This is a genomic window from Porphyromonas sp. oral taxon 278 str. W7784, from assembly GCF_000467855.2.
Lineage (GTDB): Bacteria > Bacteroidota > Bacteroidia > Bacteroidales > Porphyromonadaceae > Porphyromonas.
Genome location: NZ_KI259230.1, coordinates 23,525 through 81,195, shown reverse-complemented (window position 1 = coordinate 81,195; position 57,671 = coordinate 23,525). Strand labels below are relative to the sequence as shown.

45 protein-coding genes and 3 tRNA genes are annotated in these 57,671 nt (G+C 55.7%); 14 read left to right on the top strand and 34 right to left on the bottom strand.

The annotated features are described in order from the left end of the window. Positions 1-121 precede the first annotated feature (121 nt). From HMPREF1556_RS03420 to HMPREF1556_RS03340, 17 genes are all read right to left on the bottom strand, one after another. A complete protein-coding gene (locus HMPREF1556_RS03420) occupies positions 122-613 on the bottom strand; it encodes a threonine/serine exporter family protein (protein ID WP_021666856.1) in 492 nt (163 codons plus the stop codon). A gap of 27 nt (positions 614-640) precedes the next feature. Further along, positions 641-1,468 (bottom strand): threonine/serine exporter ThrE family protein, encoded by an 828-nt coding sequence (locus HMPREF1556_RS03415; RefSeq protein WP_021666855.1) that lies wholly within the window; start codon positions 1,466-1,468, stop codon positions 641-643. A 480-nt stretch (positions 1,469-1,948) separates the two neighbouring features. Then, positions 1,949-2,020: transfer RNA gene (locus HMPREF1556_RS03410), tRNA-Met, on the bottom strand. A gap of 146 nt (positions 2,021-2,166) precedes the next feature. After that, positions 2,167-4,200: an ATP-binding protein gene (locus HMPREF1556_RS03405; protein WP_021666854.1), complete on the bottom strand. Its 2,034-nt coding sequence runs from the start codon at positions 4,198-4,200 to the stop codon at positions 2,167-2,169. Between the two features lie 2 nt (positions 4,201-4,202). Beyond that, positions 4,203-5,456: a hypothetical protein gene (locus HMPREF1556_RS03400; protein WP_021666853.1), complete on the bottom strand. Its 1,254-nt coding sequence runs from the start codon at positions 5,454-5,456 to the stop codon at positions 4,203-4,205. Between the two features lie 194 nt (positions 5,457-5,650). Further along, complete coding sequence (locus HMPREF1556_RS03395) at positions 5,651-6,550, bottom strand: FKBP-type peptidyl-prolyl cis-trans isomerase (RefSeq protein WP_021666852.1); 900 nt, start codon at positions 6,548-6,550, stop codon at positions 5,651-5,653. A gap of 41 nt (positions 6,551-6,591) precedes the next feature. Beyond that, positions 6,592-7,395: an FKBP-type peptidyl-prolyl cis-trans isomerase gene (locus tag HMPREF1556_RS03390; protein WP_021666851.1), complete on the bottom strand. Its 804-nt coding sequence runs from the start codon at positions 7,393-7,395 to the stop codon at positions 6,592-6,594. Between the two features lie 5 nt (positions 7,396-7,400). Continuing rightward, positions 7,401-7,991, bottom strand: a complete 591-nt coding sequence (locus tag HMPREF1556_RS03385) for an FKBP-type peptidyl-prolyl cis-trans isomerase (protein ID WP_021666850.1) — start codon at positions 7,989-7,991, stop codon at positions 7,401-7,403. Positions 7,992-8,294: 303 nt separating this feature from the next. Next, complete coding sequence (locus HMPREF1556_RS03380) at positions 8,295-8,558, bottom strand: SemiSWEET family transporter (RefSeq protein ID WP_021666849.1); 264 nt, start codon at positions 8,556-8,558, stop codon at positions 8,295-8,297. 211 nt (positions 8,559-8,769) lie between these two features. Continuing rightward, positions 8,770-9,216, bottom strand: coding sequence for a copper resistance protein NlpE (locus HMPREF1556_RS03375; protein ID WP_021666848.1), 447 nt, complete (start codon positions 9,214-9,216; stop codon positions 8,770-8,772). Between the two features lie 125 nt (positions 9,217-9,341). Next, on the bottom strand, positions 9,342-11,288 hold the full coding sequence (locus tag HMPREF1556_RS03370) for an NAD(+) synthase (RefSeq protein ID WP_021666847.1): 1,947 nt from the start codon (positions 11,286-11,288) through the stop codon (positions 9,342-9,344). 125 nt (positions 11,289-11,413) lie between these two features. Beyond that, on the bottom strand, positions 11,414-12,097 hold the full coding sequence (locus tag HMPREF1556_RS03365; RefSeq protein ID WP_021666846.1) for a MarC family protein: 684 nt from the start codon (positions 12,095-12,097) through the stop codon (positions 11,414-11,416). Between the two features lie 91 nt (positions 12,098-12,188). Beyond that, a tRNA-Gly gene (locus HMPREF1556_RS03360) sits at positions 12,189-12,261 on the bottom strand. Positions 12,262-12,676: 415 nt separating this feature from the next. Further along, the gene (locus HMPREF1556_RS03355; protein ID WP_044125179.1) at positions 12,677-13,045 is read right to left on the bottom strand and encodes a DUF2149 domain-containing protein; all 369 of its coding nucleotides are present in this window, start codon (positions 13,043-13,045) and stop codon (positions 12,677-12,679) included. Between the two features lie 4 nt (positions 13,046-13,049). Further along, positions 13,050-13,649 carry a MotA/TolQ/ExbB proton channel family protein gene (locus tag HMPREF1556_RS03350; RefSeq protein WP_021666844.1) on the bottom strand — a complete coding sequence of 200 codons (600 nt, stop codon included), beginning with the start codon at positions 13,647-13,649 and terminating at the stop codon, positions 13,050-13,052. 18 nt (positions 13,650-13,667) lie between these two features. Continuing rightward, entirely contained in the window at positions 13,668-14,351 is a 684-nt protein-coding gene (locus HMPREF1556_RS03345) for a hypothetical protein (RefSeq protein ID WP_021666843.1), read from the bottom strand. 45 nt (positions 14,352-14,396) lie between these two features. Beyond that, positions 14,397-18,695 carry a cobaltochelatase subunit CobN gene (locus tag HMPREF1556_RS03340; RefSeq protein ID WP_021666842.1) on the bottom strand — a complete coding sequence of 1,433 codons (4,299 nt, stop codon included), beginning with the start codon at positions 18,693-18,695 and terminating at the stop codon, positions 14,397-14,399. A gap of 727 nt (positions 18,696-19,422) precedes the next feature. Here HMPREF1556_RS03340 and HMPREF1556_RS03335 point away from each other — a divergent pair. From HMPREF1556_RS03335 to HMPREF1556_RS03325, 3 genes are all read left to right on the top strand, one after another. Continuing rightward, positions 19,423-20,862 (top strand): SprT-like domain-containing protein, encoded by a 1,440-nt coding sequence (locus tag HMPREF1556_RS03335; protein WP_021666840.1) that lies wholly within the window; start codon positions 19,423-19,425, stop codon positions 20,860-20,862. Between the two features lie 3 nt (positions 20,863-20,865). Next, complete coding sequence (locus HMPREF1556_RS03330; protein WP_021666839.1) at positions 20,866-21,636, top strand: hypothetical protein; 771 nt, start codon at positions 20,866-20,868, stop codon at positions 21,634-21,636. 538 nt (positions 21,637-22,174) lie between these two features. Next, the gene (locus HMPREF1556_RS03325) at positions 22,175-22,960 is read left to right on the top strand and encodes a tetratricopeptide repeat protein (protein WP_021666837.1); all 786 of its coding nucleotides are present in this window, start codon (positions 22,175-22,177) and stop codon (positions 22,958-22,960) included. Positions 22,961-23,138: 178 nt separating this feature from the next. Here the strand turns inward: HMPREF1556_RS03325 and thiL are convergent, their stop codons facing one another. The 4 genes from thiL to HMPREF1556_RS03305 all read right to left on the bottom strand — a co-directional run bounded on the left by thiL (position 23,139) and on the right by HMPREF1556_RS03305 (position 27,546). After that, positions 23,139-24,170 carry a thiamine-phosphate kinase gene (gene thiL / locus HMPREF1556_RS03320; protein WP_021666836.1) on the bottom strand — a complete coding sequence of 344 codons (1,032 nt, stop codon included), beginning with the start codon at positions 24,168-24,170 and terminating at the stop codon, positions 23,139-23,141. Positions 24,171-24,242: 72 nt separating this feature from the next. Beyond that, entirely contained in the window at positions 24,243-25,340 is a 1,098-nt protein-coding gene (lpxK, locus tag HMPREF1556_RS03315) for a tetraacyldisaccharide 4'-kinase (protein WP_021666835.1), read from the bottom strand. Between the two features lie 34 nt (positions 25,341-25,374). Beyond that, positions 25,375-27,210 carry a signal peptide peptidase SppA gene (gene sppA / locus HMPREF1556_RS03310; protein ID WP_021666834.1) on the bottom strand — a complete coding sequence of 612 codons (1,836 nt, stop codon included), beginning with the start codon at positions 27,208-27,210 and terminating at the stop codon, positions 25,375-25,377. 252 nt (positions 27,211-27,462) lie between these two features. Further along, positions 27,463-27,546, bottom strand: a tRNA-Leu gene (locus HMPREF1556_RS03305). Between the two features lie 786 nt (positions 27,547-28,332). Here HMPREF1556_RS03305 and HMPREF1556_RS03295 point away from each other — a divergent pair. The 3 genes from HMPREF1556_RS03295 to HMPREF1556_RS03285 are packed head-to-tail and all read left to right on the top strand — an operon-like array spanning position 28,333 to position 33,960. Beyond that, entirely contained in the window at positions 28,333-29,409 is a 1,077-nt protein-coding gene (locus HMPREF1556_RS03295; protein WP_021666831.1) for a DUF4837 family protein, read from the top strand. Between the two features lie 15 nt (positions 29,410-29,424). After that, entirely contained in the window at positions 29,425-30,528 is a 1,104-nt protein-coding gene (gene pdxA / locus HMPREF1556_RS03290; protein ID WP_021666830.1) for a 4-hydroxythreonine-4-phosphate dehydrogenase PdxA, read from the top strand. A gap of 36 nt (positions 30,529-30,564) precedes the next feature. Next, positions 30,565-33,960, top strand: coding sequence for an exodeoxyribonuclease V subunit beta (locus HMPREF1556_RS03285; protein ID WP_021666829.1), 3,396 nt, complete (start codon positions 30,565-30,567; stop codon positions 33,958-33,960). Positions 33,961-34,061: 101 nt separating this feature from the next. On the opposite strand, the gene HMPREF1556_RS03280 is transcribed toward HMPREF1556_RS03285, so the two are convergent. Then, on the bottom strand, positions 34,062-35,381 hold the full coding sequence (locus HMPREF1556_RS03280) for a YgcG family protein (RefSeq protein WP_021666828.1): 1,320 nt from the start codon (positions 35,379-35,381) through the stop codon (positions 34,062-34,064). 28 nt (positions 35,382-35,409) lie between these two features. Then, a complete protein-coding gene (locus tag HMPREF1556_RS03275) occupies positions 35,410-36,006 on the bottom strand; it encodes a LemA family protein (protein ID WP_021666827.1) in 597 nt (198 codons plus the stop codon). A 511-nt stretch (positions 36,007-36,517) separates the two neighbouring features. On the opposite strand from HMPREF1556_RS03275, the gene HMPREF1556_RS03270 reads away from it, so the two are divergent. The 7 genes from HMPREF1556_RS03270 to HMPREF1556_RS03240 all read left to right on the top strand — a co-directional run bounded on the left by HMPREF1556_RS03270 (position 36,518) and on the right by HMPREF1556_RS03240 (position 42,975). Next, positions 36,518-37,873, top strand: coding sequence for a Na(+)-translocating NADH-quinone reductase subunit A (locus HMPREF1556_RS03270; protein WP_021666824.1), 1,356 nt, complete (start codon positions 36,518-36,520; stop codon positions 37,871-37,873). 36 nt (positions 37,874-37,909) lie between these two features. Beyond that, on the top strand, positions 37,910-39,115 hold the full coding sequence (locus HMPREF1556_RS03265; protein WP_021666823.1) for an NADH:ubiquinone reductase (Na(+)-transporting) subunit B: 1,206 nt from the start codon (positions 37,910-37,912) through the stop codon (positions 39,113-39,115). A gap of 15 nt (positions 39,116-39,130) precedes the next feature. Then, a complete protein-coding gene (nqrC, locus tag HMPREF1556_RS03260; protein ID WP_021666822.1) occupies positions 39,131-39,865 on the top strand; it encodes an NADH:ubiquinone reductase (Na(+)-transporting) subunit C in 735 nt (244 codons plus the stop codon). Positions 39,866-39,867: 2 nt separating this feature from the next. After that, complete coding sequence (gene nqrD / locus HMPREF1556_RS03255; RefSeq protein ID WP_021666821.1) at positions 39,868-40,509, top strand: NADH:ubiquinone reductase (Na(+)-transporting) subunit D; 642 nt, start codon at positions 39,868-39,870, stop codon at positions 40,507-40,509. Positions 40,510-40,541: 32 nt separating this feature from the next. Further along, positions 40,542-41,159 (top strand): NADH:ubiquinone reductase (Na(+)-transporting) subunit E, encoded by a 618-nt coding sequence (gene nqrE / locus HMPREF1556_RS03250; protein WP_021666820.1) that lies wholly within the window; start codon positions 40,542-40,544, stop codon positions 41,157-41,159. A gap of 18 nt (positions 41,160-41,177) precedes the next feature. After that, positions 41,178-42,419, top strand: a complete 1,242-nt coding sequence (gene nqrF / locus HMPREF1556_RS03245; protein WP_021666819.1) for an NADH:ubiquinone reductase (Na(+)-transporting) subunit F — start codon at positions 41,178-41,180, stop codon at positions 42,417-42,419. Between the two features lie 307 nt (positions 42,420-42,726). Further along, positions 42,727-42,975 carry a GlsB/YeaQ/YmgE family stress response membrane protein gene (locus HMPREF1556_RS03240; RefSeq protein WP_021666818.1) on the top strand — a complete coding sequence of 83 codons (249 nt, stop codon included), beginning with the start codon at positions 42,727-42,729 and terminating at the stop codon, positions 42,973-42,975. 897 nt (positions 42,976-43,872) lie between these two features. Here the strand turns inward: HMPREF1556_RS03240 and HMPREF1556_RS03225 are convergent. Beyond that, positions 43,873-46,179, bottom strand: coding sequence for a hypothetical protein (locus HMPREF1556_RS03225; protein ID WP_021666816.1), 2,307 nt, complete (start codon positions 46,177-46,179; stop codon positions 43,873-43,875). 572 nt (positions 46,180-46,751) lie between these two features. Here HMPREF1556_RS03225 and HMPREF1556_RS03220 point away from each other — a divergent pair. Beyond that, entirely contained in the window at positions 46,752-47,798 is a 1,047-nt protein-coding gene (locus HMPREF1556_RS03220; protein WP_021666815.1) for a YeiH family protein, read from the top strand. A 281-nt stretch (positions 47,799-48,079) separates the two neighbouring features. Here HMPREF1556_RS03220 and HMPREF1556_RS03215 read toward each other — a convergent pair whose 3' ends face one another. The 10 genes from HMPREF1556_RS03215 to HMPREF1556_RS03170 all read right to left on the bottom strand — a co-directional run bounded on the left by HMPREF1556_RS03215 (position 48,080) and on the right by HMPREF1556_RS03170 (position 57,642). After that, positions 48,080-48,907 carry a class I SAM-dependent methyltransferase gene (locus HMPREF1556_RS03215; protein WP_021666814.1) on the bottom strand — a complete coding sequence of 276 codons (828 nt, stop codon included), beginning with the start codon at positions 48,905-48,907 and terminating at the stop codon, positions 48,080-48,082. A 183-nt stretch (positions 48,908-49,090) separates the two neighbouring features. Further along, complete coding sequence (nagA, locus tag HMPREF1556_RS03210) at positions 49,091-50,260, bottom strand: N-acetylglucosamine-6-phosphate deacetylase (protein ID WP_021666813.1); 1,170 nt, start codon at positions 50,258-50,260, stop codon at positions 49,091-49,093. A gap of 22 nt (positions 50,261-50,282) precedes the next feature. Beyond that, positions 50,283-50,864 (bottom strand): Maf family nucleotide pyrophosphatase, encoded by a 582-nt coding sequence (locus HMPREF1556_RS03205; protein WP_021666812.1) that lies wholly within the window; start codon positions 50,862-50,864, stop codon positions 50,283-50,285. Between the two features lie 25 nt (positions 50,865-50,889). Continuing rightward, a complete protein-coding gene (locus tag HMPREF1556_RS03200; protein WP_021666811.1) occupies positions 50,890-51,411 on the bottom strand; it encodes an HAD family hydrolase in 522 nt (173 codons plus the stop codon). Between the two features lie 381 nt (positions 51,412-51,792). Next, positions 51,793-52,176, bottom strand: coding sequence for a DUF1573 domain-containing protein (locus HMPREF1556_RS03195; RefSeq protein WP_021666809.1), 384 nt, complete (start codon positions 52,174-52,176; stop codon positions 51,793-51,795). A gap of 90 nt (positions 52,177-52,266) precedes the next feature. Beyond that, positions 52,267-52,977, bottom strand: coding sequence for a porin family protein (locus HMPREF1556_RS03190; protein WP_021666808.1), 711 nt, complete (start codon positions 52,975-52,977; stop codon positions 52,267-52,269). Positions 52,978-53,022: 45 nt separating this feature from the next. Then, a complete protein-coding gene (locus HMPREF1556_RS03185) occupies positions 53,023-53,604 on the bottom strand; it encodes an RNA polymerase sigma factor (RefSeq protein WP_044125177.1) in 582 nt (193 codons plus the stop codon). Between the two features lie 229 nt (positions 53,605-53,833). Beyond that, complete coding sequence (locus tag HMPREF1556_RS03180) at positions 53,834-54,769, bottom strand: DMT family transporter (protein ID WP_021666806.1); 936 nt, start codon at positions 54,767-54,769, stop codon at positions 53,834-53,836. A 345-nt stretch (positions 54,770-55,114) separates the two neighbouring features. After that, positions 55,115-55,912: a transporter substrate-binding domain-containing protein gene (locus tag HMPREF1556_RS03175; RefSeq protein WP_021666804.1), complete on the bottom strand. Its 798-nt coding sequence runs from the start codon at positions 55,910-55,912 to the stop codon at positions 55,115-55,117. Positions 55,913-55,938: 26 nt separating this feature from the next. After that, on the bottom strand, positions 55,939-57,642 hold the full coding sequence (locus HMPREF1556_RS03170) for a putative porin (protein WP_021666803.1): 1,704 nt from the start codon (positions 57,640-57,642) through the stop codon (positions 55,939-55,941). Between the last annotated feature and the right edge of the window lie 29 nt (positions 57,643-57,671).

Sequence of the window (57,671 nt, the reverse complement as noted above, 5' to 3'; positions counted from 1 at the left end):
AGGCGAAGTGCTATTAGTTCGAGTGAGAAGCCCTAGTAGTTCCCCCGAGAAGTACGATTCATTCGGCTGGGAAGTCCTTGTACTTCCCAGAGGAAGTGCCTTGAGAAGTCTCACCTTCTCCCTACTTCGCCTCCCCACGCGTCATGCGGAAGGAGACCTTATAGCACATAAATAGCGGAATGGCTACCCCCACACCGAGGGCGAACATCGTCAAAAGCGCCGTGATCATATTCGAAATGATCCCCGGCAGATACTGCTCTTGCGCCACTTCCTGCGTCGACTCCATGAAGCGAATCATGCCCAGGATCGAGCGATATGCGAATTGGCCCGGGATCATCGGCAGGAGAGCGGGGAAGGCAAAGACTTCGATCGGGTAGCGAGCATGGTAGGCAAAGCCCACGGCGATGAAGCCAGCGAAGACCGAAGCTAAGAAGGTGGCGATGGCGATATTCATCCCCGCATAGGTCATCAGCGAGAAGCGCAGCGCATTCCCCAAGAAAGCGATGATCGGGACGTATCGGAAGGCGGCCTTCGAAGGATTGCCGACAGCGGCGAAACCTAGGGCAGCGATGGCAGCAAAAAAGCCCTTTTCGAGAATAAGCACAAAGTCCATACGGTCGGAAGATATTAGGAAAAGGGACTAGAGAAGCGACAGACCAAGCGACATCAGCGAGAAGCTCAGCCCCACGGTGATGCTCACGACGATCATCACCGCCGTCAGCAGGCGGGAGATCCCATTGAGGACGTAGCCGTCGAGTACGTCCATCATCCCGTTGATGAAGGGTACTCCGGGGATCAGGTACAGGACACTGGCGCTGAGAGCGATCTTGGGATACTCCTCGTAGCCGAGTTTTGCCCCGACACCTACGATGAACGAAGCCACCAGCGCCGAGAGTACCACCGTCAGATAGTGGTAAGCGTGCCGGCGATTCAGCTCTTGGCGAAGGAGGAACCCGCAGAACGTGCCGAGGAAAACAAAGAGACCCGAGACGAGATCACCGCCGAAGAGCAGGCAGAAGGCCATATTCGCCTGGCTGATGAGATAGAGCACCAGCCAGCGATTCATCGGCGGGGTGTTGATGATCTTCTGGAAGCGCTCTTCAAGTTCTTCGAGGCTGGGATGGTGGTCGTAGGTGTACCAGGAGAGACGACTTAGTTCGGCGTTGAAGAAGAAATTGAGCGGGCCGTGGCGATGCTGGAGCATTCCCGAGACAGGATGTGGATCCAGCGGGCGGTACGAATGCTTCCCGTCGCCGAGGACAGGGGTAAGCGTCATGGTCATATTCCGCTGGAAGGTCATGATCGTCGGCTCGTAGCCATAGGCATGAGCGATACGGGTGGTATTGACTACGATACGATTGGTCTGGACTCCGACGCTGGTCTGCGTCGTAGCATAGCGTAGCAGGAAGTCAAGTAAATGCTCCTTGTCGATATCCTCACGTAAGGGACAGGGTTTGGATTGGGCCATAAGCTTCGTTTGGCTACTAAAGATGTAGGTAGAGTAAGTGTAGTGAGCGGAGTACCTCTACGGAGTTTGCCTTCGCTGACCGAGTTGCTAGCGAGCCGACTGCGGGTAGTCGGAGCCGGTCCTGCGGGTAGTCGAAGCCAGCCTTACGGCCAGCCTGAAGCCGTCTTACGACTAGTTTTCCCAGACTTTGCAGTGAGTGAAAGGGCACCCTGCGACGAGTTTCATTCCGTTCTGCGATAAGATCGAGCGAATCCAGCGACTAGTTCCATCCTGCTCCGTAGTCAGTTCATACGAACCCTGCAGTCAGTTCATACGAACCCTGCAGTCAGTTCAGACGAGCCCTGCAATGAGTTTGGACAGATCCAGCGACTTATTCGCTTGAGTCGAATACGTTTTTAAGTCAGCGTTAGCAACAAAAGAGCCTCCACTGTTGATCCAGGGGAGGCTCAGGTATCAGTATGAGGCACTGATTTTCTCTTGTTGCGGAGGCAGGATTCGAACCTACGACCTTTGGGTTATGAGCCCAACGAGCTACCACTGCTCCACTCCGCGCTATCTTTTTGCACTGCAAAGGTAGTATTATTTTCTTAATCTACAAACTTTAAGAATATCCAGCTCCGGATTTTCCTCCTCATAAAGCAAGAGCAACTACCCCATGCGTGCGGGATAATCACCCTATGATCGAGTGTCAAGCTCAGCTAAAAAGGGAGGTCATCTGGGTCAGTGGAGCTAGCATCAGCCGTAGTCAGGTCTTCCTCTGCCATAGTATGATCTTTATCTTCCATAGTCGGGTCCCCTTCCTCTTCCGTAGTCTGCTCTCCCTCCTCGGTCGACTTATCTAGCCATGATTCTGTGAGGGCGATCGTTTGACTTTCGGGTTGCTCCTCCTCGCTGAGACGATCGACCTGCAAGATCAGGGGAAGATCGGCTATGATACCCGAGAGCACACAAGCTCCAGCAGGTAATATCGGGAGCGACTCTATTGAGATCTTATCAAGATAAGCAATTGCCTTCTCCACCATCTCTAGATCCCGATTGTTGATCAGACGATGGATGAGGTAATTGTGTAGCTGAGAAATAATCGTCGCTGATATGTCCGAAGGCCTCTGACTAGCGATAGTCAGGAAGACGCCAAACTTACGTCCCTCCTTGATGATCTCCTCAAACGTCTCCAGTCTGAAGTCCTTCCAGTCCTGGCTCTCTCGTGTCGAGTCGTAGGATAAGATGTTGTGAGCTTCGTCGATGATGATATTCAGCGAACTAGTGACTACATCAGACTTCTTATTCTTATGCTCCTGATAGTACTTATAGGATAGAAGTAGCGGGATCAGTTTCTTCATCGAGACAGAGACTTTACTCATATTGATCACCGCTAGTGGCTTCCCCTCCTCCCAGAGATTAGTATTACCTACATTAGTCGGTATAGAAAACACCTTAGAGAACTCATTTCTCAAGCTTTTCAGCTTATTGATCGCAGGAGCGACATGCTCATTCTGCGCACGATTCTCAATAAGATCCTTGATCAGTTGGATATATAAAAACTTGATAGCCCTATCAATAAAGTTACCATTCTCCTTGTATTTCTCTATTGCTTTATAAAAGCTTGTTTTCTCTACAACGCCCTGTTTCTCGTCAGTAAAATACTCCCAAGCACTTCCATCTGATTGGTAATAGAAGTACTTATCTTTCGTATTCCATTTAATATCATTAAAATTGTCCTCCTCATTCTTCTCATTCCCCTCATTCTTCTCATTCTCCAAGATCGCTTTCATATAATCTAAAATAAGCGCTCCATTCTGAGAATCAGTCATTCTGCACATCCTCTTTAAGAGTACTTTAAGTATTCTTTGAGTATATTCTGTAGGATTAGGCTGAGAGTGTACATATTGATACAGCCGTAACATCCTTTTGATGAAAGGTTGTTGTGTTTTCTCCGTGGCACTTGCAAGGATAAAGAAGATTTCTGGCGTAAGAATATCCTCCGAAGACAACTGAATCCTATCAGCCTGATCGCTTTTTGTAGATAGGTTATATACCTTCTTGAGGGGAGTTATAGTGGTTACATTGGCATACTCTCCGTTGAAATCAAAAAGGATAAAGCGTGCATTCTTCTGGAATGCCTTTTGATCTCCAAACTTCCGGAATAGGTTCTTGTAGAGCGTGGCTAATGTATGACTCTTACCGCTCCCTGTATTCCCAAAGATGCCAATATGGCTTGCAAAGAGTCGATCAACGGATACGTCAATGGAGACACGCTCATCGGTCATCAGTGCTCCTAGGCGTATCGTACTCTCGTCTTCATGAGCAAAGCTATGAATCTTCTGATACTCTTCTGCATCTAAGAGTATGCACTCATTGCCAATTAAGGGAAGTTCCTTGATTCCCTTACGATACTTATCCCCCGAGAAGTAGCCAAGCATCTTGACCGATAGGAAACGAACGAACCGCTCTTCAGCTTGAGTATACTCAGGAGATTGGGAAGTCGACTTGTCTTCTTTGATATACTCTTTCTCGATCTTACCGATCAGGCTATTGAATCCCTTGATGAGCTTGACATATCCACCCACGGACACATTAGACAGTAGCTCTCCCCGATAGAGGATGTGCGAGCGATTCTTCTCCTGATCGACACGAACGGAGACCTCTCTACCATCAACACTGGAGACCTCCCCAATACGAAAGATCGATTTCTTAAGTAGATAATCGTCGTGATCTATTGTAGTCTTCTCCATATTCAATTGATGCGATTCCCGATCTGTCCAAAGACATACTTATTGATAGATGCCAAATCGAACTTATTCAACTTCTCGACGGCCTTTTTCCCTTCTTCATTTTGAGCAGCTTTAAACTCTTCTGGCGATAGGATAATGATATTATTATGGTTGCTCTCTCCTATACATTTCCGTATAGCTTCCTTTGCCCCATCATCATAGGCAAATATAATAACGAGTAGAGTTGGGTTAGACGCTACTGCTCGACGCGTGATCTGAGCGATATGCTCATCTGCAAAGGAAAAGCCCATTGCAAAGAGACAGGTAGTCGGTTTCTCTAAGGCATTTGCATACAAGCGCATCAACTCATAGAAATGCAAGTCCAAGACCGTCTCTCTGAACTTTGCCTTTCTCGGGTTAATCATCACTAACTCATCATATGCCTCTCGGAATGATTGCATCTGCTTATTGCGATCGGAGGGGAACCAAGCTGATCCAGTAGACCGTCCTTTCCACGCATCACTTCCTTCCTCAGACTCTGGGCCGGCTAGACTAATAGAGTCTTCCACGGCTTCCTCCAGCTCTTTAAGTTCAAACCCCGGCCTCATCCGCTCAACAGCTCGATACAGAGGAGGGTACTTCTCCATACATTCTACGACTTTTGCCAACGTCTCCAAACGCCCATCATAGAATATCTCTGCACTATTCTCCTTATGCCGCCAGTTAACCGAGCCGTGCATCTTCAGATAGTTGAATGTAGGTAGCTCCGAGGTGCGCTGATAGAGTGGGCTCACCTTAGAGACTATCGTACTGAACGCTTCTTCTCGGAAGACAGGTCTCATCACGCCCTTGAAGCCATTATTGAACTCTATCCCCAGATCTTCAGCCACCCCCTCAAGCAATGGATCTATATTGGTCGTAAAGATATTGACTTGCTTACTCAAGAGAGTACTACCTCGGCGAGAGATGATATGATTCCAGATCTTCAGGAAGTCTTGATAGGCAGCCTCTACTTCCTGGAGCTCTTCAGGCTTCTCATCCATAGAGATGGCGTCAAGACAAGGCTTCATGACACCTTCCACATAGGTAATCTTTAGATTATCCTCGGTGATTTGCCTTACCTCATCATTCTCAATCGTGGCACAATCTGTTAGCAACGTCTCGATATCACCCAAAGTCGTTAGGTAGGGGCGTGAAAGCCCAGCACCGAATAGGAAGTTGATGTGGCTTGATTGTATGATATTCGTCAGCTTATCTAATGTCAGCGGGGTATCCATATCCTGTGAAAACTTCTGTGCTAAAAGGTATTACCTCCCACAAATGTATAGAAAGCAAACTTCAGAAACAAGCAATTCACGATAGCGCTACAGGATCTAAGCAGAGGAATAAAAAGACGGGTGCCCGTACTTCCTTGGTCAAGGAGTACGGGCACCCGGGATAAAGTGGGAGCGCTATTTAGCGCCGAGAGAGCTTAGTGCTGTGCGACAGAGTCAGCTGCAGCTGCAGGGACGATCTTCACAAGCTCAATCTCGAAGACGAGCGTGCTGAAAGGAGGGATCTTTTCACCAGCGAAGCGAGCTCCATAAGCAAGCTCCTGAGGGATGACAACCTTTACCTTTTCGCCGACCTTCATGAGCTGAAGCATTTCCGTCCAGCCCTTGATGACCTGATCAACACGGAATTCAGCAGGCTTACCCTTAGATTCGTCGAAGACGGTATCGTCGATGAGCTTACCGACATAGTTCACCTGGACCATGTCCGTAGCCTTAGGCGTCTCGCCATTGCCTTCCTTGAGGACCTGGTAAGCAAGACCAGAAGCGGTGGTCTTCACGCCAGCCTGCTTCTTATAGTTCGCTACGAATTCAGCGCCCTTCTTCTTGTTCTCGCCGTACTGCTCTTCCATCTGCTTCTGCATTTCTTCTTCGTACTTGGCACGTTCCTGCTCCTGCTTCTTTTCGTAGTAAGCCTGAGCGATGGCGTTGATGCTATCGGACTGCGCAGCACGGGCAGCTGAGTCGAGGCTTAGCGCCTTCTTGAAGCCTGCGAGGAAGACAGCCTTCTTCAGCGTAGAGTCATCCTTGAAGCGCATAGCAGCCTGTACGCCCTGCATCTGACCGACATAGTACCAGAGCTTGGTCGTATCGCTGTTGAAGCCTTCCTCAAAACCCTTGAAGAAGAGTGCTGAGTCGACGTTCTCACCCTGAGCCTTAGCGCCCTGGATAGCGTTGATGAGTTCGTTAGCATTGCCAAAACCAACGGCGAAGGATACGCTGTCAGCATTGTCCTTGAGGTTAGCAGAGCCACTCTTAGAGCAAGAGTAGATACCGAGAGCCATGGCTGAAGCAGCCAGGATCATTGAGATCTTTTTCATCTTTCGTTGAGATACTGGATTGATTGGATATTATTCTGTTGTTATTTCTTTCGCTTAATGGGCTTGCGTCCCTTGGCCGAAGGAGTGGCCTTAGCTGGAGTGGCGGAAGAGTCTTCCTTCACCTCGGCCTTCGCCTCTCGGTAAGGGCGGATGTCGAGTAGCTCTACCTCGAAGAAGAGGGGCGCTCCTGGAGGGATGACTCCATTGACACCTCGCTCGCCATAGGCTAGGGAGGCAGGGATGAGGAACTCATACTTCGAGCCCTTTGTCATGAGGCAGATCCCTTCGGTCCAGCCTGCGATGACCTGAGAGAGCGGGAAGACAGCAGGCTCACCACGCTTAATGGAGCTGTCGAATTCCTTGCCATCGGTGAGGCGTCCCGTGTAGTGGACGACGACAGTATCCTGAGCCGAAGGGCGCTCCTCCTGTGCAGCACGAAGCACTCGATACATCAGGCCGCTCTCCGTAGTCTTCACTCCTTCGCGACCCTTGTAAGCGGCGAGGACGGAATCAGCCGAAGCCGTACGACGGCGTGTCTCCTGAGCACGGAGATCCGAGGCATAAGCTTCGAAGATGGTCTGAGCATCGGTAGCACTTATCTTGAGGTGCCCACCGAGGAAGGCATCACTGAAGCCCGAGAGGATCTGCTGACGGCTGAGGCTATCACCAGGCATCCGAGAGACGACTTCGGAGAAAGCTCCACTATTGAGTACACCGAAGGCATAGGCTACCGAGTCTTGGCGACTCGCTAGTGCCGACTTCTGCGTCTGGAGCTTCTTAGAGCAGGAGGCCGTAGCTAAGGCTAGGCCGAGGCCTAAGATCAGGGAATGAGAGATCTTCTTCATGCAGGCTACTTCCCTACGATGCCGATGAGCTCGATGATGAAGACGAGCGTACTGCCTGGCTGGATCATCTCGCCTGCTCCACGATCGCCGTAAGCAAGATCCGAAGGGATAGTGACCTTCCACTTCGATCCTACGGGCATGAGCTGGAGGACCTCCGTCCAGCCCTTGATGACACCCTGCAGAGGGAACTTCGCCGTCTGCCCACGATCCATGGAGCTATCGAAGACCTGACCATTGATGAGCGTGCCGTGGTAGTGGCACTCTACGGTATCGGTGAGCTGAGGCTTCTCGCCGTCGCCCATCTTGATGACCTCATACTGCAGGCCACTAGGTAGGGTCACGACCCCAGTCTTATGACCATTGATCTTGAGGAACTCTTCACCGGCAGCCTTATTCTGCTCGACGGCCTTGCGACGTACTTCCTGGAAATAATCGTTGATGACGACCTTCGCCTCATCATACGTCATCCGAGGCTCTGCCTCCTGAAGGACATCACGTACTCCTGCGAGGAAATCCTCGAGACTGATCTCATCGAAGCCCGAAGCTCTGAAGTTCTGGCCGATGCTTAGCCCTAGGGCGTAGCTTACTTTATTCATTTACGTTGCTTAAGTTCTTAGTACAGAGCTTCCCTCAGCCTTACTACAGGTCTGCGAGCAAGCTCCCTTGCCTAGCTTAGGCATATCAGGGGACAAAGTTAGTCATTTTTGTATCGTTGCAAAGCGGATATAAGGCGAATAGGAGCGAAGCATAGAGCAAAGCGAGACAGTCCTACGAATAGGCACGCCATACACCCACGCATCAAAACGAATCGACCTCGCCCCACACCACGCTGATGAGCTATGGATATGGGGCGAAGTCGAAGGTCTAGATCTAGCGATCTACCCTAGGGAAAGGATTGGCTACATCAAGGCCGTGAGTGCAGCAGCCAGACCGAAGACGATACCAGGTGCATTAGCTACCACGATAGGCCAGTCCTTCTTGGGCTGCAAGAAGCCATAGAAGACCCAGAGAGTACAGTTGACGGCCGCCACTAGGGGCTGGATCCAGTCCCCCTTGTGGCCATTGAGGTTGCCCTGGATCGTACTGATATAAGAGACATACATGAGGATAGCGGTCACCGAAGCGACAGTCCCCAGGATGGTCAGAAATTTAGACTTTGTCATAGGATCTATATGATAGATAAAACAATATTACCGGCGCAAAAGTAAAAAAACACAAGACAACACTCCCTACACCCTTCCTACAAATATCCTCCGCCCCCTCGGGGAAACCGCTAAAGAGACAGGGGCTACACCTATACAGTTTGCACTGCTAGACATAGCCCCTGAGGGCGAATCCCCACGCTAGAGAAGGTGGGGTATCGTGGATGGTGACTTACTTCTTTGCCAGGTCGTACTGCGCAGCGAGCTCACCTTCGGGGAGCTGCTTGGTCGTCTGGTCGAGCAGCGTGATCTTACCTTCACCGACCTTGTAGTAGGTCTCAGCGTTGGACGAAGGAGTGATGAGGGTCAAGAGGCCGTCAGCTTCGAGCTTGTACGTCCCGTTCTCATGGACAGGCTCTACGCCAGCCTTGGAGAACTCCTCGTGCTTGCTGTACGTACCATCAGCGTTGAGGACGATCGTCGTCTTCACTGATCCGTCAGCACCTGGGATCGTACCTTCGTAGGTACCCAGAGCTGCTTCGTTAGCTGCTGCAGGAGTTTCTACTACTGCTGCTACTGAATCCTGATTCAGGCTATCGCTCTGCGAAGCCTCCGTGTTACCTTGGCAAGAGGCCAGTGCCAGTGCCAGTACTGCGAATGAAACAAATACTTTCTTCATAATCGTACTATTGTATTAGTGGCTCTCCCGTCAGCAGTCTTCGCCATGAAGCCCAGTACGGGTGTTAAGCCGGGTACAAATGTACAAAAAAAACGTACCGATACTATAGCTTCGAAAATAGTTTGCTAGTCCTCGTCAGACAGGGCATCTACAGCGGCGAGCCAAGCCTTTGGGGAGACGTCGCTCGGCATACGCCAGTAGCCTCTGGGGGAGAGACTCACAGCCGCCACCTTAGGTCCATCAGGCATGCAGTTTCGCTTGTACTGCTGGGCGAAGAAACGGCGATAGAACTCCCGTAGCCAGCGCTTGATGACCTTCGGCTCATACTTACCCTCGAAGGCCACCTTAGCCAGGTAGAAGATCTTCTCGGGATCATAGCCGTAGCCGAGGAAATTGTAGAGGAAGAAGTCATGGAGCTCATAGGGCCCGACGAGGTCTTCGGTCTTCTGGTCGATACCCCCAGCTTCGTCGGTAGGCTTCAGCTCGGGTGAGATAGGAGTGGCGACGATCGAGCGAAGGACTTCGGAGAGCTCTGCCCCGAATCGCTCTATCTCCGCCAGGCGGGAGACGATGATCTGCACCGCTGTCTTCGGCACACCTGCATTGACCGAATACATCGACATGTGATCGCCGTTGTACGTGCACCAGCCTAGTGCTAGCTCGGAGAGGTCACCAGTACCGATGACGGGAGCATTGTACTTATTAGCCAGATCCATCAGTATCTGTGTGCGCTCACGAGCCTGAGTATTCTCATAGACGACATCCTGCACCTGGGGGTCGTGACCGATGGCAGCGAAGTGCTGGAGACAAGCCTCGGTGATATCGATGGTGAGCGAAGTGATACCGAGGCGCTTCATCAGCTCTAGGGCATTGTCCTTGGTATGGGTGCTCGTCCCGAGGCCAGGCATAGTCACCCCGATGATCCCCTCACGAGGCAAGCCCATAGCGTCGAAGGTAGCCACGGCGACCAGCAGAGCCAGCGTCGAGTCCAGTCCCCCAGAGATCCCGATAACGGCATGGCGGGCTCCGATGAAGCGCATACGCTGGGAGAGGCCACAGACCTGGATATCGAACATCTCCTCGGCACGCTCGTCTCGGCGACGGCTCACGGGGAGGAAGGGGTTCTGATCGATCTTGCGATCCACATCGTGCGACTCCTCGTGCGTACGCAGGGTGAAGGGTATCTCGGTCAGGAGACCTCGCTCGGTGTGGTCGACCACAGAGTCGTTGAAGCTATTGGTCATCATGCGATTGTTGTTGATGCACATCACATCGATATCGCTGATGATGAGACGCTCCTCATAGACGAAGCGGGACGTCTCGACGAGGATCTTACCTATCTCGGCGATGAAGGCCTTACCCGTGAAGACCGTATCCGTGGAGCTCTCTCCATAGCCAGCAGAAGCATAGACATAGCCACAGAGGTTCTGCGAGGAGAGTCCGCTGATCAGGGAGCGGAGGTAGGTATTCTTCCCCGCCAGCTCATTGCTCGCCGAGAGGTTGAAGATGATCTGTGCGCCGTAGAGTGCCAGGCGTGTCCCTGGGGTGTAGGGCGTCCACATATCTTCGCAGATCTCGATCCCGATGGCCAGCTTACCAGCACGGAAGAGGACATTGTGCCCGATGGGTACACGGAAGCGACCGATCTGTACGTGTGCCAGCTGTAGGTCTCGGGCGGCAGCGAACCAGCGTGCCTCCTGGAACTCTCGGTAGTTCGGCAGGTAGGTCTTGGGGATAGCCCCGAGGATCTGCCCCGACTGCAGGACGACAGCCGCATTGAAGAGCTGGGACTCGATACGTATAGGCATCCCCACGATGATGAGCACCGAGGTGTGAGCCGTACGCTCAGCCAGATCCAGCAGGGCAGCTTCAGCCTGATCGTTGAGGAAGGAGCGCAGGAAGAGGTCTCCACACGTGTAGCCTGTGATGGAGAGCTCAGGGAAGGTGATGATCTCTACCCCCTTAGCTTCGGCCTCTAGGATCTGCGCTTCGATGCGACTGACATTGTAGGCACAGTCAGCCACCCGCACAAAGGGGACGGCAGCTGCTACCTTGACAAATCCATACTTCATATTATTCCGTTTCTTGTTCTAAATCATTTGTGGATATACGACTAGATATGCGTACACCGACGGGATCCGTGCACGCATATCTCCCCCTTCGGAGAGGGGAGGGCTCACTCGGCGAAGTAGCGAGCCTATTGACCAAGAGCCGCTACACCCTGCTGGACCATAGCGATGACCTCGATCAGATTCTTCGTGATGAACTTCACCGAGATCGCCAGCAGGACGACGCCGAAGAACTTACGCAGGATGTAGACCCCGTTCTTGCCGAGGATACGGTCGAGGATAGACACGTACCGTAGGACGAGATAGACGAGGACCATGTTGAAGACGATGCTCAGCGCTAGGTTGATCATAGCGATCCCTGCCGAGCGAAGCGTCAGGAGCGTCGTGAAGGAAGCCGCCCCAGCGAAGAGGGGGAAGACCAGCGGGACGAAGGTCGTATTGCCACTAGAGTCATCCTCCGACTTGAATATCTCGATCCCGAAGATCATCTCCACAGCCATCACGAAGAGTACAATACCCCCTGCGACCCCGAAGGTCGAGATGTCTGCCCCGAAGGATCCCAAGAGAGGCTCCCCGACGAGCAGGAAGGCCAAGAGGATGATCCCCGAGTAGATCCCTACTTGGGAGGATTGGTAGGTCTTCCCTTTCGCCTTGAGCGAGAGGATGATGGGGATAGCTCCGATGATATCGATCGTCACGAAGAGGGTGAAGAACGATTTGTAGAGCTCATCGAGGCTGAAGAGGGTGAACTCTCGGCCTATCGCCGAGGTGATCTGACCAAAGTCGATCCCAAGCAGTGGAGTGGTCATCATTAGGTGAACGAACTTAGAGTGTAGTGTATGTAGCAAATAGCGAGGGGATATCCCTCTCTCAGAAAAGAGAAGAATACCCCCTCACATGGTGAGCGGTAGGCGAGGCTCGAACTCGTGACCCTCAGCTTGGGAAGCTGATGCTCTACCAACTGAGCTACTACCGCAGGGTTGAGACACCCCCCTTGAGGGGTTTTCCTGGTCGCAAAGATAAGGAGAAGTTTTGATTCCACAATAGGTATTAGCCCCAGACCACCCGCTGGGAGTGCCAGGAGCACCCCACCCCTATCCTTTGCGACTTCAGCCTCACTCAACCGAGCGCTCCACGGAGCCGTGACACGTAAATATAGGGTGTCGGGCAAGGCCTTCGAGGGTGCTCCTTCCTCACGGAACTTCGGGCGAAGGACGAGGCTTGATTTACCCCGTCTAAACAGGGGCTCTGGAGGGGGTAAAAGAAACCTACGGTAGGTCGTCGAAAAAACCTACTGTGGGTCGTGATGACGACCTACGGTAGGTCGCATCGGCGATCTACCGTAGGGTCCTTTTTGGGTCAATCGGAGAACGGGCGCTGAGCCCGCCTGATCAGGGCTTCGGAGCGTCGGGTAGCGCCTCCTCGGGGACATAGTAGACTTGCCCATCCTCCATCTCGTAGGCGACGCCGACACGACGCCCTCGAGAGCTAGACTGATCGGCCTTGTCTTTGGACGGGGTATAGCGCTCGATCTTCCCACCCTTCTTCGTGATGATCTCCATATTCTCCTTACCGGGGTTCTTCACCACAGAGAAGTCCTCTTGGGTAAAGACCTCGGTCATGTTCATGTTCATCACCATCGCTACCATGAGCGAGACGGCGAAGACCATAGCGACATCGAAGAGGTTGACGACGACGGTCAGCGGATCGGTATCTTCGCCCTGCATCAGGCGGTTGGGGCGACGAGGTTTGCGTGCCATAGATCTAAGCCTTGGGCTGTTCGACGAGGAGCGAGGAGACATACTCCAGCAGAGCGACATCCTTGGTGTACCAGCGCTGCTTGTACTGCAGGGTGATGAGGCCGATGAGGCTGATCACCAGACCGACGACCGTTGTAGCGAAGACCACCTGCATGTTGTAGGCCATCGCCCCGATATCCCCCGAGGAGAGCCCCACAAGGGCGGGACTCATCGAGATGAGCGTCCCCACGAGCCCGAGGACAGGACCTATCTTCGTCAGGAGCTTGGAGAGGGTGAGATCCTTCTCACAGATACTCTCATAGCTGCTGAGCTGATAGTTGACATAGTCCTCGGTCAGCCCCTGGCGGGTGAGGAGATCCGCTAGGTGATCGACGAAGGGGGAGCGGTTCGTCTTCGGCAGACGCTCCAGCAGTTCGCCCAGATTATCCGAGTGTAGCTGGCGGGTATCCCCTAGGAGCTGAGTGAGGCGACGGCGCTGCATGAAGCTATTGTAGAAGCTCCCGACGAGGATGAGCGACCGTATGAAGAGCAGGATGAGGAAGAGGATGTCTGGGATGAGCAGACTGTTGGAGATGACGAAGAGAACCTTAGAGATCTGATCCATGGATGCGGATGATGTATATTACTTAGATCGGAGTGTACGATGTATGCGGGGAGCAAAGTAGCCGACGACGAAGCAGATGAGTGCTACGACGGTCGTAAGTGCTAGCCCCCGCCACTGAATGGGACTCTGCTCAGGGGCTGTGCGTATCGTCTCATCCACCGAGGCGATGATGCCGAGGATGAAGATGAAGAGCTCGACGAGGAAGAGCACCTCCAGCCGTAGCTCTTCCTCGGGAAGGAGGAAGCGAAGGAGGTAGACCAACCCCAGCACGAGGACGAGCGTCCCCAGCGAAAGCAGGAGAGAGACCACCCCGAAGTCCACCCCTGGCAGGGCGAAGATCAGGGTCGACTGTAGGTAGAAGAGGACGGGGAAGAGCAAGACCCCAGGGTAGAGGCGTAGCACGAGGCTCACTACCCGACCTCGGGGTGTATGCGCCTTCGTCAGGCGTGAGAAGCTATACCCTACCACGAGGGCTACGTCCAGCGAGATGAAGATAGCTGCGTACTCCCTCAGCGAACGTTCGGCGATATAGCCAGCCAGCCCTGTCTTCGTCTGCTCTATAGCATAGGGATAGGTCAGATAGACGAAGACTGAGGCCACAGCACCGAAGAGGAGCGGGAGGATCCAGCCTCGCTCGAAGGTCAGGCGCAGTGCCGTACCCAGAGCGACGAAGAGCATGAGGATCTGAACGACTAGTTCCATCGGAGCGAAGGTCTAGGGTAGGTAGGAGCGGGCGTCTTAAGTGTGCTAAGCCTCATCACGACGGCGCTTGAGACGCAGTACCACCAGAAGTACCACGAAGAGGACAGCGACACCACCGACGACCCAAAGACTGCTGAAGCTCTTGGTCACCGAGCCTGCGGTATCAGAGACGGTCTCCTTCTTCATGACCATGCCGTTCTGAGCATCGACACCCGTAGTAGCCGAGCCTTCGTCCAGCTTCTTCATAGAGGTCTGATACTGGCGAGCCTCGTCGGAGGAGACGTGCTGAGCGATGAAGTCACGGAGCTTCTTATTATCGGCAGACATCCCTCCGCCCGAAGGTCCGTACTTAGCTACGACCTCGGTATGGCGGTGGGCAAGCGTATGGATCTGCTCTTGGGAGGCCTGCCACATCCCCTTGCGAACCGTCTCAAGCATCACTGCCGTCATCGCCTCCATCGCAGCGGGACTCTTCGCTTCGAAGGCCTGGGAGACACCGAGGTGATTGACGTCACGGATATACATATCGTAGAGCTGATCCCAGAGCTCCTTGTCGATGACCTCAGGCTTCATCACATTCCACCCATAGGTGTTGGTGACGATCTCACTGAGGCCAGCTATACTCGTCGCTCCCCCAGAGAGCACCTCACGGACATACTCGGGGTTGAGCACGGTAGCACGACTCTCTACGCCGATAGCCTCCTTGAGGTCCTGCATCCGCATATTGCTGTGATTGCGGTAGTCGGCGAGGTAGGTATCGGGGTCCTTCCCCGTGACTTGGCGCACGGAGAGCGTGAGACCACCCATGAACTCGTACACATGGTCGAGGCTCAGAGCACCCCAGGTATTATTCTGCCGGGGCTGTACGACGACATCGGTATTCTTCAGTGCTGCTCGGAAGAGGGGCTTGACGAATCGGCCCCAATCCTCCTTCTTGCCGGTGTAGGCAGCACCCATATTATTGAGGTAGACGTCAGCGATCTCTCGCTCCGTCTCCCACTTATCTCCAGCAGTGACCATCTCCTGAATACCCGTGCCATACATGCCGTTGATCCCGCCGAAGATGCGCACATTGGCCAGCTCACGAGCTTCCTTGGGTGAGAGGCCTTGCTCTACGAGCTCTCGCTCGGTAGCTACAGAGCCTTCGGCGACGAAGTTCGCCTGATCCTCCTTCCCGAGGGACGCTACCAGCTCGATCGCCTTAGTGATGAGTGCTAGACGAGAAGCAGCTAGGTCACGGAACTGACCCGAGGTCTGGATGACGACGTCAATACGGGGACGTCCCAGCTCCGAGGTCGGGATGAGACGGACATCCTCTACCGTGCCGAACTGGCTACGCACAGGCTCTACCCCGAGCATATAGAGCACTTGAGCGATCGTCACACCTTCGGTCTCGACGAACTCACTACTCCAGAAGGTATAGCTCACCTTCGTGGGATACTTCCCGTGCTGCTCCTTGTAAGCACGGAGTGTCTGCTGCGCTAGCTGTACACCCTGACTCCAGGCACGCTGTGAGGGCGTACTCTCGGCACGTACGGCGTAGAGGTTGCGTCCTGTGGGGACGGCACGAGGATTGGCTACAGCGTCTCCCCCTGGTGATGGAGCAGTGAAGCCCCCGTTGAGTGCGTTGATCATCGCATCGAGCTCCAGACGGGGACTATTCTGTAGAGCGTCTCGGTAGTTGATGACGTTGAGGATGGCTTGCTCCAGTTCGGTGATGGCTTCTGCTTCATCCTTCTCCTTCTTGGAGGGCTCTGGTGCAGTAGCCGACTTCGCCGAAGGATGTCCCCCAGCCTTCTTGTCCGAAGGGGTCTCTCCCCGCATCTGCTCCAGACGAGTAGGCTTGCGGGTAGGCTTCTCTGAGGAGGCTACTTCGGGCTTCTTCCCCTCGGCACCCTTAGCCGAAGCCTCCTTAGTCTTAGCGCCCATCATCGACGCCATCATCCCCCCACGGCTCTTGGGAGCATTCAGCTCACGAGCACGAGCCAGCTGTGCTGGAGTGATCCCTCCGTAGGAGAGGACGAGCGCCTCACTGACCGAGCCCGAAGAGAGGATGCTCCGCACGAGCTGCTGGGCAGGCTGGAGGTAGAGCTTATAGAAGCGATGCTTATTACTTGTATTGTCTAGGGGCTGGCTTGAGTAGAGACGATCCAGGCGAGCCTTAGCGTAGGCGATGGGGTCTGCGCTCATAGCTACGACAGTCGAAGATACCTTCTGCGGAGAGTAAGCTACCCCTGTGGTGTAGAGCTCTCCATTGATCTTCTCCGAAGCGATCTCCTCAGCGAAGTTGTCGATACGCTCTACCTCCTTGTCGGTGTAGGGCTTGGTGAGGATCGAGTCCAGGCGTAGCTCACGATGGAGACCAAGACCTACGGCGAGCTTCTTCACCTGTAGGCTCTGCACGTCCTTCTCCCGTGCATCCTTCAGGTCGTAGTACTTCTCTATCGCCTGCTGGAGATCGGTGAAGGTATGGCGGGTCTTGCTCTCGTCGAAGGCAGGCGTGATATAGGAGATGAGGCTCGCATAGGAGCGACGCTTTGCCATCATACTCTCCCCTACATTACCTATAGTATAGTAGTAGAAGTGAGGCAGGGGAGCTACCAGGGCTTCGCCCCAGTCACTAGCACCGAGGGCTACCTGCTTCTGTGGGGTGAACTCCAGGCTACCATGGGTACCGAAGTGCAGGAGGGCATCTGCCTGGAAGGTGTGTCGTGCCCAGAGATAGGCAGCGATATAGGGGTAAGGGGGTGGAGCACCTGCCCCGTGGACGATGGCGAAGTTGTCACTACCGATCCCCGCTACAGGCTGAGGGAGGATCGCGACATTGCCATACTGGATACGGGTGGTAGCTAGCTCAGGTGTCCCCGCCTTAGAGCTACGCACCATGTAGGATCCTGGGCTAGCTCCGTACTTGTCAGTAAGCTCCTTCAGTTGCTTGGGGGTCAGATCATGCTGGATCCACTCATCGAAGACGGCCTTACTCGTCCAGGCAGGATTGCCTGTCTGGAGGTAGTGCTCCATCTGCCCGCCCGATATGGACTGGATGACGGGACCCTTGCGCATGATCTGCTCCTCGAAGGTCTTCTCATCGGCGGGAAGCCCCGTGAGATCATAGCCCTCGGAGCGAAGGCGCTGCAGGAAGTGGTAGAGTGAAGGGACGACCTCCAGCCCTTGGGCAGTGAGCGCCTCTTGGCCTGGTCCCTTGAAGTAGTAGATCGCTAGGCGCTTCTGGCTATTGGGCTTAGTCTGTAGGGAGAGGAAGCGCTGTACGAGTTCGGTGAGCTTCCTGAGGCGCTCAGGGATAGCCTTCAGTACATAGAGGCCATCCGCATTCTTCTCCTCGACGGTAAGCACATAGGGATAGATAGCACCATCTAGCTCAGGTACGCCGATGGTCTGGGAGAGGAAGCTCCCCATCATCCCCTGCGGATCGCTCTCCCACTCCTCTTGGCTCGTCATGAGCGTCAGCGGAGCGATGACGGGGATGTTCCGCTCTTTCAGATAAGAGACCACCTGATCTCCCCCCATCATCGAGATACGTCCGTGGGGGAAGTGGATGATGAGGTCGGGCGAGACCTCCTTGATGAAGCGCAGACGATCGGCGAAGGAAGCTACCGGATAGACATTGAGCCCCACACGCTCGAGGCTGGTGATGAGGCTGTCAAGATTCTGCTTGTTCCCGCTGAAGGGGTCATTAAGACCTCCGATGAGAAGCACCTTCTTCGCTCCCTCGTGATAGTAGCCCATCTTGCGCAGATAGGCCTCATAGTCGGCAAGCTTCTCGAAGGCTACATTCTCATCAAGATGATAGTAGACATTGGTCGAACTAGGGGCTACCGAATCAGGCTCAGGAGCGAACCAGCTCTTCCCGTCGATATACTTACGTATGTAGAGCGATAGGGAGCGGTAGTTCTTCTTGTTACCGTTCTCCAGATACTCGGTGATCCGCTGGTCTTGGTGCTCGTCGAGGCTGGAGATCTTGTTCTCCTCCGTAGTGGCATAGAGCACCTTGAGCTTGAGGCCTTTCTTGCCCAGCTCCTGCACTCGGGCTCGCTCCTCCTCGTTCCACTTCAAGCCCATCCCGAAGGCGAGCACACAGTCGTAGTCGTCGAACTTGTCGATCTCCGACTGCTTGAGTTCGTCGTAGCGCACGTACTTACTCCCGTTGGAGAGGATGATCCCCGAGGACTGATAGCCGGGGAAGTTCACCAGAGCAATGCGGGTCGTGGAGCCATAATGGTCCCAAGCGAAGTAGCCGATGAGGGCAACTAAAACGAGGGCAATCCCCCCGAAGAGGAAGCGTCTCTGACGGCTTCGACGAGGGGCATGATGCTTGTCACTCATAGGTAATCGGTGTATGTTGGTCTTATCTCTTGCGCTCTAAGCTCTCCCTACGGAGAGTTGCAAGCAAAGATACAGCCATCACCCTACCAGATAAATACCTAGGAGTAGGGATATATCGCCCTTCAGCTCACCTAATTATAGGTAGCTCCCGCCCCTCTTCCCCACCCATCCCTCTAGAGAATAGGGCATCTCCCCCACCCTTCTTCTACCCAAAATCTTCCCCTCGGAGCGCTGAACGAAGGGCACTCCCATTTCCCCACTCCGAACGACCCTTTTTGAAGGGACTGCTCCCCTTGGCGCCAGCCCGCTCCACAGCCCACTTTGCGAGGCCTCCACAAAAGGGGGCGAAAAAAACCTACGGTAGGTCGCATCGACGACCTACCGTAGGTCGGTCAGACGACCCACAGTAGTTTTTTTCGGCGACCTACCGTGGGTCGGTTTTTACCCCCTCCAGAGACCCCATTCCAGAGGTGTGAGATTTAACACCGCAACCTCCAGATGATCATACCTCATCCACTAGGGCCAAAAGAGTGAATATTAAGAGGAAGAAGCCAAACTAAGAGACCGACATTCGATCAAGGACTTCACCCCATAGTAGCCCAGGACTGGATAACACTTGTAGTTTACTAAGAATTACTAACTTTAGTGCGAGGATCGGCTCTTCCCGGAAGGGTAAGTTAAATACCTCATAATACAAACGCATACTAACTACAAAAGTAAACTCCACATGATTACGCATCGTACTCCCTCCTGGGCCAACTTCCGTAAGGGCTGGTCTATCCTTCCCATTCTCCTCCTACTGTTCCTTTTCTCTTCTTGTAGCAAAGAGGAAGCATCCGAGTATCAGCCAGAGGTTCTCTTAGAGAAAATCTATCCGGCCCTCCCTGGGAAAGATCCACGTATCCAACGCATCATACAAGAGCTTCGAGCTACAGATCCCAAGACGGGGCTAGCTCAAGAGTTCGCAGATGCCCAAGCTACACCACTCTGGGAGTGTTCGATCCTTGCAGACCAAGGTATTGACACACTACTCTTCGTACCAGTCTATAGCCAGAGAAACACTGAGGAGATACGGACTATTTGGACCTTCAATATCCATGGAGATAAGAGCTTTACTCACAGCTTCTATCACAGCAATGAGATCTCGCCTGAAGAACAGTGGCGCTTTGACTACTTTACGACCTTCGCTCTGGGTAAAGCTCCTAGAAGTGGGACTCGATTCACGACACCAGAGGGGGAGCAAATACCACGTGGAGGGTTCTACGAAGAGCACTGCGTGACTAGTTACTACTATGCAGGTCTACCACCTGTAGACCGCTGGATACCTATGACTAGATGCTGGATAAGATTCGTCCAATCAGAATCTGAAGGTAGGAATCCCGACAGCAACCCGGAGCGTGGCGGTGGTGCTGGAGGTGATGGTCCTGCTCCTGGTTATGGAGGCGGAGGATCCCCCCACCCAGCACCAGCACCGGATCCAGAACCTAATGAAGAATGCTTTGACAAGATCGAGAAGACTACCTCCTTCAAGGATACTCGTGCTGATTCCATATTCAATAAGTTGAAGGCTGGGAAAAAGCTTGCTTCTACTGTACTTAGAGCATTTACAAATAAGAGGCCTCGTCTGGGTCATCTATATCTGAAGATAGAGGACATGCCTGATAAAGATGCCGATAACAAGAGGTACAAGGTATATGGCCAGACAGAGTTCGTCAACGGAACGACACATTCTGTGGTGATAAAGCTGAATTCCCGTTATCTCGACAAGATGACAGATCTACATATAGCGACCACTCTTCTCCATGAAATGATACATGCCTCGCTGAAAATTCATCTAATGGCTACATTTAACCATGCTAAGTCACCAGCCGAATATAGAGAGCTAATGGCAAAAGGCTATCCTGGGATTGTAGACTACTATAGTCGATATAAGAGTTCTGATCCAAAGAAGGAGAATGACTATGATCATCAAAGGTTCTTCCACAACAAGGAGAGTTTTATTTCGACCATACTTCAGATGTTTAATGACCCTTCTATCACAAGAGAGAGGTGTGAAGCTCTTTTTTGGGCAGGGCTACCTGGAACAACGGCTTATGAGCAACTATCTCATGAGGAAAAGGCTCGATATGAAGATCTCTGGAAAAAGGAAATGGAACGTATCCCGTAGCCTATGAAACGCCTCCTCATGCTCCTCACCCTTCTTCTCTTTTCCTTTGGGCAATCGTTAGATGCCCAAAGGAGGAAGAAGACCCAGGACTCCCTACCCGACACGGTCTATCTCCTGAATCACTATCAGAAGAGCCCGCAGTGGAAGCACAGTTCACTCAGAGCAAAGACCCCGGCAAACGCTCCCCGCAAGAAACGCAACTATGGTTGGGACTTTCTTGCCCCTGCTTGGCGTGGGGTACAGGACTCCATTGACGTACCCGCCTTCCGTTACCAATATGGGACCTACGAAGACTATGGGACGTGGGAGTTCCGCTTTGACCACGTCCCTCTCTACATCAACTTCTACGTGCGAGACGAGCCGACGACACTAACGGCTGACTCGCTGAAGACCCTCCACTTCACTTCGATGAATGACCTAGAGGATTTAGTCTCTATATCGCGAAGGGGGATGAGGAAGCTACCTAGTACCATCTTCATCGTGCACGTAACTCGGGGTGGGGTACGTATGTATCGGACCTTCGAGACGCAATGTAACCAAGGAGATATATGCTATGTAGAAGTGCCAAGATTCATCAACCCCGATGCTATAAGAGCATCCAATGCTGTCATACTCAAATATGGTCATGACTTCTGTCTGGATGATCCAGAATACCCCACCACTCCCGAGCTTCGTAACCATGCCTTGGAGACCTCACGTCGCATCATGAAGTACAAGCATGATGTCGAGTGGGTCCCCTACTTCACCCGCTACCATAGAGGGAAGTACTACTAAAGATAGCTCTAAGAGAAAGGGGCTATCTCCCCCTTAAATCGGCAGGCATTCCCAAGCCTGTCTGACGGCCAAAAGTAGGGGGCAGAGGCAGAGGGAGAAACCTAGGACTTTCTACCCGTACAATCCCCCCAAAAGAAGGAGGGTCACAGATCCCCCCGAAAAAAACCTACGGTAGGTCGTCGATGCGACCTACGGTAGGTCGGTCAGGCGACCTACAGTAGGTTTTTCGGCGACCTACCGTGGGTCGTTTTTTGCCCCCTGCCGAGAGCCCATTCCAGAGGGGTAAGCAGAGGCTCTGATGAGGCTCGTTTTTTCACCTGGAGGAGGGAGCGAGGAGGACTGTCTTTTCCTTCCGCCCCGCCCTCCGAAGAGGAGTCGAAGGGCTTCGGACGAGACAATTTGCCTTCTCAAGGGCAATTTATCGAGAAGAACCACACAAACAACCGAGTATTTCCTTATCTTTGCGACATGAGAAGCCCCTTATTTAATAAATACATCGCCGAGGGGCTCCAGTTTTATAAAATCAACGTCCACTCCAATGGGTAACATCCTTACTAGCCTAGCTAAGCGACTCTTTGGATCTCAGTCAAATCACAGCAAGACTGAGAGCACACAGCACCCTGCGTCCCCTACGACCGAAACCGCTACCAGCCAGTCACACACGACCTCTAGCACGTATACATCCGTCTCGCTCGAGCATATCGACCTACCGACACCGCCCCCCTTCGGCACCCGCACACTCGAGGAGGTGCACGCTCTGGCTGAAGCAGGCGATGCAGAAGCTCAGTACCTGCTCTTCGACTACTATTCCTCCGGTCATGAGGCAGAGGCTGACCGCCCCGCCCTTGAGTGGCTCGTCAAGGCAGTGGAGCAGGGATATCCCCATGCGCTCTACACGAGTGCACTGATCCAGATCCAGGAGAAGGCCGGTGAGGGCGTACCGCCCAAAGCGCTCTTCTACCTCGAGGCTGCAGGTGAGCGAGGCTTCTCCGATGCCTACCTACAGCTCTATCACCTCTATCTAGAGGGGAAGGGCGTGGAGCAGAGCGAAGATACCGCCCTCACCTACCTGAAGAAGGCGATGGAGGCTGGTTCGGGCTCCGCTTACCTCATCGTAGCTAAGAGCTTCCTCCCCGGAGGTGGAGGGCCGATTGACTACGACGCTTCGTACTACTATGCCGACCAAGCTGCCCACCGTGGATGCTACGAGTCGGTAGAGCTGATCATCCATCTCCTCGAGGAGAACCTCGTATCAGGCGACCACACGGAGCTACTCCGCTACTGGCGTCGCCAGCTACGTCCGGTACACGATCCCATTATATAGGCCCCTACTACACCCCCAACACCAACGCACACTAAAGGCTACCCCTCACCAAGTGGAGGAGTAGCCTTTATTTATTGGATCGGATGGAGGGAAAGAGCTCGAGCGAGCGGAGAACTTCCCCCGAAGACAGGGGCTTGGACGAAGGGCGAAGAGCTGAGCGCTAACTTAGGTGCCTTCGCTACTCGTCCTCGGGCCAACCCTGTGCCCTCAGGCGAAGCTCTGCCCCGTCGGGCGTGACGAGATAGCAGCCCTGCGTCTCGGGAGTCACATGCCCGATGATGTGGATACCTTCGAGCTCCTTGAGTCGGTCAAGCTCGGCGAGCGGGACGGTGAAGATCAGTTCGAAGTCCTCCCCACCATTCATCGCTACGGTCGTGGTAGACATCTTGAGTTCCTCGGCCATGCGCAGGGTCTCGATATCGATAGGTAGGCGATCTTCGTAGATGCGTATCCCTACGCCACTCTCCTTAGCTATGTGGAGGAGCTCCGAGGCCAGCCCATCGGAACTGTCGATCATAGCCGTGGGGCGCAGGCCCTGCTGAGCCAGAGCAAGGATGATATCCTGGCGTGCCTCGGGACGAAGCTGACGCTCGAGGATGTACTCATGCTCAGCGAAGTCCGGCTCGAAGTCCCCTTGCTCTCCGGCGAAGACTCTCTTCTCACGCTCCAGGAGCTGTAGACCCATGTAGGCCGCCCCGAGGTTCCCTGTGACGCAGATGAGATCGGTAGGCTTAGCGCCACTTCTCCTCACGATCTCTTCGGGACGAGCTGCCCCAAGGCAGGTGATGCTGATACAGAGGCCCGTGAGGCTCGCCGACGTATCTCCCCCCACGAGATCTACCCCGTAGCGCTCACAGGCCAGACGAAGCCCTGCATAGAGCTCCTCTAGGTCTTCGACGGCAAAGCGTGCCGAGACCCCGATCGAGCAGGTCAGTTGCTGGGGATGGCCATTCATCGCATAGATATCGGAGAAGCTACCCACGGCGGCCTTGTAGCCTAGGTGACGTAGCGGCGTATAGGTTAGGTCGAAGTGGATCCCCTCCAAGAGTAGATCCGTCGTGAGGAGCGTCTGTAGTCCCTCGGGATAAGCAATGATGGCTGCGTCATCCCCCACCCCTAGGCGGGTGCTCTCATGATAGAGGGGGAAGTCCTTAGTAAGACGCTTGATGAGGGCAAATTCCCCCAGGGAAGAAATCTCTGTTCGTGACATAGTGAATGATGGGGTACGAGGGAGCATGAAGGGGGAAGCTAATAGCAGTCATCCCCTTCCTACCCTCTAGAGCTAACTCCTCAGCGAATGAGGGAGTGCGATAGCGACCTTCTCGATCATCTGACGGAATTCCTCAGGTCGGTAGAGGATCTGCGTCTCGATGGGAAGGTAATAGAGAGCCTGCTGGAGTTCCGCGGGGAGCTCTCGGAAGTGATCGGTCAGACGCACAGCGTCCTTCTCTGTACAGAGGATGTAGAGTGGCTCTGAGGGCTTCGATACCTTAGCCTCCCGCCATGCGGAGAGGATCGCCTCATAGTCTCGGTCTCGGAAGTGATGATGATCCCTATAGACGAGCGTGTCTACCAGCTCATAGTGCTCCCTGAGATAAGAGAAGAACGGCTCGGGAGAGGCTATACCCGACAGCCCGAGGAGACGGGCACCATTCTCTAGGGGTGCAGCCTCCTCACCGAGGAGCGTGCACACGGCACGGGGCTTCTGATAGTCGATACGAGAGAAGAAGATACGCTGGTGGGGATAGAGGGCGAGGTTGCGCTGCATGATCCTCAGCGTGATGGGTTGCATATCCTTCGGACACTTAGTCAGGACGATGCAGTCGGCTCGGTAGCGTGCTATGGATGGTTCGCGGAGATCGCCCACGGGGAGCAGTCGATCCTCATGAAGTTCACGCTGGGCATCTACCAAGAGGATGCTGAAGGACGGGTGAACATATCTGTGCTGAAAGCCATCATCCAGCAGGACTACCTCGGGGCGCTCATGGGGGGGAAGGCTCATCAGGTAGGCCATAGCCCGACGGCGATTACCATCGACGACGAAGCGCACCTCGGGGTACTTCTGCTTGATCTGCTTGGGTTCGTCCCCGACTTCGCTCACGGTAGAGCTTAGAGAGACCTCCTGTAGACCTCGCGTCTTACGCTTGTAACCTCGGCTGATGACGGCTATACGGTGTCGGGAGCGAAGTATGGAGATGAGGAGCTCGACATGAGGGGTCTTCCCCGTGCCACCCACGGTGATGTTGCCGACGCAGATCAGTGGGATAGGATAGGACTGCTGCTTGAGTATCCCTTGGTTGAAGAGGAAGTTGCGCAGATTGACCCCCGAGCCATAGAGCCAGGAGAGGAGGTAAAGGAGCGGGTTGTTACTTCTCTTCATGAGGGGAGCAGACGGTGGGGCTGAAGTCCCGGGATTAATAGGGGGCGTACTCGTAGGGCAAGCGAGCCTGTACCCCACTATACTGGTAAGTCATTCGGACGAACTCTCGGAGCTTCTTCTCCTGGTCGCTCATGAAGAAGCCACGTAGACGTGCCGTGAAGCGATCCGCACTCTTAGAGTCGAGGAGCTGATCGAAGAAGCTACGAGAGGTCTGGCCATAATCGACGGCATAGTCCTTCGACAGACCTGCCAGACGGGCAGCCAGACGTATAGCATCCTCTAGGCCACCCAGCTCGTCGACCAGACCCAGCTCCTTAGCCTTCGCACCGAGCCATACCCGTCCCTGCCCGATGGAGTCTACACGAGCTACGGGGAGATCTCGCCCTGTAGCGACACGGGAGAGGAAGGTCCTGTAGCCTCGCTCCACCTGGCGCTGGATGAGGAGCTTCTTATCCTCAGTCATGGGGCGAAGGATGGTAGCCATCGGGCTAGAGAGCTCCATATCGGCATAGGGAGAGGTCTTGACGACGTCGACGTTGACACCGATGCGTCGGGCTAGCTCCGAAGCGTCGGGGATGATCCCGAAGATCCCGATGGAGCCGGTGAGCGTCACAGGACTAGCGACGACAGCATCAGCAGCCGATGCGATATAGTATCCCCCAGATGCTGCCACGTCGCCCATGGAGACGACGATGGTCCTACTCTTCCTAAGCTCATAGACTTCGTGCCAGATCTGATCGGAGAGGAATGCACTGCCCCCAGGGGAATTGATACGTAGTACGATCGCCTTAGCCTTGTCGTCCTCTCTGAGTTCTCTCAGTCGCTGGGCAAGCTCCTGAGTGATACCTTCGGAGCTAAGCGGATTGTCCCCGATCTCTCCTTCGGCATAGACGACGGTGACGACATCCTCCTTACTCTTGCGGGTAGCGTCCAGTGGGTCGGGTAGGTTCACCAGATCGGCCAGCGTGACTACGTGCAGATCCTTAGGTGAAGAGACTCCTGCACGTCGGGCGATGAGCCCCTCGACATCCAGACGGTAAGCCAGCGTATCCACCAGACGGTGACGCACGAAGGTCTCGGCCTCCGAGAAGGCTAAGCCTTGGTCGGCGAAGGAGCGCAGGCTATCAACGGGGATGGAGCGTGAGGCGGAGACTTCCCGGAGGATGAAGTCCCAGAGGCCCGAGAGGTAGACGGAGATCTGCTCCCGATTAGGTTCGCTGAGCTGATCGAGGATGAAGGGCTCCACAGCACCCTTGTACGTGCCGACCTTGAAGACCTGAGCCTTGAGGCCAAGCTTCTCGAGCGCTTGGTGGTAGAAGAGTGATGAAGAGGCAAGCCCCACGAGCCCTACAGAGCCCTCGGGATTGAGGATAAGTTGGTCAGCGACCGAGGAGAGGTAATAGGCCTTCTGATCGTAGCTGTCGGCATAGGCGACGACGAACTTCCCCGAGGAGCGGAAGTCTAGCAGAGCAGCTCGTAGATCGGCTGTCGAAGCCATCCCGCCACTGTAGCTATCGAGATTGAGGTAGATACCTCGGATGCGGTCATTCGCCTTAGCCTTGCGGATCGCAGCTAGCGCCTGCGTCAGGGAGATGGACTGCTCCCCCTCGCCACGACTGGGGAGGAAGGTCGACCAAGGGTCTGCAGTAACCAGCTCGGAGATGGAGCTGAGGTTGATCTTGAGCACGCTATTCTCCTCGATCGTCTTAGGTGCACTCTGGGAGAGGAGGCTCCCGATCAAGAGGCTAAGGAGGAAAAAGAAGGCGAGGACGGAGAAGACGATGCTCGCCGTCAGACCGCCGACGAAGGTCGCTAAGGCGGTCTTCCAGAAGCCAAGGGGCTTACGACTAGGCTGGAGTGGTTCATCCATGAGGGTATGGAGCTAGGGGGCGAAGGTGTATGCTGAACTGATGTGTACAAGTGAAGACTGCAAACCTACAGCCTTACCTACAAATATAGTGAATACTTAGAAGTTTCCCTTATCCACGCCCCCCCCACCTCCAGCATCTACTGAAGGAAAAATCGTCCGCTACAGGAAAAGAAATCGTCCGCCACTCGCCCCAAAAAGAAAATATCCGCTCTGTAATCGACTGATTCACAGAGCGGATATTTCCATAGATTGTACCCAGAGCCGGGATCGAACCGGCACGAACTTGCGTCCATTGGTGTTTGAGACCAACGCGTCTACCGATTCCGCCATCTGGGCCTTTTCGGAGCGAGGGCAAAGATAGTACAATTCTCGTAAGCTACCAGCGCCATCCAGAGACGGGGAAAAAGCCCGCCCGCCAGCCCGCTCAGCAAGCGCTTCCAAAGAGGGCCCAAAAACAACCTACGGTAAGATCGTCGAAAAAACCTACTGTGGGTCGGTCGACCGACCTACCGTGGGTCGCTAAGACGACCTACAGTAGGTTTCATTTTCGCCCCCTGAGACTCTCCAGCCTCAGGGGGCGAAAGAGCCCTGTCTAGACGGGCAAATGAAGGCGAGTGATTTGCCCGAGACAGAGCGAGTATCAAGCTCGTATCTGAGCGGGCTTCTACTCCATATATAATAGGGGGATCTCTTGGGCTGGAATGGGAGGGCATTCCCTAAGCCGAGCACACACGCTCTACAGACCTTGGGAAGGGAGGCTAGCTAGTACCAGCGGGAAGGATTTCCCGAAGAGAGCAGGCCGTGAGTCCGAGACAGAGCAGGCCTATCGTATTAGTATAGGAGGGGAGCATGCCTATAGCTGGCTACGCCTTCCCCTCCCAGCTTCGTGCGGCGAGAAGTCTGGGGCGGTCGGGAGGGAAGTCCTCAGCAGAGCGGGTATTCTGACCAAGACTTGGGAGAGAAGAGGCGCTGAGTGTGATGGGGAGACGGACGGGAGGAAGGCATGGGCGAAGGCCGTAGCGGAGCGAACTTCTATCCCTGTAGCTTAGGGCGACTCTGCCCCAGTTTCTTTATCTTTGTCTTACTGACCCTCAGGCAGAAAAGACAAACAAGATATATCCTATGAAGATCAATCGTTGGGTGGGCCTAGCCTTCCCAGTCCTACTCACCACCCTACTAGCCCTCTCGAGCTGCAAGTCCTCTTCCACCAAAGGCTCTGTACTCCAGCAGAATGCCATCGGGAAGCCCGGCGAACTGATGCTCGTCATGGGGAAGGAATACTTCGAGAGCCCGATGGCTCAGGAGCTCTACGACCTGCTGGAGGAGGACGCTCCCGCCCTGCCCCAGAGCGAACCTTCACTACGCATCTCCCGCGTACCGACCCAGTCCTTCAAGGGGACACTCCAGCTCGTGCGCAACGTCTTCCTCCTCGACATCGATCCCCAGCGCTACAGCAAGGTCTCCCTCAAATACAGCTACGACGACTGGGCTACAGGACAGGTGGTGGCACGCCTCACCTCCCCTAGCCCCGACTCCGTCCGCTCCTACATCAAGGCCAACGGCGAAGGGCTGATGAACCTCTTCGTCCGTCACGAACTCTTCCTCTACGCCGAGGTGGTAGCCAAGACCTACAGCCAGAAGGCCCTCGAGCAGGTCGACAGCCTCTTCGGTCACCGAGTCAACGTGCCCGAGGATATTCGCCACAAGCGTGCGGGTAAGGACTTCCTCTGGATGTCGAATACCTCGATGCGCTCCCGTCACGACATCCTCGTCTACACCTACCCCTACCACAGCCCCAAGGATATCGGCCTGGATGCGCTCGTAGAGAAGCGTGACTCGGTACTGAAGGCCAACATCCAGGGGGAGTTCGAAGGCTCTTACCCCTGCACCGAGCAGAACTACGGACTGCTCTACCGCCGTGTCCAGCTTCCCTCCGAAGAGACGGCTCGTGCTGAGCTCCGAGGTCTGTGGAAGATGGAGGGCGGTGCTATGATGGGAGGCCCCTTCGTCAGCCATGCCATCGTAGATAAGAAGGCGGGCAAGGTCTACGTCTTCGAGGGCTTCGTCTACAGGCCTAATGAGGACAAGCTCCATCTGATCCGTATGATGGAGGCTGCCCTCTACTCCTTCCGCCCCAGCGGGGAGAAGACCTTCGACCCAGGGCTGATCCTCAAGGCACGATTCACTAAGGGCTTCTAAGACGAACGACCACACATGAGCCAGCATAAGATACGTGTAGCCATCACGCATGGCGACATCAACGGCATCAGCTACGAAGTACTGCTCAAGATCTTCGAGGACGAGCGCATCACCGAGCTCTTCACCCCGATCCTCTACGGCTCCTCACGGGTAGCCTCCTTCTGGAAGGAGCGTCTGGCTCTGGAGCAGGTATCGTGGCACACCATCCGTCTAGCTAGCGAAGCCAAGGACGGTGTGCTCAACATCCTCGACTGCACCACAGGGCGAGAGCAGGTGGAGATCGGAGAGGCGACAGCCACGGCGGGACAGTGCGCCTTCGACGCTCTGGAGCGTGCGACGGCCGACATCCGCATGGGACTCTGTGACCTCCTCGTCACAGCCCCGATCAACAAGGCTACGATGCCTCGAGACCTCTTCCCCTACAAGGGACACACCGATTACCTCGAGGCGATGGCAGCCCGTACTCCAGGCGAATCCCTCATGGTACTAGCGTCGGGAGACTGCCGTGTAGCGCTGACGACGGCACACCTGCCCCTGAGCGCCGTCTCGGCACACCTCAGTAGCGAACTCATCGTACGCAAGCTACGTATCCTCGAGGCAGGACTGCAGCGAGACTTCGGGATCATCAAGCCTCGCCTAGCCGTACTTGCGCTCAATCCTCATGCGGGCGACAAGGGGCTGATAGGCGAAGAAGAGGAGACGATCATCCGACCTGCTATAGAGGAGGCCTCGGCCTCTGGGATCATCGCCTTCGGGCCCTTCCCTGGAGATGGCTTCTGGGGTAGCGGTCGTGTCGACTCCTTCGACGGGATCCTCGCCATGTATCACGACCAAGGCCTTGCCCCCTTCAAAGCCCTGTATATGAACGAGGGTGTCAATGTGACCCTCGGGCTGAACTTCGTACGTACCTCCCCCGACCACGGCACAGGCTACGACATCGCTGGCCAAGGGATCGCCGACCCGACCTCCATGCGTATGGCCCTCTACCAAGCCCTAGATATCTACCGTGCTCGACGTCGCTACGACGAGGCTACACGCAATCCTCTACGCCGTCACTACCACAATCGTGGCCGTGACGATGAGAAGCTCGACACCACGTCGACGCCCGACGAGTATTAGCCCGTCGTACCCCTAGGCTCGACGCCTCATCTAGCTATGGCTCTGGACATCTACACCGCATCGGCAGGCTCGGGGAAGACCCACACGCTGACCCGTGAATATCTGCGCCTAGCGCTGAGTACCCCCGATCCTCATTACTTCTCGACCATACAGGCGGTGACCTTCACCAAGAAGGCCACTCTGGAGATGAAGGAGCGTATCGTCCAGGAGCTTTACCGCCTAGCTACTCAGCCCGACGCATCGCCCTTCGCAGGGGATCTTACCAAGCACCTTGGTCTCTCCCCTAGCCAGCTCCAGGAGCGGGCTCAGCGAGCACTCCGGGCCCTTCTCCTAGACTACTCCAGCTTCCGTGTCCGCACGATTGACTCCTTCTTCCAAGAGGTAGTCCGCTCCTTCGCCCACGAGCTGGGGCACTCGGGGGCACTGAGGGTACAGATCGACTCCAAGCCTCTTCTGCAGAGCGCCGTCCTAGAGGTACTGGCTGCTCAGGAAGAGGGGAAGCTAGACAAAGCGCTCCATGCTTGGCTCTCGGATCTGACGCAGGAGCAGATCGAGGAGGGCAAGCAGTTTGACATCAAGAAAAAGCTAGGAGACTTCGCTAAGCAACTAGAGACGGAGGCGGTGAAGCTCCTGAGGGCAAACCATAAGTTCCCCACACGTGAGGCTGTCGGCCTGCTACGCTCCGAGGCAGCGAAGATCATCAAGGAGATCGAGGGCCGAGCCCTAGATCTATGCCAGCAGGCACGGACGCTCCTGGAGCAAACGGGCGTAGAGATCTCGGAGCTTAGCAATGGATACTCTGGTGTCTTCTCACCTATCTTAGCCTGTCAGAGACAGCGGGGGAATATCTTCGACTCAGGGCACAAGCTCCTCGTCGACAAGGCATATATCCGAGACTTCATCGACGCACCTTCCGACAAGCCTTTCTTGAAGCTCGTCTCTGAAGGGAAGAATGCTGCGGGACGGGAGCAAGCCCGTGCTCTGGAGGCACGCCTTAGCCCCATCGTCGAGGAGCTCCGCACTACCCTCTCAGACTTCAGAGCCCATAGTATCGGTCAGGCACCGCTCTACATGACAGCTCGCCAGATCCTTCGCTATTCGGGGCTCTACGGCATACTCATCGATATCGATGATGCCCTGCAGCGCCTCAAGCTCGAGGGTAGCCTGATGCTCCTCTCCGACGCACCTTCGCTCATCTCCTCACTCCTCGGAGACAGCCAGAGCGACGTACCCTTCCTCTACGAGAAGATAGGGGCACGGGTCGATCACCACATGATCGACGAATTCCAAGACACCAGTCAGATGCAGTACGCTAACTTCCTGCCTCTGCTGGAGAACTCCCTTGCCTCGGGGAAGGACTGCCTCATCGTCGGCGATGCCAAGCAGAGTATCTATCGCTTCCGCAACTCCGACAGTTCGCTCCTCACCACTAGCCTACCTCAAGACTTCGACCAGCAGGCCCAGGTGCACCAACTGCAGGATAACTGGCGAAGTGCCCCCGAGATCATCGCCTTCAACAATGCACTCTACCGACGTCTGCCGGAGCTCCTACGTTCGCTCTTCGAGGCACAGTGGGCGACGGCCACGGCGAGCGGTATTGATCTGGGGCGTATCAAGGCGCATCTCGACTCCTACCTAGGTCAGCTCATCCAGGCTTATGCCGATGTAGAGCAGACCGTCCCTGAGAGGAGCCAAGGCAAGACCGGTCAAGTCGTCCTCCACCACTATCAGAAGGGAAAGAAGGCGAAGGACGATGAGGAGGAAGCGGGATCTGAGGAGGGAGAGGACAGCGACGACTCATCTGAACTGCAGGACGCCATCAGTCAGATCCCTCGGGTGATCATCGATCTACAGAAGCGGGGATATAAGCCCTCCGACATAGCGATCCTCGTACGTGCCAAGAAGACCGCCACAGCGGTAGCCGAAGCCCTGATGTACTACCCCGAGGCGGAGAAGGAGGGCTATTCGCTGAACTTCGTCTCCGAGGAAGCCCTGCTGGTGAGCAATGCCTATTCGGTGCGCTTCATCATCGCTGCCCTCCGCTATATAGGGGAGAATGGGACGCCTATCCACCGAGCCATCCTCGACGAAGCCTACCTACAGCTGGCCCGCATCGGAGGGGAGGAGTCCAGAGCGCTCTCCGAAGAGGAACTTCAGGGACTCAGGGACATAGGTCGCCGAGGACTATACGAGGTCGCCGAGATCTTGATCCATCAGTTCGGTCGGCTTTTCCCCGAGGGCGAAGGCGCTTACCTAGTGAAGCTCCTCGACATGCTCTACCTGTGGGAGCAAGAGCAGTCCGCCGATATCTCCACCTTCCTCCAAGAGTGGGAAGAGCGAGGGGCGGAGCAGAAGATCGTCAGCGTCGCCTCTGATGATGCGCTCTCGCTGATGACGATCCATAAGTCCAAGGGTCTAGGCTTCCCCGTGGTCCTTCTCCCCGATCTAGGCTGGAAGCTCGACACAGAGAGTGGCACGGAGAATATCCTATGGTGCCCGATCGCTGGAGTGGAGGGACTCGAAGCCTTCACCCCATCCGGAGTGGAGAGCGTACCCATACGCTACGGCGGAGCTCTACGGCAGAGCTACTTCGCTGAGACCTACTACGCCGAGAAGCTCCGCTACCAGTTCGACGCTCTCAACCTCCTATATGTCGCCACGACCCGCCCCAAGCAAGAGCTTCACCTCTGGCTAGGAGAAGCCCAAGAGACCTCGGGCAAGAAGGCTAGGAAGGACGGGCAACCGACGACCATCGAGGACCTATTCTTCGAGAAGGGAAGTGAGGGAGAAGCCCTCTGGACGGAGCTACCCGCCTTCTCCGCCTCTATGGAAGATCCTACGACGACCGACCGAGAGACTCCGCTGATCAACCACGAGCGGAAGGCTCAGGAAGGCATCGATACCCTCGAGGTCTCCGTCCTAAGCTCCTACCCCATCTCCTCTAGGCTAGCCATCCTGAGAGAAGGGCTGGAATACTTCACCGAAGAGAAGCAGCGACAGTATGGACGCACCATGCATCTCATCCTCTCCAATATCAAGCAAAGGGAAGAGACTCCTACAGCAGTCAGCGAAGCCGTCTACCGAGGCTACATCAAGGAGGACGAGGCAGAGGCGCTCACCGAGATGCTCCAGGGCTTCATGGAGCACCCCGATACGGCCCGCTGGTTCGACGGCTCAGGTATCGTCTACAACGAGCGTGCGATCATCGGGGGAGGCCTAGAGACAAGTCGCCGACCCGACCGAGTGATCCGCTACCCTGATGGGCATATCGAGGTGATCGACTACAAGTTCGGAGCGGAGCGGAAGCAGTACATCACTCAGGTGAAGGGCTACATGAAGCTCCTTAGACAGATGGGCTTCTCTCAGGTCTCGGGCTACCTCTGTTACCTCGAGGCAGGAGCGCCACGGGTCCTCCCCGTCACCCTAGACTAACCCGAACGATACAGCAAGGCCTCGGCCCGATAGACGACGCTCATCTAGCGTCCTAGTCTATCGGGCCGAGGCCTTATGATACACAGAGGGGAGGGAGGGAATTACCAGCCTCCTGTAGCGCCACCGCCACCAGAGGATCCTCCTCCGAAGCTACCACCTCCCCAGCCTCCACCACCGGAGCCTCCCCAGCTACTGCCACCGCTACGACGGGCAAGACCACCGATGAGAGCACCGACGAGCATAGAGGCTACCTGAGCCTTCTGAGCTGAGTCGTCATCATGGTCTTCGTGGGTAGTATTGCCACAGTAGTGACAGCGATAGTGCAGGCGGACGCTATAGCGTCCACGCTGGATAGGTTCCTTGCGCTCGAGGCTAACGGTACGAGCACCACAGCGCTCGCAGACATGCCAGTGTGGAGCCAGATCCTGCCCTTCGACCTCGACATGAGCGCAGTGGGAGCAGGAGTAGGCGTGGTAGTAGCGAGAGCCCAGCTCCATCTCTCTCTTCTGCTGAGGTGTCAGGTAGCTGTCGGTATCTCCCGGGGAAAGTATCTTGAGATGAGGCGTGTGGCAATGAGGGCACAGGCTCGAGAGCTTCTGGACCTCGCTGAGCACACGTCTGCTATAGAGATAATAGATGAGCCCGAGCGGGGGGCAGAGGACGAGGAGGATGGTCCGGTACTGTGAGACCGAGGAGGAGAACCCAATATATGTACTCCTAGCCTCTGCTGGATTGATCCGAGCACGTAGGCTCTTCTCCTTGAGACTTGAGAAGGCGCTGTAGCCCATCGCTAGGACGATGAGGCCGCAGAAGCCCAATAAGATGCTCCAGCCATCATCCTCGTCACCCGATCGGGCAGTACGTCGGTCAGAGGTATATTCCTCCCCCTTGATCACAGCGCCTACGGCGAGGACTCCCTGATAGACAGCCTCGCCGTACTTGCCCTCACGCATCAGTGGGATCATCTCCTGACGCTGGATACGAGAGGCCAAGACATCGGTGAGGATCCCCTCCCTACCATAGCCCGTCTCGAAGCGGAGCTTCCTCTGATCCATGACCAGGGTCAGCAGGAGGCCGTCATTCCTCGTCTTAGAGCCTAAGCCCCAGAGACGAAAGAGCTCCGTGGAGAAACTCTCTATATCCACATCTCCGATACTCGGCACGACGACCACGGCGAACTCTACGCCCGTCGAGCGACGGATCTCTGTGAGTGCCTCATTGATCCGCACCCGATCTTCGACATCGATATAGCCCTCGGGATCGGAGAGGAGCTGGAGGCTATCTTCGGCGAAGACCTTGGGGACAAGACCTGGCGTATAGACCCGCCCTTCGGCACTGAGTCCGAGGGGGAGTAGGAGGAGAAGCCCTAGGAGCAGGGAGCGAAGCACACTGCTCAGGAGGCCGAGATGCTTCTTGTCCATCTTGTCTTATATGGGAGGACGAAGCCCCTTACTTACCTGAAGAGAAGTCTACCGTAGGAGCTACATCACTCCCTGCCTGTGCAGTGAAGTAGGGGCGCTCATGGAACCCACAGACACCAGCCACGACGACCGTGGGGAACTGACTGCGGTGCGTATTGTAGGCTTGGGCAGCGTTATTGAAGTCACGACGAGCCGTAGCGATGCGATTCTCCGTACCCTCCAGCTGTGAGGAGAGGTCACGGAACTGCTCGTTGGCCTTCAGATCTGGGTACTTCTCGACGACGACCATCAGACGAGACAGAGCAGAGGACAGGGCATCCTGACTCTGCTGGAAGCGCTGCAGTGCAGCTTCGTCCATATCGTTAGCGTTGATCGTCGTGGCGGTAGCCTTACTGCGAGCCGTGATGACTCCCTCGAGGGTCTCACGTTCGTGCGAAGCATAGCCCTTGACGACATTCACCAGATTAGGGATGAGGTCGCTACGGCGCTGGTACTGGTTCTCTACCTGGCTCCAGCTGCTCTTGACATTCTGATCCATCGCTACCAGACCGTTGTACTTAGAGATCCCCCAGAGAGCGAGGACGGCGATGATCGCTACGGGGATAATCCACTTAGGGAACTTCATTGCTTTCGTTCAAATTTTAAGCATCCCAGCGCCTATCCCCAAGCGGGAGTGTGCTGAGACGGGGTTAATACTTAGCTTGCTGTACCACGAGCAAAGCATGTGCCAAGATACGCATTTTATGGCATCTTGGCCGACCCCGCTCCAGAGCGCTTGTCATGCGGGCTCTGGGAGGGGGCGAAAAAAACCTACTGTAGGTCGCCTCTGCGACCCACGGTAGATCGTCAGGCGACCTACAGTAGGTTTTTTCGACGACCTACCGTAGGGTCCTTTTTGACCCCTTCGGAGAGCACCTCCCGACGGGGTATTTTCGCCCAAGATGAGCGACTCATTCCTTCACCCTCGGAGCTTCCCTCGAAGCCTCCACCAAAGAGCTCAGAGTCGGTCTTGGACGAATTAGCTCCTTATGGGGAGTTTGCACCAAATCCCCTACCTTATTATAGGTAGAGTATGCCAAAGATTGTGTACTTTTGTATCCAAATAATTTAACTAAACCAATCATCAATCACGTGTTATGCCGAACATTATCACGATAAAGAAGGGGCTCACACTGAATCTGAAGGGAAAGGCTGAGGAGCGACAGCTCCCTGCAGCCGCACTGGGCAGTAGCTATGCTGTCGTCCCCGACGATTATATCGGGCTAATCCCTAAAGTGATCGTTCATCCAGGTGACAGAGTACTCGCAGGGGATACCCTCATGTACCACAAGGCCTCACCTGAGCTACGCTTGACCTCACCCGTCAGCGGGGAGGTCATCGCCGTCAACCGCGGTGCCAAGCGTAAAGTCCTCAGCGTCGAGGTGCGCCCTGATGCTACGACCGAATACAAGACGTTCGCTACCCAAGGCGTCGAGAAGATGCAGCGCGCAGAGGTCCTCGCCCTCCTTCTGGAGAGTGGTATGTTCAGCTTCTTCAAGCAGCGTCCCTATGACCGCCTGGCCAGTCCTACGACCGAGCCTCGTGACATCTTCGTCACGGCGAACTTCACCGCTCCCCTAGCGCCTAAGTTCGAGTACCTCGTACGTGGCCGTGAGGATGAGCTGCAGCTGGCTCTCACGGCCCTCACCAAGCTCACCTCAGGTAAGGTGTACATCGGTGTCGGCGCTGGTCAGCTCACCGGTCTCGCCGGCGTAGAGCGTGTAGAGGTACGTGGACCACACCCCGCAGGGCTCGTGGGCGTACTGATCAACCACACCGCTCCTATCAATAAGGAGGAGACCGTCTGGACGCTCAAGGCCAGTGACCTGCTGGTCATCGGTCGCTTCCTCAAGACGGGGAAGGTCGACTTCTCCCGCACCATCGCCCTCACAGGCTCCGAGGCTAAGGAGACGGGCTACCTCGAGGTACTCCCTGGAGCTCGCTTCAACGAAGTCCTCGCCGGTCGCCTAGGTAAGGGTGAGCGCCATGAGCGCATCATCGAAGGGGATGTCTTCACCGGCATCAAGGTCGATGAGGAGCATGACCGTATCGGCTACGGGATCGATCAGATCACGATCATCCCTGAGGGCGACGAAGTCCACGAGGTCTTCGGCTGGGCACTCCCACGACTCAATGAGTATAGCCGTAGTCGCTCCTACTTCTCTTGGCTCATGCCTAAGAGCAAGGAGTACGTCCTGGATGCTCGTATCAAGGGCGGTCGTCGTGCCATGATCATGAGTGGCGAATATGACCGCGTCTTCCCCATGGACATCTACCCAGAGTTCCTCCTGAAGAGTATCATCGCCTTCAACATCAACGACATGGAGGCACGAGGGATCTACGAAGTTGCACCCGAAGACTTCTCCGTCTGCGAATTCGTCGATACCTCCAAGATCCCCCTCCAGCAGATCGTGCGTCAGGGTCTCGATGAGCTATACAAGGAAATGAACTAACAACACGAAGGTTTCACTCATATAAAGACAAAGACCTTGAACGCTTTAAGAAAACAACTCGATAAGATCAAGCCCGCCTTCATGCCTGGTGGGCGCTTCTCGGCCTTGGAGTCTGTCTTCGATGGCCTAGAGACGTTCCTATTCGTGCCAAACGCTACGTCTAAGCGTCGTGGTGCACACGTGCACGACGCCATCGACAGCAAGCGCACGATGAGCGTAGTGATCTTCGCCCTCCTGCCTGCACTCCTCTTCGGGATGTACAACGTAGGGCTACAGCATAACATCGCCCTCGGCCAAGAATCTAGCTTCTGGCCTACCTTCTTCTATGGCTTCCTCTCCGTACTGCCTCAGATCGTAGTATCCTACGCTGTGGGTCTGGGTATTGAGTTCATCATCGCTCAGCTCAAGCACGAAGAGATCCAGGAGGGCTTCCTCGTCACGGGGATCCTCATCCCTATGATCATCCCCGTAGAGACCCCTCTGTGGATGATCGCCGTAGCTACAGCCTTCGCTGTGGTCTTCGCTAAGGAGGTCTTCGGCGGTACGGGCTACAATGTCTTCAACGTAGCTCTGATCACCCGTGCCTTCCTCTTCTTCTCCTATCCTGCCGCTATGTCGGGAGACAACGTCTGGGTACGCCTCTCCTCGACCTTCGGCCTCGGTGGCGAAGGGAAGGTAGTCGACGGCTTCACCGGTGCTACCCCTCTGGGGCAGATCGCTGGAGGCAATGTCGCTGACATCCACAATACCCTAGGGAACCCCCTGACCGACTGGGATGCCTTCCTTGGCTTCCTCCCCGGCTCCGTGGGCGAAGTATCTACGCTGGCTATCCTCATCGGTGCCTGCATCCTGATCTTCACGGGTATCGCTAGCTACAAGATCATGGTATCGGGCGTCGTCGGTGTCATCGCTATGGCTTCGCTCTTCAACGCCATCGGTACTACCCCCGCTATGCAGGTCACAGCGCTCCAGCATCTCCTCTATGGTGGCTTCGCCTTCGGTATCGTCTTCATGGCTACCGACCCTGTGACGGCCACTCGCACAGAGACCGGTAAGTGGATCTACGGCTTCCTCATCGGGGTCATGGTCGTCTTCATCCGCGTCCTCAACGCTGGGTACGCTGAAGGGATGATGCTCGCTATCCTCCTGATGAACACCTTCGCTCCGCTGATCGACTACATCGTCGTCGAACGCAATGTCAGCAAGCGTCAGGCTCGTCTCGTAGCTAAGAACAAGAACTAATCCACGCAGCATACGATGAATACCAATAAGAATTCCTACGTGATCATCTACGCTGCCGTGATGGTCATCCTCGCAGCAGTCCTGCTGGCTGGTGCGAATATCCTGCTCAAGCCTGCACAGGAAGAGAACGCTAGCATCGACAAGATGGAGCAGATCCTCCGTGCCCTCGGCAAGACTGCTCCCAAGGCAGAAGTCATCTCTACCTACAAGGAGCTCATCAAGCAGGAACTCCTCGTGAATGCCGAAGGACAGGTCGTCAAGACCTTCGAAGGTGACCAGGTCGGTAGTAGCGAAGCTTTCAACGCCAACACCGAGCTCGACTACAAGCTCATCGCTAAGGGCGAGAAGCGTGACCTCCCCGTCTTCGTCGCTGAAGTCGACGGCAAGAAGCTCTATGTCTTCCCCCTCAATGGTGCTGGGCTCTGGAATAAGATCTGGGGTTACCTCGCCGTCGATGCCACAGACCACTCTACGATCGAAGGTGCCGACTTCGGCAACGCTGGGGAAACGCCAGGGCTTGGTGCTGAGATCTCGACGCCTCGCTTCGCTAACCAGTTCAAGGGCAAGCAGCTCTTCCGTGAAGGTACCTTCACCGGGATCGCTGTAGTCAAGGCAGGACAGAAGTCCGACACACAGGACTATGTCGATGGTATCTCTGGTGGTACCCTCACCAGCAACGGTGTGCACGACATGCTCCACCACAGCCTCGCTCCCTTCCAAAAGTTCCTCGAAACCTCTAATGCTCAGTAGCTATGTCTCTCTGGAATAAAAAGAATAAAGAAACGCTCCTCGGGCCTCTGAGCAAGAATAACCCAATCATGGTACAGATGCTGGGTATCTGCTCGGCACTGGCTGTGACCTCCAAGCTCGAGCCTGCCATCGTGATGGCGCTCTCTGTGACCATCGTCGTTGCCTTCGCTAACGTGGTCATCTCCCTCCTGCGCAAGGGCATCCCTAACCGCATCCGTATCATCGTCCAGCTCGTCGTGGCAGCGACGCTCGTAACGCTGGTCAGCGAGATCCTCAAGGCATATGCTTACGACGTCAGTAAGCAGCTGTCCGTCTTCGTCGGGCTCATCATCACGAACTGTATCCTCATGGGTCGCCTCGAAGCCTTCGCCCTTGGGAATGGTCCCTGGGAGTCCTTCCTCGACGGTCTTGGTAATGGCTTCGGCTACGGACTCGTGCTGATCGCAGTGGGCTTCTTCCGTGAGCTCTTCGGCTCGGGTACACTCCTTGGCTTCCAGGTCATCCCACAGAGCTTCTACGCTACCGATGGGATCCACGGCTACGTCAACAACGGGCTGATGATCCTGCCTCCTATGGCGCTCATCTCCGTGGCAGTACTCATCTGGATCCACCGCTCGTACAACAAGGAGCTACAAGAAAACTAGAATCACCCACGACAAATAAGAACTAACAAAGAATGGATTCATTAGCCTTATTCTTTAGGTCGATCTTCATCGATAACATGATCTTCGCCTACTACCTGGGGATGTGTTCCTTCCTGGCGGTATCGAAGAACGTTAAGACCTCGTTTGGCTTGGGTATTGCGGTCACGTTCATCCTGACCTGCACGCTGCCGATCAACTACCTCCTGGAGACGAAGGTCTTCAAGCAGGGGGCGCTGGATTGGCTCCTAGGAGCTGAAGCAGCGGGTATCGACCTCTCGTTCCTCTCCTTCATCATCTTCATCGCTGTCATCGCGGCCTTCACCCAGCTGGTAGAGATGCTCGTGGAGCGCTTCAGCCCTTCGCTGTACGCTTCGCTAGGGATCTTCCTCCCACTGATCGCTGTGAACTGTGCTATCCTCGGGGGATCGCTCTTCATGCAGCAGCGTGAATTCCCCACCATCGGCGAAGCTTCGATCTACGGCTTTGGCTCGGGGATCGGCTGGATGCTCGCCATCGTAGGTATGGCGGCTATCCGTGAGAAGATCCAGTACTCGGACATCCCCAAGCCTCTACGTGGCCTCGGGATCACGTTCATCATCACAGCGCTGATGGGTATTGCCTTCCTCAGCTTCTCTGGTGTCAAGATGTAATAGCGAAGACTCTAAGTAATGAATACAACGATTATACTCGTCAGCGTAGCAGTCTTCCTGCTGCTCACGCTACTGCTTGTCATCGTCCTGCTCGTGGCTAAGAGCAAGCTCATCCCTTCGGGCAATGTCAAGCTCACGATCAACGGGGAGAAAGAAGCCGAAGTACCCATCGGGGGTACGCTCCTCAATACGCTCCAGAGCGAAAACATCTACCTCTCCTCGGCTTGTGGAGGTAGCGGGTCGTGCGGTCAGTGCCGCTGCCGTGTCGTCGAAGGGGGCGGAGAGATCCTGCCTACGGAGACGGGCTTCTTCTCCCGCAAGGAGCAGAAGGAGCACTGGCGTCTAGCCTGCCAGACCAAGGTCAAGGAAGACATGCAGATCATCGTACCTGAGTCGGTCTTCGGTGTCAAGGAATGGGAGTGCGAAGTCATCTCCAACCGCAACGTCTCCACCTTCATCAAGGAGTTCGTCGTGAAGCTCCCCGAAGGCGAAGTCATGAACTTCAAGAGCGGTAGCTATGCGCAGATCACCATCCCCAAGTACGACATCAAGTACGCCGACTACGATATCGACGAGAAGTTCCGTAGCGACTGGGATCACTTCGACATGTGGAGCCTGACGTGTAAGAACGACACGGAGACCATCCGTGCTTACTCGATGGCCAACTACCCCGCCGAAGGGAACATCATCACGCTCAACGTACGTATCGCCACGCCTCCTATGGACCGCGCTACGCACAAGTGGCTCCCCGTCTCTCCCGGTATCTCCTCCTCGTACATCTTCTCCCTCAAGCCTGGAGACAAGGTACGCATGAGTGGTCCTTACGGGGACTTCCACATCCAGGACACGGATGCCGAGATGCTCTACATCGGTGGGGGTGCAGGGATGGCGCCACTGCGAGCACAGATCCTCCATCTCTTCCGCACGCTCCACACGAGCCGCAAGGTATCCTACTGGTACGGGGCACGAAGCAAGAAGGAGATCTTCTACGAAGAAGACTTCCGTGAGATCGAGAAGCAGTTCCCCAACTTCAGCTTCCACATCGCCCTCTCCGATCCTCAGCCCGAGGACAATTGGACGGGCTACACGGGCTTCATCCACCAGGTCATCTACGACAACTACCTCAAGGATCACGAAGCACCCGAAGACATCGAGTACTACATGTGCGGTCCTGGTCCTATGGCCAACGCCGTGAAGGTAATGCTTGAGAACCTCGGCGTCGAGCGCTCGCAGCTCTTCTTCGACGACTTCGGCGGCTAGTAGTTCCGCCCCAGGGAATTCCCCTTCAGGGGGAAACCCCGATGCAAGAAACGCCTCCCCACCGCGAGCCCAGTGCCTGCGGTGGGGAGGTTCTTTTTTGGGGGAAGGCCGGAGCCCTTGTGGGCGGAAGGCGCAAGCCGTCGCTGTGCAAAGAGCAAGTCGTCAGCCTACAAGACACGACCCATTGCCCCACAAGGCGCGAGCCATCGCTGCGCAAGGCGGAAGGCGTCGCCCCACGAGGCGCACTTGCATTCTAGGCAATAATTCCTACCTTCGTGGCGGAATTCTAACATCAAAGCTTACCAGCATGATTGCAACACTTATCACAGGCGCCATCGCCGGATGGCTAGGCGGCACGATCTATCGAGGCAGCGGACTCGGTCTTCTTGGGAACATCATCGTCGGCATCCTCGGCAGTGGCGTCGGATCTTGGCTACTGGCGGAGGTCTTCGGCACCTCGCTTGGCGAAGGCTGGGTCGGATCGATCTTGACCGGCGCTATCGGCGCCATCGTCATCCTCTTCCTGATCAACTTGGTCGTCAAGCAGAAGAAATAAGGACGCACTAGGCGCACCGAAAGGAGTTGGCGGTAGGGCAAGGAGCACGTCTCCCCTACTGCCAACTTTTTTGTTAGCCCCGCCCCCCACTTCTTGGCTTCTTCCGCCCTCACGGACTGCCCCCGTCGACCTCCTTCTGAGCCAAGAAAACCAGCCTCTCTTCGCCCAAGGGAAGCCCCCCTCTTCGCCCATCAAATTTCCCCTTCTCAGAACCCGCATTCCCAGCGGGTTTGCAAGGCGTCAAATTTCCGTATATAAGAAAATTTATTTCCGTATATACGAAAAAATATTTTCGCATATGCGGAAATTTATTTTCGTGCGCACAGAAATAAATTTCCTTCCGCAAGAAAATATTTTTTCTTCCGCAAGGAAATAAATTTTCTTGCGGAAGGAAATTTTTCGCTCTGCGGAAGGGTAATACTTTGCCTTCGGAAGGGGAGCCATTTTCGTTCGAACGGAAGGGAATTTCTCTTCGGACAAAAGCTCCCCGCCTTGCGGAAGGAAGGGAACTTCCCTTCGAAGGAAAATATCTTTTCCAAGGCAGGAAAACTTCTTTTCCAGGCAAGGAAAGTTCTTCGCCTTCGCCTTGAAAAGAAGTTCCGAAGGCGAAGCGGGCGGGCTTCCTTCGCCCAAGCGCAAGGGGTGGGTCGGCTTAGCTTGAACCGAGAGAACGAAGAAGCCCCCGAGTAAGCAGGAGCGCTTACTCGGGGGCTTTTGCTTGGAGGCGAGCCTCGGAAGGGGAAGGCGACAGCCTTTGAAGAGGAAGGAGCCCTGCTTCAGAAGGGAAGGCGACGGCCTTCGAAAAGGAAGGGAATGAGCCTTCGAAGAGAGGGGCAGTGGCCTTCGGATCGGAAAGAGGCGAGCCTCAGAAGGGAAGGCGAAGAGCCTCAGGAGGGGCTACTTGATCTCGCAGGCACCACCGGCGCAGGAGACAGCACCGAGCTCGTCGGCGTTGGTGTACTGCTTGCCGGAGAAGTCTACGCTCTTCCAGTCGACGGGCTTATAGGTCTTCTTGAGGACTTCGAAGAGGTGAAGATTGTTGACGCTCTTCAGTACGTTCACCGCCTTGTAGATGTCGCCACGATAGTAGTTGTGAGCGAACTTCTCGATACGGCGCACGATGTCTCGCTTGGCGGCGAGGTTCTCGACCTTATCCTGGAGCTTGGAGGAGAGGATGCCACGTACGTGTTCGCGCTCGAGCTCGGGAGCGTCGCCAGTGAGGTGCTTCTGGATGTACTCGTCGACGGCGTAGTCCGATACGAAGAGTTGCTCGCCACGCCCTTGGGCAGACTCGCAGGCCTTCCACAGGTCACCGAAGACTTCGATCGTGTCGACCACGAGACCGGAAGCGAACATGCTACCGACGCCGTACTCGCGCAGGATCTCTTCGGCCGAGGATACCTTGCACATGGGAGCCTGCGGTAGGTCCATGTCTCCGTAGGTGGAGAGGAAGGTGACGCCCGCTATATAGTTCTGGTTGTCCCAGACCCAATCGCAGACTACATCCCACTGGTCGTTGGGGACGTCGACGGTGTTAGAGACGTTGTTCTTGATAGGCGACTCCATGTCGGTCATGCCGGGGATGACCCAGCTCTGCTGTACGAGCTTGACGTACTCGAGGAGCTTGACGCCACTGAGTTCGCTACGAAGGAGGGTCTCTTCGCTTTCCTCGATAGGGAAGAAGATCTTCTTATCGGTGGCGGGCTTGAAGATGTTAGGCTGGACGGCCTTGGGGTTCGCTTCTTCGTAGGCCTTGAGGTTAGGCTCTTCGATGTTGGCTTCCACACTGCGCAGGTAGCGCTTAGCATAGGCTCCGTGGATACCGGAAGTCATACCAAGAAGGAGGCTCACCGTACCGTCGGGCTTGACACAGGTCGTGCGAGATGCGGGGTTGATGCCGAGGATGCGTGCACACTGGGAGTTCTGCTGGCGTACCTGCATGGCCCCTACTGCGAGGATGTCCTTATTGGTGAGGATCTGGGGATTGTTCATGATCCCCCCGATGGAGACACCGATGAGGGGGTCAGCCTTGATGATGTTGGTCGTGGCAGGACTTAGATAGGGGAAGTCCATGTAGGTAGCCTGCACGGTAGCCAGCGTCGAGGCACAGCGACAGATCTTGTAGAACTCTTCCTCCGTCGTGCACTCAAGCCCGTTGATCGAGGCGAGGTTACATACCTGCCAGCCCGTATCGCCATTCTTATCCGTGGGGAAGAAGCCAATCTCGCAACAAGGGTTGCACCCGACGCCGAACTTATCTCGCCAGTATAGCCCTGGGTCACCGCTGGTACGCATCGCTTCGAAGAGGGACTCGTAGAGGCTACGATCGACCTCCCCGCGGTTCAGCGCCGCAGACATATTGAAGCGAGCACGCTGTGGGTTCGTCGTGAACCAGTCGCCGTGCTTGCAGTTGACCATCTCGCTGTCCTCGGGAGAGAAGAGGATCATCAGTGCCGAGCGACGTACGCCACCGGAGAGGACCGAGTCCGCTAGATGAGCGATGATGTCGGTGCACTGCAGTGCCGAGAGGCGCTTCTGCCCGTCAGCGACGGCGCCCTTGAGGAGGGCACGGATGCGGTCCAGCGCTAGGCGAAGGCCGTCGGGCCCAGGAGCGATGAAGCGACCAGCGATCTTAGCGCCCTTGGGTCGGATCTCCGAGTAGTCGAAGACAGGCTTCTTGACGCCAGCGACGAAGAAGTACTCTAGGAGACGATGGATAGCGTCCGCCCAGCCCTCGATGCTGTCGCCGATGACGTAGGCTTCGCTCTCCTTGTTGAGCTCCTCGGCCGTGAGCAGGGGAGGGAGCTTGTCCACGTGAGGCTGTTCGACGGAGAGGCCACAGCCACAGCCACTCAGTAGGAGCCATTCGGTCTCACGGAAGACCTCGAGGCGGTCGCAGTGCGAGTAGCTACAGTTGTAGGACTTCGCCGACGACTTCAGCACCGGCTCGCCACCGAACTGAAGGTTGCGCTGAGAGCCTACGAACTTCTTCTGCTTATAGTAGTCGATAGCCTCGTTGAACTGGGTCATGAACCACTCATTCTCTAAGGCTTGGGGAGCGAAGCGCTCTAGGTGCGTCAGGTGCATCTGGCGGATGCGCTCGACACTCTCTTCCCAGGTCTCCTTGCGACCTAGATCTTCACGAAATAGGGAATACTTACTTTGGTAAACGTATTCAGATAAAGCGCGTTTGCTCTCTGTCATGATGGGGGAAATGTTGAGGTAATGATAGGAAGCCCTCCAGGAGAGCCCCCCTGAAAATGTTATGCAAAGCTACAATGAAAACTGCAATTTTGCACTATGGTTCTACCCCCTCCGCACCCCCTCTTCGGGGGTCGAGGAAGCCCTCCTCTAGGAGGGGGGGGAAGCCCCCTTCTCGCTTAGCCACCCGATTAGAGCAGGGAGCGAAGAAGCACTAGGATGACTTATCCACATCTATAGATCAAACAAGTACCCCTAATAGATCCCATCTATTATCCACAAGGCCTCCCTCCCCTCCCCCTCGCTCGCTCCCGCTGGTTATCGGGGATGCACGACACGAGGGAGGTAGCAGTAGCGCCTCAAACGAATTTGCAGTAGCGCCTCGGGGGAGGCGCTACTGGTGCCTCCCGAGCTTCGAAATCGAGGAGCCCAAGGCCAGGGCCGGGGAAGAAGCCTTCCGTAGCTGAAGGAAGCGAAGCGGGCGCCCTTCCATTCCCCGTCCAGGCGAAGCCGAATCGCCGGAGAAGCCCTACCTTTACAGAGCAAAACATACGCTCACCTAAGAGATACACGAGATGAAACCCTTACCTAGAGGATCCGTCTACGGACTGCTCCTCGTCGCTGGACTGGCTCTTCTGGTCACCGTCCTAGCTCAGCTCCCCGCCTGTCGCCAGCTCAGCCTCAGCCCCATGATCCTCGGCGTCGTCCTCGGGATGATCCTAGCCAACACCATCCGACACCGCCTCCCCGACGACTGGAGTGGCGGGCTTCAGATCGCAGGGAAGCAAATCCTGCGTGCCGGGATCGTCTTCTACGGCTTCCGCCTCACGCTCAGTCTTGTCTTCCTCGTGGGGAAGGAAGCGATCCTCATCGATAGCCTCATCGTCCTGGGAACCTTCATCCTCGGGAACTTCCTCGGACGCCTCCTAGGGCTCGACCAAGACGAGCGCCTCCTGATCTCCTCAGGCTCCGCTATCTGCGGGGCAGCGGCGGTGCTAGCTACCGAACCCGTCGTCGAGGCTAAGCCCCACAAGACCGTCGTCGCTGTCGCCACGGTGGTACTCTTCGGGACGCTGTCGATGTTCGCCTATCCCCTCCTCTACCGCTCTGGGCTACTTGAGGCGCTCTCGCCGAGGGGCGTAGGCATCTACACGGGGGCTACCGTCCACGAGGTGGCGCATGTCGTCGGCGCTGGGGCTGCGATGGGCCCTGAGATCGCTGCCACGGCTACGATCACCAAGATGATCCGTGTCATCCTCCTTGCCCCGACCCTGCTGGCCCTGAGCTATCTCCTGAGGCGAGGGCGAAGGGGAAGCGGGGACAAGGGCACGAAGAAGATCCAAGTCCCTTGGTTCGCCTTCTACTTCGTCGGCGTCGTCCTACTCAATTCCCTCCTCTTCATGCTAGCAGAGGGCTCCGCCCTGGAGAACCTCTATCGTGAGGTGACGGGGCTGATAGAGAAGCTCGACACCTTCGCCCTGACGATGGCGATGACGGCTATTGGGATGGATGCCACGCTGGCGAAGTTCCGTCAGTCGGGGGCTAAGGCCTTCCTCCTGGCCTCCGGGCTGTATGTCTGGCTGGTCTTCGGAGGCTATCTGCTGACCTTGCTCCTCGTGTAAGGCCTTCACCTCTACAAAGCTTCGTCCTGAGGGGACGCTGAGGGCAGGGGAACGGCTAAGCGAGCCGAGCACGGACGAGTTCGCTCGCCTCCTCCTCGGCTACGCTCTCTTGTAAATCGACCGTTTTCCCTCCGAAGCTCCTTCCGAGGCGCTAAGCTAAGAACGAAGGGAGACCTTCGCCAAACGGAAAGGGATAGCCTATACAAAAAGCATCGCTCCGCCTGTACCAACGTGGTACAGGCGGGGCGGTGTGCTCTAGGTAGGTAGCCCTAGAGGCTCGGTCAAAGGCGGAAGGTGAAGATCTGCGTGCTCTCACGCATCTTCCTAGTCAGTTGCATCAGGTGAGCCACCCACCAGACCTCTGCCATCAGGTCGACGACAGACGTCTTGCGCTCGAACTGCGCCGAGGGGAGAAGCCTCCGGATGTCCTCCTCTGAGTCAATCCCGCCGACGAAGGTCGCCTCCATATTCTTGAGGGTGTCGTGCATCTTAGAGCGCCTTGCCCAGAAGCTACTCAGAGCGTCGAAGATGACGACACAGCGCCCAGCGAAGTACTGGCTGATGTGCTCCAGCAGGAGCTGGATCTGGTCAAGGGTGAGGTAGGCGAAGACCCCTTCGATCGTGATGAGCACATGCGTCTCTGCCGTGATCTCGCTAGCGATCCTCTGGAGCCACCCTTCCTCTAGGAGGTCGGAGCCAATCGCCGTAGCATGCTCGCCGAGGAGGCGCTGGCGTAGCTCGATGACATTAGGGAAGTCGACATCGTAGTGGACGGCACCGTAGGTAGCCCCTGCTATGCGCTCCCCTCGGGTATCGAGCCCACAGCCGGCATTGACGGTGACGAAGGGCCTCCCCAGCGCCTGCAGTTCTTGGGCATGACGGGTAAGCTCTTCGTCCATGTAGCTTGCCCGCTTTAGGCAGCCGTAGTAGCTAGGGCTTTTCTTGGGGGAGAACTTCTGCTGATTATACGTGATCTCCTCGTAGAGCTCCGCAGCACGCTTATCACCGAGGATCGGGCGCTTGCTCTTGAGGTCGAGCGCACGCATCGCTAGCGGTATAATGAGGGTCTCCTGGACAGCACCCAGGCCCTCTAAGTTGGTTTGTCCCATGGTTAATTCTATTTCTTGGCTGAAGCCATACCTTTTACTGGGACAAAACTAGTACTTCTCCCAAGGTGCTTCAATACCTATAAATACTGATTTTCACCTACCAAACCCTACCTCGGGGGATAAACGAAGGACGCCCCACGCTCCTAGAGCATGAGGCGTCCTTGTCTTAGGGGTCTGTGGAGACTAGGCCCAGTATTCTTCGCCACGGACGACACGTCCACGGTGCATGACGAAGTGCAGGTGTAGATCTTCGTCGAGGAAGAGGATATCGGCATCACGCCCCTCTGCTATGCTTCCCTTGGTATCCTGGATACCCATGATGCGAGCAGGTGTGTGCGAGGCCATATATACAGCGTCGATGAGGGGGATGTTCGCCTTCTGCACCGCCGTACGGATCAGTAGGTCCATCGTGGCGATACTACCGGCTAGAGCAGAGCGGTCCGAGAGCTTGCAGACACCATCCTCTACGATGGCGTGTCCCGTAGGATCCTTGAAGTCTACCGTGCCGGTATAGAGGAGGGCATCGGTCGTGAGCGCCATATGTTCGCGCCCCTTCACGGCGTAAGCCAGGTGCACCATCACTGGAGGTACGTGGATACCATCACAGATGACTTCGATGTCGAAGTCGGGCATATCTAGGATCGTCTCTACAGCTCCGGGCACCTTGTAGATACCGACCTTGTGAGAGACCTTCATGGCGTTGTAGAAGTGCGTCCCTAGGGTATAGCCGTGCTCCCAAGCAGCCTTGACATCCTTGTCGTTGGCCTCGGTGTGCGCTAGAGCTACCACGACGCCACGCTCCTTGACATAGCGCCCGAACTCCAGCGTCCCTTCTACTTCGGGCGCAGCGTCCCAACGCTTGATGATGCCCATACCACGCTCCATGATCTTAGTGTATTCCTCTGGGCGAGCCGGACGGATGAGCTCTGGTAACTGTGCCCCAGCCATCTTTACTGCGAAGTAGGGACCTTCGAGGTGAAGACCTTCGACGGTAGACTCTTCATCCTTCATCAGTACCTCTGTACATTCGATCCCATGCATGATGGTCTCGTAGCTGGAGGTAGAGAGTGTAGGGTAGATCGTCGTCGTGCCATACTGTAGGTGGTACTCAGAGGCGGTGCGGAAGGCTTCTACTGTGCCGTCCATGTAGTCCGCCCCTGCTGCCCCGTGGACGTGGGTCTCGATCCCACCAGGGATGATGTAGGAGCCGCGGGCATCGATCGTGCGGGCACCCTCGATGGGGAGATCCGTATTGAGGACAGCCTTGATCTTCTTGCCTTCGACGAGGACTGAGCCTCCATCGATCCAACCAGAGGGTGTATAGATACGCCCTCCTACGATCTGTATATACATATGCTTATGTAGTGTATTTGTTTTAGAATGCTCTTAGGTACTGACCGACCAGATGGACTGGAAGTCCCATGACGGTATAGAAGGAGCCTTCGATCCGGCGAATAGCCCGATAGCCTATCCATTCCTGGATACCATAGGCGCCGGCTTTATCGAGTGGGTGGTAGTGGCGGACGTAGTAGTCGATCTCTTCGTCCGCTAGAGGGAGGAATTCGACCGTAGCGGTGTCGGAGAAGCACTCCATACGCTCCGTGGTCGTAAGCGTCACGCCTGTCGTGACTGAATGACTTCGCCCACTGAGCTGACGAAGCATCGCTCGTGCTTCTTCTTCGCTCTTGGGCTTCCCTAGGACTTGGTCCTCGATGAAGACCAGAGTATCTGCTGTGATCAGTAGGGTCTGATCATCAAGCAGTGGCCGATAGGACTCGGCCTTATGCTGAGCTATGTACAGCGGAATCTCTTCGGGACGAAGAGTAGCGGGGTAAGACTCGTCCACTCCCTCAAGGAGGACTTGCTCAAAGGGCAAGTCTAGTCCCCGAAGAAGCTCAACACGTCGGGGGGACTGTGAGCCTAGGATGATGCGATACTTACTGAGGTGCTGCCACATAGACGGGAGAGTCGAGGGAGGAAGGCTACCAACCAAAGCCTGCGGAGAGGGACCAATGGCCATTAGCTCTTAGGGTTTGCTCGATGACATCTCTGACGACGCCATAGCCTCCGTCACAGAGGGAGATATAGGTAGCTATACTCTTCACCTCGGGGGCGGCATCAGCGGGTGCGCAGGGCAGAGCCACGAGCTTCATGATCGGGATATCTGGTATATCATCGCCGATATAAGCAATCTCTTCGGGACGGAGGCCGGACTCACGACAGAGGACCTCGAGCTGAGCTGCCTTGTCGGAGACACGCATATAGATATGGGCAGCTCCCAACTGGCGGAAGCGCTGTGTCATCGCTTCACTTGCTCCTCCGGAGATAATAGCCAGGGTATAGCCTTGCTTGACGGCATACTGCATCGCATAGCCGTCCTTGACATTGACGGTACGCATAGGCATGCCATCGGGGCCTATAGGGCTGACCGTAGCACTCACCACGCCATCCATATCGAGAACAAAAGCACGGATTCGGGAGAGGTCAAAGGGGATACTGCTCATACTTCCTTAAAAGATTTACAATACAAAGGTACAATCAATTACGCAGACTACCTTATTATTTTAAGAAAAGGGAAGCACCTAAGCTGGGAGAACGGCGCTCCCAGCGAAGAATCGAGGGAATACCCGCCCGAAGACCGAATAAGCACTACCCCGAGGATAGCGACAGCACTAGCCAGAAAATGGTAGCCATACTGAGCCAAGGACAGGGCTAGCACCAGTCCGAGGAGAGGGCTAGCACCTCCTCAAAAAAGAAGGCATCACCTACCCTACAATTATACTAGCATCGATACAAAAAGAGAGAAGTCACCTCAGCGAAGACGCTGAGGTGACTTCTCATCCTTGAGGGTTCTTAGTGAGCTCCCTAGGGGAGACTCCTCACTCTTACTCTACCTTCCCCTTGATACGAAGGGTGAACGCACCATCACGGCCATTGCTGTAGACGGCTACGTTCTTGAAGAAGGGACCAGGGCGTCCTGCGGGGTTGAAGGTAACGATGATACGACCTTCCTTCCCAGGAGCGATAGGCTCCTGACTATACTCTGGTGTCGTGCAAGCACAGGGGGTAGCCACACGAGTTATCACGAGGGGCGCATCCCCGATGTTCTTGATGACGAAGGTATGAGAGACCTTTCCATTTGCCTCCTTGATCACTCCGAAGTCGAACTCAGGAGCAGGAGAACTGATGACTGCACCCTTACCATTCTGTGCGACGACGAAGCCTACACACAGCAGGAGTGCACCCAGTATCCAAGCTAATCTTTTCATACTATTCTTTCTTGTTAGTTACAGCCTTTTATAGAAGGCTATTTCGTACAAAGATAGGCAAAAGTATCTAATGCTTAGGGAACGCCCTCCCTACTCAAAGCTCAGCGACAGCAGGATCATCCGTGTCGATGCCGACTGTAGGGCCTCGGTGAAGCGTATACGTCGATCCCCCTGGAGGTCGGGGCGGTCGGTCTCCAGGACGTTCGCTAGTCCGTAGTGGAAGGAGAGCTGGGGTGAGAGCTTGAAGAACGAGAAGTAGATGTCGCAACCCGCCCCTATGCTCAGCCCGTAGTCTAGGGGCTGAAGGCGAAGGAGCTTATCCTTCCCCGAGAAGGAGAGCGACGCATAGGGCCCAGCCGAGAGATAAGGGCGATAGTTCCCCCAGCGCATAGCTCCCCACTTGACCTCCAGCGGTAGCTGTAGGTAGTTCGTACGCACATTCATCTCCTGAATGCGCTGTGAGCCGTCGGTATAGGCCACAGGAGCATCGCCAATATGGAGCGTAGGCATCAGGCGAAGCTCTAGGTTGGGCACGAGCACCCAGCCACCTACAAGCCCGACACTGAAGCTCGGGTGATACTCGGGGGTATCTGCCCAGAGTTGCCCACCGTCACTATCCGCTCGACCCGAATTGGTGAGCCGAAGGTCCGTAGCATGAAGCCCGAAGCGGAAGCCTAGGTAGTAGCGACGGAGGTCTAGGTAAGGCTGACGCTGTACGGCCCCCTCCTGTGCCCTGAGGCTAAGAGGGAGAAGACCTAGGAGGAGCGTGAGAGCTCCGAGTATCAAGCGTCTTGGGGTCATAAGTTCGTTCGTGGCTCTAGTGAGGTAGTGGGCGGTAGCGAAGCACTACTGACGCACATGCCGACGCAGGTGCTGGAGGGCATAGCGCATACGGCCCAGTGCGGTATTGATGCTCACGCCTGTCTCCTCGGCTATCTCCTTGAAGCTCTTCTCCTCCCAGTAGCGCAGGCGTACGACCTGCTGCTGCTCTTCGGAGAGGAGGCTGATACCGACGCCTAGTTCATCGACATATTCGCCCATGATCATGCGCTCCTCAGCGGTGGGATCTGGAGAAGGGATCTGGATCGTCTGAAGGAGCTCTTCTCCGGAGGCCCCTTCTATCGTCTGCTCCTGTCCACGGGCACGCTGACGGCGGAAGTGGTCCATGATCAGATTGTGGGCGATGCGCCCTATCCAACTTCTGAACTTACCCTCGGCTGTATAGCGTCCCTGACGGATCGTCATCATGACCTTGATAAAGGTATCCTGGAAGACATCCTCTACGAGGTCTTCGTCCGTGACCCAGTAGCGGATCGTCGTATGTACATAGGCGTCGTAGCGCAGAAGAAGCGTGTCGAAGGCTTCGTTCGTACCTAGGGAGTAGAGCTCGACCAGCTGGTCATCGCTCATGCTGTCATATCGTCTCATTGTCGTCTTTTGTATTAGGCTAGTCTCCGTACCTTACCCATGGGCTGAGATCACGCACCGAAGCGGGTGGAGGTAGACTAGCAATAGACTTACATTTAGTAGATATGTATAGCTTACTCGATAGGCGTCTTTGTTTACACTACGTTAATAAGAATCTTTTATGGTCAAGTGAGCCTTGAGGCCCAACTCTTGACTACAAATTAAAAGATATGTTTTGACTTTGCCAAATCTATTGCCTTCTGATAGGCCTTTTAGAGAGTCGGCGTAGTCGGTCGGCGATATTCTTATCGAGGAGTGGGGAGAGGACAATGATCGTGACGGAGAGGAGGATTAAGAGGATCCCCAGAGCCATCGGCCCCGTCACTTCTTCGCCGAAGACCACCACGCCGATGACGATGGCCGTCAGTGGCTCCATAGCCCCCAGCACCGAGGTGAGCGTCGAGCCGATACTCTTGACGGCACGGACAAGGGCTAGGTTGGAGACCAGCGTAGGCAGGAAGGCCAGGAGCAGGAGGTTAGTCAGTGCACGTCCACTAGGTATCATCTGTAGCCCTCCGCTGAGGCTTGTGTCGAGGAGGAAGAAGAGGGCACTGAAGATCAGGACGTAGAGGGTGAGCTTGAGGTTGTTCGACTCTCGTACGCGACGCACATTATTCATCGTCACGAGGTAGGCGGCATAGGAGAGCCCCGAGAGCAGGACCAAGAGGATCCCGACCAGCGAAGCCGACGAAGAGCCCCCACCCTCCTTGAGCGAAAGCAGAGCTACCCCCGATAGCCCTAGGATAATAGCCAGGATAGTGAAGGGCGAAGGGCGCTGCTTGAAGACCAAGGCCATGATCAAGGTCACCCCCACAGGATAGAGGAAGTGCAGGGTCGTAGCCATCCCACTGGACATCGTCCCATAGGCCTGGAAGAGCAGTGACGCTGAGCCGTAGTAGAAGAAGCCGAGGAAGGCAAACCACAGGAGTTCCCTGAGGTTCGTGCGGAAGGTGATCTTCCGTACCTGCATCAGCACAGCTACCAGCACCGAGGCGAAGAGCATCCGATAGCACAGGATACTATTAGTCGTCAGACCTTCGCTCATGATGGGGAGTGTGAAGAGCGGGAGGAGCCCAAATGTCGAGGAGGCGGTCATCCCGAAAAGGAAACCCTTGAACTTATTCATCTACGTCATATATATACAGTGCTCAGATCGGGGATAATCTGTGCGTCTGACAAAGGTACGGATAAAATGTATCGGGGGCTTCTACTCCCCGCTTCCAGAGGGCGTTTCGGGAGGGGCAAAAGAAACCCACGGTGGTCGTCGAAAAAACCTACTGTAGGTCGTCTCGACGACCTACAGTGCATCGGTCAGGCGACCTACCGTAGGTCGTTTTTTCACTCCACCATAGGTCACAAAATCCACCCTTCGAAGAGCGCTTAAAAAGAGGGCGCTCCCTACGTCTTCGGATCGTAGAGAGCGCCTTATCCCGATGCGGGGAGGATGAGGATGGGGAGGTGGTGCTGAGCCTTAGCGCACAGCGCCCCAGACGAGGAGGCTATCCCGTAGCGCTTGCGAACTTCGGCGCATGAGCCAAGCCGTGCGCACCGAATAGCTCAAGGGAAGGGTACAGTCCAGCTCAGGGAAGATGCGAGCAAAGCGCTTCGCCTCGGGGGAGGTACAGACGGTGTAGCTGATCGATCCTGCAGCTACCTGCATAGCCAATTGCTCGGCCGCATAGACGGTGTCTATCTGGACGTGGAGGCTATCTCCGATCTCTTCACCCAGATGCTCTAGGAAGAGTCGGAGCGGAGAAGCCTCTGGCAGGGTGATGGATCGTCCTGCGAGCTCGACCTGGCGAGAGATGTGGTGCGTGCTATCGGCACGGCGCTGTACGAGGTAGATCGGTCCCGAGGTCTGCTCAGCGAAGAGCATGAAGAGCGTCGTATCGACCTCCGAGGTGTGCGTCAGCGGACGAGCTACGAGATCTGCCGCTCCCGATGCCAGCTTCTTGAGGGCTTCGTCCCAGCGGTTCTCAAGGATGACTTCGACCCGTAGGCCACTTCTCGACTGGAGCTGTTGGGCGAGCTCGTAGATCGAACCCGTGAGACGCCCGCCCTGCACTTCGCCCCCTTCGCCATAGGCAGCGAGTAGGCGAAGGACACCCTCTTGGCGTACCTCGGGATAGTCTCTTCGGACGACTTCCAGCCCCGAGGCGCTTCGGTCACTTCCCCTCCCCTGACGGCGGAGATAGAGCATGAGCCCGATAGCCAAGACTAGAGCAAGAGCATAGCCCACAAGGCGAACATTCAGACGGAACTTCGGCATAGCTAGCGGGAGGAAGAAGGGTGGAACTAATTATTAAGGTCTACGACCACGCCTGCAGCTAGGTGCATCGGGTTGTAGGGGTACTTGTACATGGAGAGGCGCTCATTGGACATGAGGGCTTCGCCGACATTGTACATCTGGAGGAAGAAGCGAGCACGCTTGAGACGGAAGTTGGCGTAGGCGATGAGTAGCGGAGCGTCGCCCCCTACATTGCCCTCAGTCTGCAGGGCGAACTGCTGGTCGGTGGCCAGATAGTAAGGCGCCCGATACGCCGTGTGCCAGTAGCCCTTCACCCCAAGGTCTACACGCATGACCTTCGCCACGAGGAAGCGGAGATAGACGTCGGCAGCTGCCGTGACCAAGGGAAGGGGAAGGACCGAAGTATTCGAGCTCTGCTGGTAGGCAGCTTCGAGCTCCCAGTTCAGAGGCCCTGTAGAGCCCATCTGTCGAGCTCTGAAGGAGAGGACCTGAAGGAGGTCGGTATGTTGCTGGGTCTCACCCTTGGAGTCGAAGTAGATATAGTTCTGTAGGCTCGCCGTGCGTGCCTCCAGGCTAGTACCCCAGGAGGCGAGGTGCACCTTCCCTCCGAGCTCTATACGGCGGGTGAACTTCAGATCCTTGTCCCACCAGCCGAAGGTGCCGTGGTGGTGCGCTGCGAAGTACGAGGGACGGGCATTGTCTACATAGGCATCAGCCTCTAGGGCAAAGCTCTTGCGGAAGAGGCGGAAGGCCGTACGAATATCTCCCTCCAGCTTGAAGGCTCCGAGGTCAGACCCTAGGATGCCCAGCTCGCCACGTGTGGAGAAGTTGAGTCCCGTACCTTCACGGCGCTCGATGAGTCCGCCTATGAAGGTCGAGCTAAGAGCTACGTCCTTAGCATAGCGATGTGTGGTGCTGTCGGGGAGGGATGCCCAGCGGTTCTCGTGGCGGAGGTAGGCAGAGAGACCGAACTTCACCCAGGGGCGGAAGCCCTCCATCAGCGAGAGGGCTACGGTATTCTGCAGGGTCACGAGCTGAGCCGTGTCATTAGGCAGGACATAGCTCTGCTCGGAGCCATCCGACTGCTTGCGCTTGTGGGTGATCGTCGGAGTACCAAAGACGGTGCTCCAGAGAGGATCCTCGGTATGGGAGAAGAAGCGCCGACTCTGCTTGTTGTAGTACGTCGTGAGGGAGAGGGCAGCGACAGGGACGAAGTAGGTGGAGTCTAGGCTAGCCAGCTCCCCATCGACACCGGGAAGAGGAGCCTCCTTGCGGGGTACGGTCCGGTAGCTCCCCAGGCGGTAGGACTGGGCGAGGTAGCCGTGCCCCGAGCGGATGCGGTTCGTGAGGTTGCCGGAGTTGATCAGGACAGGGACATCCCGGGAGCTTACCTTGGTTCGGCTGTTGGTGTAGCGCTCGGGGTTGTAGATATAGTCGGCGTTGGTGATCCCGCCGTTCTCTTCCTGTTTATAGTAGTCATTCGCTACATAGGCGTAGAGCTCATAGCGATCTCCCCGGTACGAAGCAAAGACCCGATAGCGGGCATCCTTACTACGTGCTTGGGTATAGAATCCCCCGATATTCTGGTAGTCGAAGTTGAGGCCTACGTTGAGGCTCTTCCCGAGGTTCACCCCGAAGTCACCAGCCAGGACGTCTGCACTCTCATTGGTCTGGAAGTTCTTCTGGTAGCGTACATAGGTGAAGGGCGTCTTCGTATCGTAGAAGCGGACAGCCTCGGGGGTATAGAGCATAGGAGATCGGGGGCGTCACGCCCTTCGAT

Bases quoted from the DNA above. Each gene is read 5' to 3' on its own strand.
- HMPREF1556_RS03420 (WP_021666856.1), bottom strand. From the start codon at position 613: ATGGACTTTGTGCTTATTCTCGAAAAGGGCTTTTTTGCTGCCATCGCT.
- HMPREF1556_RS03415 (WP_021666855.1), bottom strand. From the start codon at position 1,468: ATGGCCCAATCCAAACCCTGTCCCTTACGTGAGGATATCGACAAGGAG.
- HMPREF1556_RS03405 (WP_021666854.1), bottom strand. From the start codon at position 4,200: ATGGAGAAGACTACAATAGATCACGACGATTATCTACTTAAGAAATCG.
- HMPREF1556_RS03400 (WP_021666853.1), bottom strand. From the start codon at position 5,456: ATGGATACCCCGCTGACATTAGATAAGCTGACGAATATCATACAATCA.
- HMPREF1556_RS03395 (WP_021666852.1), bottom strand. From the start codon at position 6,550: ATGAAAAAGATCTCAATGATCCTGGCTGCTTCAGCCATGGCTCTCGGT.
- HMPREF1556_RS03390 (WP_021666851.1), bottom strand. From the start codon at position 7,395: ATGAAGAAGATCTCTCATTCCCTGATCTTAGGCCTCGGCCTAGCCTTA.
- HMPREF1556_RS03385 (WP_021666850.1), bottom strand. From the start codon at position 7,991: ATGAATAAAGTAAGCTACGCCCTAGGGCTAAGCATCGGCCAGAACTTC.
- HMPREF1556_RS03380 (WP_021666849.1), bottom strand. From the start codon at position 8,558: ATGACAAAGTCTAAATTTCTGACCATCCTGGGGACTGTCGCTTCGGTG.
- HMPREF1556_RS03375 (WP_021666848.1), bottom strand. From the start codon at position 9,216: ATGAAGAAAGTATTTGTTTCATTCGCAGTACTGGCACTGGCACTGGCC.
- HMPREF1556_RS03370 (WP_021666847.1), bottom strand. From the start codon at position 11,288: ATGAAGTATGGATTTGTCAAGGTAGCAGCTGCCGTCCCCTTTGTGCGG.
- HMPREF1556_RS03365 (WP_021666846.1), bottom strand. From the start codon at position 12,097: ATGATGACCACTCCACTGCTTGGGATCGACTTTGGTCAGATCACCTCG.
- HMPREF1556_RS03355 (WP_044125179.1), bottom strand. From the start codon at position 13,045: ATGGCACGCAAACCTCGTCGCCCCAACCGCCTGATGCAGGGCGAAGAT.
- HMPREF1556_RS03350 (WP_021666844.1), bottom strand. From the start codon at position 13,649: ATGGATCAGATCTCTAAGGTTCTCTTCGTCATCTCCAACAGTCTGCTC.
- HMPREF1556_RS03345 (WP_021666843.1), bottom strand. From the start codon at position 14,351: ATGGAACTAGTCGTTCAGATCCTCATGCTCTTCGTCGCTCTGGGTACG.
- HMPREF1556_RS03340 (WP_021666842.1), bottom strand. From the start codon at position 18,695: ATGAGTGACAAGCATCATGCCCCTCGTCGAAGCCGTCAGAGACGCTTC.
- HMPREF1556_RS03335 (WP_021666840.1), top strand. From the start codon at position 19,423: ATGATTACGCATCGTACTCCCTCCTGGGCCAACTTCCGTAAGGGCTGG.
- HMPREF1556_RS03330 (WP_021666839.1), top strand. From the start codon at position 20,866: ATGAAACGCCTCCTCATGCTCCTCACCCTTCTTCTCTTTTCCTTTGGG.
- HMPREF1556_RS03325 (WP_021666837.1), top strand. From the start codon at position 22,175: ATGGGTAACATCCTTACTAGCCTAGCTAAGCGACTCTTTGGATCTCAG.
- thiL (WP_021666836.1), bottom strand. From the start codon at position 24,170: ATGTCACGAACAGAGATTTCTTCCCTGGGGGAATTTGCCCTCATCAAG.
- lpxK (WP_021666835.1), bottom strand. From the start codon at position 25,340: ATGAAGAGAAGTAACAACCCGCTCCTTTACCTCCTCTCCTGGCTCTAT.
- sppA (WP_021666834.1), bottom strand. From the start codon at position 27,210: ATGGATGAACCACTCCAGCCTAGTCGTAAGCCCCTTGGCTTCTGGAAG.
- HMPREF1556_RS03295 (WP_021666831.1), top strand. From the start codon at position 28,333: ATGAAGATCAATCGTTGGGTGGGCCTAGCCTTCCCAGTCCTACTCACC.
- pdxA (WP_021666830.1), top strand. From the start codon at position 29,425: ATGAGCCAGCATAAGATACGTGTAGCCATCACGCATGGCGACATCAAC.
- HMPREF1556_RS03285 (WP_021666829.1), top strand. From the start codon at position 30,565: ATGGCTCTGGACATCTACACCGCATCGGCAGGCTCGGGGAAGACCCAC.
- HMPREF1556_RS03280 (WP_021666828.1), bottom strand. From the start codon at position 35,381: ATGGACAAGAAGCATCTCGGCCTCCTGAGCAGTGTGCTTCGCTCCCTG.
- HMPREF1556_RS03275 (WP_021666827.1), bottom strand. From the start codon at position 36,006: ATGAAGTTCCCTAAGTGGATTATCCCCGTAGCGATCATCGCCGTCCTC.
- HMPREF1556_RS03270 (WP_021666824.1), top strand. From the start codon at position 36,518: ATGCCGAACATTATCACGATAAAGAAGGGGCTCACACTGAATCTGAAG.
- nqrC (WP_021666822.1), top strand. From the start codon at position 39,131: ATGAATACCAATAAGAATTCCTACGTGATCATCTACGCTGCCGTGATG.
- nqrD (WP_021666821.1), top strand. From the start codon at position 39,868: ATGTCTCTCTGGAATAAAAAGAATAAAGAAACGCTCCTCGGGCCTCTG.
- nqrE (WP_021666820.1), top strand. From the start codon at position 40,542: ATGGATTCATTAGCCTTATTCTTTAGGTCGATCTTCATCGATAACATG.
- nqrF (WP_021666819.1), top strand. From the start codon at position 41,178: ATGAATACAACGATTATACTCGTCAGCGTAGCAGTCTTCCTGCTGCTC.
- HMPREF1556_RS03240 (WP_021666818.1), top strand. From the start codon at position 42,727: ATGATTGCAACACTTATCACAGGCGCCATCGCCGGATGGCTAGGCGGC.
- HMPREF1556_RS03225 (WP_021666816.1), bottom strand. From the start codon at position 46,179: ATGACAGAGAGCAAACGCGCTTTATCTGAATACGTTTACCAAAGTAAG.
- HMPREF1556_RS03220 (WP_021666815.1), top strand. From the start codon at position 46,752: ATGAAACCCTTACCTAGAGGATCCGTCTACGGACTGCTCCTCGTCGCT.
- HMPREF1556_RS03215 (WP_021666814.1), bottom strand. From the start codon at position 48,907: ATGGGACAAACCAACTTAGAGGGCCTGGGTGCTGTCCAGGAGACCCTC.
- nagA (WP_021666813.1), bottom strand. From the start codon at position 50,260: ATGTATATACAGATCGTAGGAGGGCGTATCTATACACCCTCTGGTTGG.
- HMPREF1556_RS03205 (WP_021666812.1), bottom strand. From the start codon at position 50,864: ATGTGGCAGCACCTCAGTAAGTATCGCATCATCCTAGGCTCACAGTCC.
- HMPREF1556_RS03200 (WP_021666811.1), bottom strand. From the start codon at position 51,411: ATGAGCAGTATCCCCTTTGACCTCTCCCGAATCCGTGCTTTTGTTCTC.
- HMPREF1556_RS03195 (WP_021666809.1), bottom strand. From the start codon at position 52,176: ATGAAAAGATTAGCTTGGATACTGGGTGCACTCCTGCTGTGTGTAGGC.
- HMPREF1556_RS03190 (WP_021666808.1), bottom strand. From the start codon at position 52,977: ATGACCCCAAGACGCTTGATACTCGGAGCTCTCACGCTCCTCCTAGGT.
- HMPREF1556_RS03185 (WP_044125177.1), bottom strand. From the start codon at position 53,604: ATGAGACGATATGACAGCATGAGCGATGACCAGCTGGTCGAGCTCTAC.
- HMPREF1556_RS03180 (WP_021666806.1), bottom strand. From the start codon at position 54,769: ATGAATAAGTTCAAGGGTTTCCTTTTCGGGATGACCGCCTCCTCGACA.
- HMPREF1556_RS03175 (WP_021666804.1), bottom strand. From the start codon at position 55,912: ATGCCGAAGTTCCGTCTGAATGTTCGCCTTGTGGGCTATGCTCTTGCT.
- HMPREF1556_RS03170 (WP_021666803.1), bottom strand. From the start codon at position 57,642: ATGCTCTATACCCCCGAGGCTGTCCGCTTCTACGATACGAAGACGCCC.